Consider the following 57671-nt stretch of genomic DNA (forward strand, 5'->3'; position numbering starts at 1 on the left):
AGCTGGGAAGCGTCCGCGGATGTCGCACAGACATCGCCTTATATCTAAAACGTCTAAGAAAATTCGGAAAGATTCGTTCTTTTTATAAGGGCGCATCTGCAAAATTTGTCTCGTACGCCGGCGCCTTATGCGCCGGTTTCATAAGACGAGACACGCATGCCTTCCTCGATATCCCTGGCGGACGCGCCCCCGCCGACGGTCAATGCCGCGCCCCTGCGCGCGGCGCCGGCCCAGCGATTTACCGTGTTGCCGGGCTTCGGGCTGTCGCTTGGCTTCACGATCTTCTACCTGACGCTGATCGTTCTGATCCCGCTGTCGGCGGTGTTCCTGAAGACCTTTACGCTGACCTGGGATGGCTTCTGGGCGACGGTGAGCAACCCGCGCGTGGTGGCATCGCTGGAACTGAGCTTTGGCGCGTCGCTGATTGCGGCCATCGTCAACACGGCCTTTGGGCTGGTGGTGGCCTGGGTGCTGGTGCGCTACCGCTTCTTCGGCAAGCGATTGATCGATGCGCTGGTCGACCTGCCGTTCGCGCTGCCCACGGCCGTGGCCGGTATCGCCCTGACGGCGCTGTTCGCCGGCAACGGCTGGATCGGCCGCTGGCTGGAGCCGCACGGCATCAAGGTGGCGTTCACGCCGCTGGGCGTGGTGGTGGCGCTGACCTTTATCGGGCTGCCGTTCGTGGTGCGCACGGTACAGCCGGTGCTGGAGGACGTGGAACGCGAACTGGAGGAAGCGGCGGCCAGCCTGGGCGCGTCGCGCCTGCAGACGTTCGGGCGGGTGATCCTGCCGGCCATCCTGCCGGCGCTGCTGACGGGCTTTGCGCTGTCGTTCGCGCGTGCCACCGGCGAGTACGGATCGGTGGTCTTCATCTCCGGCAACATGCCGATGGTGTCCGAGATCGCGCCGCTGATGATCTATTCGAAGCTCGAACAGTACGACTATGCCGGCGCCACCGCGGTGGCCGTGGTGATGCTGGTGATCTCGTTCGTGCTGCTGTTGCTGATCAACCTGCTGCAGGCCTGGACGCGCCGCCACCAGACCGGTGCCCGCGCAGCCGCGCTGCCTGACGGCAACCCGGAGGCGAACTGACATGGCCGGCGCTGTATCCCGACTGGGCGGCCCCGCTGCCGCCCGACATCCGCACGACGCCACGGGCGAATCGCCGTGGGTGCGCTATACGCTGATTACCGTGGCGGTGCTGTTCCTGGCGCTGTTCCTGTTCGTGCCGCTGGCTTCGGTGTTCTACGAGGCGCTGCGCAAGGGCCTGGACACCTACCTGGCGGCGCTGACCGAGCCCGACGCGGTGGAGGCCATCAAGCTGACGCTGACCGTGGCGGCCATCGCGGTGCCGCTGAACGTGGTGTTCGGCGTGGCGGCGGCCTGGGCCATCGCCAAGTTCGATTTCCGGGGCAAGAACCTGCTGATCACGCTGATCGACCTGCCGTTCTCGGTGTCGCCGGTGATCTCGGGCCTGGTCTACGTGCTGATGTTCGGCGCGCAGGGCTGGTTCGGCCCGTGGCTGGAGGCCCACGACATCAAGATCATGTTCGCGGTGCCGGGCATCGTGCTGGCCACGATCTTCGTGACCTTCCCGTTCGTGGCGCGCGAGCTGATTCCGCTGATGCAGGCGCAGGGCAGCGAAGAGGAAGAGGCGGCCATCGTGCTGGGTGCCTCGGGCTGGCAGACGTTCTGGCACGTGACGCTGCCGAACATCCGCTGGGGCCTGCTGTACGGCGTGATCCTGTGCAATGCGCGGGCGATGGGCGAGTTCGGCGCCGTGTCGGTGGTATCGGGCCATATCCGGGGCCTGACCAACACCATGCCGCTGCACGTGGAAATTCTCTACAACGAATACAACTTCGCGGCCGCGTTCGCCGTGGCGTCCCTGCTGACGCTGCTGGCGCTGGTCACACTCGGAATCAAGACGCTGGTGGAAATGCGCGCCAGCCGTGAACACGCATCGGAAGGGCAGCCATCATGAGCATTCAGGTCAGGAACGTGCAAAAGCGGTTTGGCGATTTTGTGGCGCTCAACGACGTCTCGCTGGACTTTGCCGAAGGAGAACTGACGGCGCTGCTGGGGCCGTCCGGCTGCGGCAAGACCACGCTGCTGCGCATCATCGCCGGCCTGGAACGCGCCGACGCGGGCCAGGTGGTGCTGGCCGGGCAGGATGCCTCGTCGACGCACGTGCGCCAGCGCAACGTGGGCTTTGTGTTCCAGCATTACGCGCTGTTCAAGCATATGACCGTGTTCGAGAACGTGGCCTTCGGCCTGCGCGTGAAACCGCGCGCCGAGCGCCCGTCCGAGGCCAGGATCCGCGAGAAGGTGAAGTCGCTGCTGGAACTGGTGCAGCTGGACTGGCTGGGCGACCGCTACCCGGCGCAGCTGTCGGGCGGCCAGCGCCAGCGTATCGCGCTGGCCCGCGCGCTGGCCGTGGAGCCGCGTGTGCTGCTGCTCGACGAACCGTTCGGCGCGCTCGACGCCAAGGTGCGCAAGGAACTGCGCCGCTGGCTGCGCCGCCTGCATGACGAACTGCACGTGACCAGCGTGTTCGTGACCCACGACCAGGAAGAGGCGCTCGAAGTGGCCGACCAGGTGGTGCTGATGAACCGTGGCGCCGTGGAGCAGTTCGGCACGCCCGAGGCGGTCTACAACCATCCGGCCACGCCGTTCGTGTTCGGCTTCCTTGGCAACGTGAACCTGTTCCACGGCCGGCTGGAAGTGGGCGACAGCGGCGGGCTGCTGCATACGGGCGAGGCGGTGCTGCCCGTGGTGGGCAGCGGCCACGAGACAGCGGGCGATGCGGTGGCCTACGTCCGGCCGCACGACCTGGAACTGGAACGCTATGCGCCGGGCACCGATGGCATTGCCGTGACGCTGCGCCGCGCGCTGACGCTGGGCCCGGTGGCCCAGCTGGAACTGGAGCGCGAAGACAACCAGGACGTGATCGAGGTGGCGCTGCCGCTGGAACGCTTCCGGCACCAGGGCTTCCGCGAGGGCGAACTGCTGGCGGTGCGTCCGCGCCAGCTGCGCGTGTTCAACCGCAACCAGACAACAACACAGGAACAAGGGGCGGCACGATGAATTTCCAGCAACTGCGTTCGATTCGCGAGGCGGTGCGCCGCCAGTTCAACCTGACCGAAGTGGCCAACGCGCTGTACACGTCGCAGCCCGGCGTGTCGCGCCAGATCCGCGAGCTCGAGGAAGAGCTCGGCGTGGAGATCTTCGAGCGTTACGGCAAGCGGCTGACCGGCCTGACCGAGCCGGGCCGCGAGATCGTGCGCATCGTCGAACGGCTGCTGCTCGAAGCCGAGAACCTGCGCCAGGCCGGCGACGAGTTCGCGGGCCGCCATACCGGCCGCCTGACCGTGGCCACCACCCACACGCAGGCGCGCTACGCGCTGCCCAAGGTGGTGCAGAGCTTCCGGCGCGAATATCCCCACGTCACGCTGGCGCTGCAGGAAGCGTCGCCGTCGCATATCGTGGAACTGCTGCTGACGGGGCAGGCCGATATCGGCATCGCCACCGAGGCGGTGGCCAGCGAGGCGGGGCTGACGTCGTTCGAGGCCTATAGCTGGCAGCACGTGATCGTGGTGTCGCCGGAGCATCCGCTGACGCGCCTGCCCGAGCCCACGCTCGAGGACCTGTGCAACTTCCCCATCATCACCTACGACGCCGGCTTTACCGGGCGCCGCAAGATCGATGGCGCGTTTGCCGCCGCCGGCCTGCAGCCGGAGATCGTGCTGACCGCCATGGATGCCGACGTGATCAAGACCTATGCCGAACTGGAACTGGGCGTGGGGATCATCGCGTCGATGGCGTACGACTCGCGCAAGGACGCGGGCCTGACGCAGATTTCGGCCGCTCACCTGTTCGAGCCGAATACCACCAGCGTGGCCGTGCGGCGCGGCGCCTATCTGCGCGGCTACGCCCATGCGTTCATCAACATGTTCGCGCCGCACCTGTCGCGCGACACCGTATCGACCGCGCTGGCCGAGGCGACCAGCCGCCTGGCGGTGGCGGCCTGAGGCCGCCCGGCGCCCCCTGAGGCCCCCTGAGGCCCCCTGAGGCCCCCTGAGGCCCCCTGAGGCCGCCTGATACTGCCCCGATCCCCGCTTGACCGCTGCCCGGGCCATCCGGGCCGCCACCGGCCCGCCACCCGATGCGCGGCCCGGGGGGCCGTCCCGCGCCCGCCCGGGCCGCCGCATGCCTTCAAACGGGCGTACGACCCGCTGGTCGAATCCCTGCACCAATCGCGCCATTTCCCGCCGGTTCGTCGCACGGCGCTTTCTTCCCGCCGCGCTCCGGCGTAAAGTGCCCTTCATCGCAGCGCCCGGAAGCCACCGAATGCCCGGGCCGCTGCCTATGCTGCAGTGCATCACAGATGTGCACGCGGTTTGTGGAGCAGAAGGAGGGAGAGAGATATGCGCATGTCGTGCGCGGTGCCGTCACGGCTCAATATTCTTGCGCGAGACCTGCTGTTCGTGCTCTGCATGAACACCGTCATCGCGGTCAGCCTCAACTATGGCTTCCAGACCGGCGGCACGCTGGTACAGAACTTTGTCTACAGCCAGCTGATCGGCCTGTCGATCTGGGTACTGATCGACGTGCCGCGCGTGCTGATCTGGTGGAACGACCGCCCGCGCCGCTGGCCGTTCATGTGCCTGGCCGTGGTGGCCGTGCCGATGGGCGTGGTGCTGGGCAGCTGGGCCACGCGCGAACTGCTGCACCTGCCCGAGAAATCCGCGGCCGCCACCGGCGACATGCTGCGCATGTGCCTGATCGTCGGCATGCTGGCGTCGGCCAGCATGATCTATTTCTACTGGTCGCGCGAAAAGCTGGCCTACCTGGAACGCCAGGCGGCGCTGGACGCCCTGCAGCGCGAGGAGGCCGAAAAGCAGCTGGTGCGCGCCCAGCTGATGGCGCTGCAGGCGCAGATCGAGCCCCACTTCCTGTTCAATTCGCTGGCCAACCTGGACGGCCTGATCGCCACCGACCCGCGCGCCGCGCGCCAGCTGCTGCAGCGGCTGATCGGCTTCCTGCGCATGTCGCTGTCGCACACGCGCGCCGAGCATTGCACGCTGGCGCAGGAATTCGAACTGCTGCGCAGCTACCTCGACATCCAGGGCATGCGCTTCGGCGCGCGGCTCGACTACGCGGTGGATTTGCCGCCGGCGCTGGCCGATGCCGAGATTCCGCCGATGCTGATCCAGCCGCTGGTGGAAAACGCGGTCACGCATGGCATCGAACCCTGCATGCGCGGCGGCAAGATCGTGCTGTCCGCCCGTCAGGCCGAGGACGGCAGCCTGCAGGTGCTGATTGCCGATACCGGCGTGGGCTTCTGCCAGAGCGGCAAGAGCGGGTCCGGCCTGGGGCTGACCCATGTGCGCGAACGGCTGGCGCGCATCTTTGGCGCGGCGGCCACGATGCAGATGGAAGAAAACGTGCCGCGCGGCGTGGTGGTGCGGCTGACGCTGCCGCTCACGCGCAGCACCGAGCCGACCTTCGTGCCGATGCGCGCCGCACCGGACGCGCGCCCCGCAGCGCCCGCCACGGTGGCGCCGGCCGTCTCCCGTACCTGAGCGCGCCCGAGCCACGCCCCCTGAACCGTTCTGTCCCTGACATTCGTCCCCATGTCTCCGACCCTGCTGATCGCCGACGACGAGCTGCTGCTCGCCCGCGTTCTCGAAGCCGAACTGAAAGCCCTGTGGCCCGAAGCCACGATCGTGTCCGTGGTGCATGACGGCATGGCCGCGCTGGACGCCGCGCGCGCCCACCGGCCCGACGTGGCCTTTCTGGATATCCGCATGCCGGGCATGAGCGGCATGGACGTGGCGCGCGAACTGATCGAGTTCGACCACCCGCCGCTGGTGGTGTTCGTCACCGCGTACGACCAGTTTGCGCTGGAAGCCTTCGAGCGCGCGGCGGTGGACTACGTGCTGAAGCCCGTGCAGCACGAACGGCTGGAGGCCACGGTGGGGCGCCTGAAGGCGCGCCTGAGCGCCAAGGCCGCCGAAGCGGGCAAGGCGGCCGGCAACGACGATGGGGATAATGGCGACGAGGCCGCCGCCACCGACATCGGCACCATGGTCGACACCGACCGGCTGGCGCAGCTGCTGCAGCGGTTGGAGTCGCTGGAGCAGCCCGCCGCCCCGCGCGGCCACTACCTGCGCTTTATCAAGGCGCTGGTGGGGCAGGAGGTACGCATCATCCCGGTCGATGAAGTGGTGTATCTGGAAGCCACCGACAAGTACGTGAACGTGGTGTCCACCGGCGGCGAGGCGCTGATCCGCACCAGCCTGCGCGAACTGACGCAGCAACTGGACCCCGACCGCTTCTGGCAGATCCATCGCGGCACGGTAGTCAATATCGACTGCGTGGCCAGCGCCGTGAACCAGTCGCTGGGGCGCCTGTCGCTGAAGCTGCGCGACCGGCCGGAGTCGCTGCCGGTTGCGCGGCAGTACGCGCACCTGTTCAAGCAGATGTAGGACCGATCCGGGGCCGGTATGGCGCGGCCTGCACCACGGCGGGGAAAACGGGCGCGAAGGTTCCGCCGCCACGCGGCTTCCTCTACCATGGGCGTTCCCTGTTCCCTGTTCCCTGTTCCGTCAGCCAAGGATTGCGCCATGCAGCGTGTGTTTGTCTACGGCACCCTTCGTGCCGGCGAGGTCAACGATCTGAACCGGGCCGCCGCGCTGCATGGCATCGGCGCGGCGACGCTGGTCGGCACGGCCAGCATTGCCGGGCGGCTCTATGATTTCGGCACGTATCCGGGCCTGGTGCTCGATGCGTCGGCCGGGCCGGTGCTGGGCGACGTGTACGACATTCCCGACGCGCTGCTGCCGGTGCTGGACGAGATCGAAGAGGTCTATCCGGGGCAGGCCACGCTGTTTATCCGCGAATCGCGGCCCGTGATGCTGGACGGCGCGCCGACCGATTGCCTGCTGTACCCGGTGGCGGACGCTGCGGTGGCCGGGCTGGCCCGCATCGACGGGGGTGACTGGGTGGCCTATCGCCAGGCGCGCGACACCGCCGCGGCGGCCTGACGACGAAACATTTCAAACGCCGTCACACGGCACGTGACGGCGGTAGCATGGCTGGCGATGACATCCGATGCTGTCAACGCACAACGCCCGCCCATGACCCAGCCGCCTGCGCCCGCCCATCCCGCAAGGGCTCCGCTTCGATTCCATGTCCGGTCCGGCCGTGTCCGCCTTGCCGTCTCGGCCTGGGGCGATCCCATGCATCCCGTGGTGGTGCTGGTGCATGGCTACCCTGACAACAGCGATGTGTGGCACGGCGTGGCGCAGGCGCTGGCGGCGCGGTTCCATGTCATTGCCTACGACGTGCGCGGGGCGGGGCAGTCCGATGCACCGCCTGAGGTGGCCGACTATCGCCTGGAACGGCTGGCCGATGACTTTATTGCCGTGATCGACGCCGTGTCGGCGGACCGGCCGGTGCATCTGGTGGGCCATGACTGGGGATCGATCCAGGGCTGGGAATTCGTGACCGATCCGCGCCTGTACGGCCGCATCGCCTCGTTCACATCATGCTCGGGGCCGTGCCTGGACCACGCCGCCAGCGCGTTGCGTGCCGGCGGCCGCCGCAGTCTCGGGCAATGGGGCGCCACGCTGCGCCAGGCGCTGGCGTCGTGGTACATCGTGTTCTTTCATATCCCGCTGCTGCCCGAATGGAACTGGAAGCTCTGGCTCGGGCGCGGCTGGCCGTTCTGGCTGCGCCACACCGAAGGGCTGCACGTGCCCGCCAGTCCCACGCAGACGGCCGACGGCATCCACGGGCTGCGGCTGTATCGCGCCAATCTCCGCGCGCGGCTGCGCGCGCCGCGCGAACGCCGGGCGCATGCGCCGGTGCAGGTCATCGTGCCCACGCGCGACCGCTACGTGCGGCCCGCCGTGACCGAGGATCTGGGCCGCTGGGTGGCCCGGCTATGGCGCCGCCCGATCGATGCGCATCACTGGCTGCCGTTGTCGCATCCGCAACGCATGGCGGCGATGGTGGGCGAGTTTGTCGATCATCTCGATGGCGCGGCCGCGTCACCTGCGCTGGAAGCGGCCCGTGTCGACCCGGAGGCTGCCAGAATTTCATGATGCGGAATGATGTTTTGGTCCGCAAAAATCCGGGCGGGATATCGGCTCCGGCATTTCTCATCCTGAAAGATGTCTTGCCGCAGGGTGAAAAGACGAGGCTAACGCTTTGATTTTTATCAAATAAAAAACTGTGCGCCGGCGACCATCGGCGCTTGTTGCAACGCGGGAAGGTTCTCTACACTCTTATATAAGACACATGACCTGAGACGCGAAAGTCACAGCGTCCTCGGTCCCCCGCGCAAGCCACAGCCGGGGAGCCGTCGCCGATTTCCATGCCATCTCGACATTGCGACAGGAGAGTGAACATGACGACCCGCCAACAACAGATCGATGCCCTTCAAAAGGACTGGGATAGCAACCCGCGCTGGAAGGGCGTGCAACGTCATTACACCGCCGAAGACGTGGTCAGGCTGCGGGGTTCGGTCCAGATCGAGCATACGCTGGCCCGCCGCGGCGCGGAAAAGCTCTGGCACCTGCTGAACACCGAGCCGTTCGTCAACACGCTGGGCGCGCTGACGGGCAACCAGGCGCTGCAGCAGGTCAAGGCAGGCCTGAAGGCCATCTACCTGTCGGGCTGGCAGGTGGCTGGCGATGCCAACCTGGCCGGCGAAATGTACCCGGACCAGTCGCTGTACCCGGCCAACTCGGTGCCGATGGTCGTCAAGCGCATCAACAACACGTTCCAGCGTGCCGATCAGATCCAGTGGAGCGAAGGCACGGACGACACCGACTTCTTCGCGCCGATCGTCGCCGATGCCGAGGCCGGCTTCGGCGGCGTGCTGAACGCATTCGAACTGATGAAGTCGATGATCGAAGCGGGCGCCGCCGGCGTCCATTTCGAAGACCAGCTGGCGTCGGTGAAGAAGTGCGGCCACATGGGTGGCAAGGTGCTGGTGCCCACCCGCGAGGCCGTCGCCAAGCTGACCGCCGCGCGCCTGGCCGCCGACGTGTCGGGCGTGCCGACGCTGGTGATCGCGCGTACCGACGCCGAGGCCGCCGATCTGGTGACCTCGGACGTGGACGAGCGCGACCAGCCGTTCCTGACCGGCGAGCGCACCGTGGAAGGCTTCTTCCGTTCGAAGGCTGGCATCGACCAGTCGATTGCCCGCGCGCTGGCCTACGCCGAAGTGGCCGACCTGGTGTGGTGCGAAACCGGCAAGCCGGACCTGGAGTTCGCAAAGAAGTTTGCCGAAGCCGTGCATGCCAGGTTCCCGGGCAAGATGCTGGCCTATAACTGCTCGCCGTCGTTCAACTGGAAGAAGAACCTCGACGACGCCACGATCGCCAAGTTCCAGCGCGAACTGGGCGCCATGGGCTACAAGTTCCAGTTCATCACGCTGGCCGGCTTCCATTCGCTGAACTACTCGATGTTCAACCTGGCCCACGGCTACGCGCGCAACCAGATGTCGGCCTTCGTGGAACTGCAGGAAGCCGAGTTTGCCGCTGCCGAAAAGGGCTTCACCGCCGTCAAGCATCAGCGCGAAGTGGGCACCGGGTACTTCGACGCCGTGACGCAGACCATCGAAGGCGGCCAGTCGTCGACGACCGCACTCAAGGGATCGACCGAAGACGAACAGTTCTTCGACAAGAAGGTGGCCTGAGCCACCTGACCGGAAAGGGGATTCGGGGACGGCGCGCGACCATCGCGCCGTCAGTTTGGCACCGCGCCGTGAGACCCACGGCGCGGCTTTTTTCGAGAGGCACCTTCATTTTTCTGGCACCTCTCGGTGTGGGAGCTACCTGTAAACGATCACTGGAATATCCGTGTGCGTGAGCACTTTCTGCGTTTCGCTGCCGAGCAGCAGGCCTGACAGGCCGCGCCGGCCGTGCGAGGCCATGAAGATCACGTCGCAGCCATGGCGTTCCGCCGCGTCGATGATGCCCAGGTAGGGCACGGCGAAGGTGGTCATGTCGGCGTCGAAGGGCAGGCCGGCGGCCACGGCGGCGTTCTCGATTTCCTTCAGGTACAGCCGGGCCTGGTTCTCGATGCGTTCCTTGAACGCCTGGGGCGCCTCGACCACGATCTCGCTGAAGGGCGTATACGGATATTCCTCAAGACAGACGTAGGCGGTCACGCGGGCATTGATGGCCTTGGCCAGTTCCAGGCCGCCGTCTATGGCCTTCTTGGACAGCTCCGAACCGTCGGTGGGCAGCAGGATGTGCTTAAACATACCGGACTCCTTTCGCGAGTGGGAACGGGTGCAGGCCAGCGCGGCGCCTGTCTGCATCGATTGTAGTCAGTGTGCAGTGTTCGTCATTGTGAAATATCAAGATTCTGCGATTGACAGCGTACGGACCGTGTCACGCGACGACGGCGTGGACTTCGGCGGCGGCGCTGCTGGGCGCCTGTTCGGCACGGCGCCAGTAGGCCGGGTTGCCGTAGGTGTTCTTGAGATGGTCGATAAACAGTCGCACGCGCAGCGGCAGGTGCTTGCGTTGCGGAAAGACGGCGTGGATGCCGATGGGCGGCGCCTGGAATTCGTCGAGGACGGTCACCAGCCGGCCGCTGACGATTTCCTGGCCCACTTCCCACCAGGAGCGCCAGGCCAGGCCGTGACCCTGCAGGCACCAGGCGTGGAGCACGGCCCCGTCGGTGCATTCCATGTTGCCGCCCACCTTGACGGTGACGGTGCGGCCGTCCTGCTGGAACACCCAGCCGCGCTGCACGTTGGCGCTGGCGCCGAAGTGCAGGCAGTTGTGGCGGGCCAGGTCATCGGGCAGGGCCGGGGTGCCGGCGCGCGCCAGGTATTCGGGCGACGCCACGACCACGCGGCGGTTTTCGGCCAGGCGGATCGACACCAGGCTGGAGTCGGGCAGGTCGCCCAGGCGGATGGCGCAGTCGAAGCCCTCGTTGACCAGGTCGACCACGCGGTCGGACAGGTCGAGCGTGAGCGTGACGTCGGGATGGGATTCGATGAACAGCGGCACCAGCGGCGCCACGTGCTTGCGGCCGAAACCGGCCGGCGCGGTGATGCGCAGGTGGCCGCTGGCCTTGACCCCGCCGGCGGAGACGCTGGCTTCGGCATTGTGGAGATCGTTGAGGATGCGCTGGCAGTCTTCGAGAAACGCGGAGCCTTCGAACGTCAGGGTGATCTTGCGGGTGGTGCGCACCAGCAATTTGACGCCCAGCCGCTCTTCCAGGGCATCGATGCGGCGGCCGATGATGGCCGGCGCAACGCCTTCGGCGGCTGCGGCAGCGGACAGGCTGCCACGTGACGCCACCGATACAAAAGTCTCCAGTTGCTTGAAGTGGTCCACGAAAGATAGCTCGGTTGTAGGCGAGTCTTGATGAGGATGGCCAAGATTAGTAGTGCAAAAGTAAAAGATCAAGTGACAGCGCGCCTATTTGCCGCACTGCAGCGCATCACTAGAATTCCATGCATTCAATCGTGTACAGGTCCATTCAGTCCTTGGCGTTTTGAGAGATGAACAAAATCCGCGCGGTCCTCTTCGATGCTTACGGCACGCTGTTCGACGTGTATTCGGTCACGGCGCGCGCCGAGCAGCTGTTCCCGGGCAAGGGCGAGGCGCTGGCCCTGCTGTGGCGCGAGCGGCAGATCGACTACACCCGGCTGCGTTCGCTGGCCGCGCCGGACGGGGCGCGCTACAAGCCGTTCTGGGACATCACGATCGATGCCCTGCGCTATGCCGCCGAGCGGCTGGCACTGAAGCTCGATGACACCGCGCAGGCGCAGCTGCTCAAGGAATATGCGTGCCTGTCGGCGTTCCCGGAGAACCTGGCGGCGCTCAAGCGCCTGCGCCGCGCCAACCTGCCGCTGGGCATCCTGTCCAACGGCAACCCGGAGATGCTCGATATCGCGGTCAAGAGCGCCGGTATGCACGGACTGTTCGACCATGTGCTGTCGGTCGATGCCGTGAAGCAGTACAAGACCGCGCCGGCCGCGTACGCGCTGGGCCCGAAAGCCTTCGACCTGCCGGCCGGCGAGATCCTCTTTGTCTCGTCGAACTGCTGGGATGCCTGCGGCGCCACGTGGTTTGGCTACACCACCTACTGGATCAACCGTGCCGGCCATCCGGCGGAGCGCCTGGACGTGGCGCCCACCGGCACCGGGCACGACATGAACGACCTGCTTGCCTTCGTTGCCGCCTCGGGCGCAACGGTCTGACAGGCGGGCCCCCTTAAACACACCATCGCACCTACAGGAGAAGACTGATGGCTATCACGCTGCCCGCGGGCATGAAGATTACCGGCGAGATCCTGCCGGCTTACGAAGACATCCTCACGCCGGAAGCCCTGGCCCTGGTCGACAAGCTGCACCGCGCCTTCGAGCCGCGCCGCCAGGAACTGCTGGCCGCGCGCGTGGAACGCGCCAAGCGCCTGGACGCCGGCGAGATCCCCGATTTCCTGCCGGAAACGAAGCACATCCGCGAAGGCGACTGGAAGGTTGCCCCGGTGCCCAAGGCGCTGGAATGCCGCCGCGTGGAAATCACCGGCCCGGTGGAAGCCAAGATGGTCATCAACGCCTTCAACTCGGGCGCTGACAGCTACATGACCGACTTCGAGGACTCCAACACCCCGAACTGGCACAACCAGATGCAGGGTCAGGTGAACCTGAAGGCCGCCGTGCGCCGCACGCTGACGCTGGACAGCAACGGCAAGCACTACAAGCTCAACGACAAGATCGCCACGCTGCAGGTGCGTCCGCGCGGCTGGCACCTGGACGAAAAGCACGTCACGATCGACGGCAAGCGCGTCTCGGGCGGCATTTTCGATTTCGCGCTGTTCCTGTTCCATAACGCCCGCGAGCAGATCGCCCGCGGCGCCGGCCCGTTCTTCTACCTGCCGAAGATGGAAAGCCATCTGGAAGCGCGCCTGTGGAACGACGTCTTCGTGATGGCCCAGAAGGAAGTTGGCCTGCCGCAAGGCACGATCAAGGCCACGGTGCTGATCGAGACCATCCTGGCCGCGTTCGAAATGGAGGAAATCCTGTATGAGCTGCGCGACCACAGCGCCGGCCTGAACGCCGGCCGCTGGGATTACATCTTCTCGTGCATCAAGAAGTTCAAGGTGGACAAGAACTTCTGCCTGGCCGACCGCGCCAAGGTGACGATGACCGCGCCGTTCATGCGCTCGTACGCGCTGCTGCTGCTGAAGACCTGCCACAAGCGCGGCGCGCCCGCCATCGGCGGCATGAGCGCCCTGATCCCGATCAAGAACGATCCGGAAAAGAACGCCATCGCCATGGAAGGCATCATCAGCGACAAGCGTCGTGACGCCACCGACGGCTACGACGGCGGCTGGGTGGCCCACCCGGGCCTGGTCGAGCCGGCGATGAAGGAATTCGTGGCCGTGCTGGGCGACAAGCCGAACCAGTTCGAGAAGCAGCGCATGGACGTGGAAGTGAAGGCCGCCGACCTGCTGAACTTCCAGCCCGAAACGCCGATCACCGAACACGGCCTGCGCATGAACATCAACGTCGGCATCCACTACCTGGGCGCCTGGCTGGCCGGCAACGGCTGCGTGCCGATCCACAACCTGATGGAAGACGCCGCCACGGCCGAGATCTCGCGTTCGCAGGTCTGGCAGTGGATTCGCTCGCCGAAGGGCAAGCTCGAGGACGGCCGCAAGGTCACCGCCGAGCTGGTGCGCGCGCTGATTCCGGAAGAACTGGCCAAGGTCAAGGAAGTGGCCGGCAGCGGCCCGACCTACGACCGCGCCGCGAAGATCTTCGAGCAAATGTCGACGTCGGAAGACTTTGCCGAATTCCTGACCCTGCCGCTGTACGAGGAAGTCTGACCCTCGTTGCCTTGTGTGCGCGCTCCGCTCCCACCCGTGGGAGCGGGGCGGAAAAAAGGGGAGAGGGCCTGGCGGTTCAGACTGCGGGGAGTCGGCAGGCAGAACTGCCGACCCGCTCGCCGACCCTCTCCCCCCAACTTCTTTCCCGCGTGCGGGAAAGAAGCCCCCCTCAGGCGCTTGCTCGCGCGCCGTAGCCGGTTCCCTTCCACTCGATAAAACACAGTCCGTGCCCGAACGGGTCGGACAGCATCGCCTGGCGGCCCCAGTCAAACTCCCGAGGCCAGTCCTCGATTTCCGCACCGGCGCTGAGCGCGCGCTCGATGGCCGGTTCCAGCGATTCGACCACGAAGTCCAGATGCACCGGGGTCCAGTGCCGCACGTAGTCGCGCCGGGTGTCGGCCCGGGTGGTGGCCAGCGTGCCCGGCGCCTTGGCCAGCAGATACACCGGCGCGCAGGCGCCGTGCAGCTCGGCCACCGTGCCGTCGAACAGCTTGCGGTTGAGCCGCAATCCCAGTCCTGCCTCATAAAAGCCGATGCCACGGTCAAGGTCATCGACGTCGATGTTGATCAACAACTCCATGCCTGCCTCCTGAGCGTTCTCCCGATGCGCGGCGCAGGGCGGCCGCTCCTGACGGCTCCTGACGCTATCCGGACACCGGGCCAGCATTGTGCGCCCGGCCTCCTGACACCAGCTGTCAGGAGTGATGTGCAGGCCGCGGCCCCCGAACGGGTGGCCCGGGGACGGACAGCGGCGCGCGGGAGGCCCCATAATACGGAAATCTACGATCTGGAGAGTCAAGTTGCGCTTCGAACACCTGGTGGAAATCAATGACCCAGGCAACCCCACGCTGGAGCCGCTGACGCCGGACCAGCTCTGGCAGGGCCTTGTGCTGCGGGCGGAATCGCCGGAACTGTTCATGCTCGGCCTCGACAGCGCCGACATCGTCGGCCGGGGCGACGGCTGGATCGAGCGCGTGCTGCATTTCGGCAAGGCCAGCGTGAGCGACCGCGTGGCCTACGAGCCGCGCCGCGCCGTGCGGTACGAGTCGGCCCCGACGGCCGAGCACGCGGGCGGCACGCTGGAGATGATCATCGAGACCCCGGCGCCCGGTGCGCTGCTGGTCCGCTTCATCTACCAGACCACCATGCCCAACGTGGACGCCAGCGGCGACAACCGCTACGCCGAGATCGTCAAATCCGCCTATCACGAGGCCGATCTCGATACGGTCCGCAAGATTCGCGAAATCGCTGCGACGGGACGGCTCGGGTGAGCCGCCCATCCACTGCGCCGGCACGTACCGGCAGCGGGGATGCCCACGGAGGAGGAACTGGCGGACCGCAGGCGCCGGGCGGACCCGGGGAGCCGGAACCATCGTCCGGGCGTCGCGGCGGCCCGACCCGTGCCGAGCTGCGCGCCCGCTATGGCGACCGGCTGCGCTGGCTGATCCTGGTCACGCTGATGCTGGGCACGATGTCGTCGATCGTGTCGTCGACCATCGTCAACGTCGCCATCCCCGATCTGAGCCGGCATTTCGACCTGGGCCAGGAGCGCGCCCAATGGGTGGCCGCCAGCTTCATGATCGCCATGACGCTGTCGATGCTGCTGACGCCGTGGCTGCTCAACCGCTACGGCCTGCGCCGCACGTTTATCGGCACGCTGGTGCTGCTGGGCGGGGGCGGGCTGATCGGCGGATTTTCGCCCACCTTCGGCGTGATGCTGGCCATGCGCGTGGCCGAGGGCATTGCGGCCGGCATCATGCAGCCGCTGCCCAATATCTTCATCCTGCGCGTGTTCGATGAACGCGAGCAGGGCAAGGCGCTGTCGCTGTTCGGGTTTGGCGTGGTGCTGGCGCCGGCCATCGGGCCGAGCGTGGGCGGCTTCCTGGTCGAGCTGTTCGGCTGGCGGTCCATCTTCTTCGTGGTGGTGCCGCTGACGCTGGCCGGCTGGTGGATGGCGCGGCGCTACATGGCCGTCGATTCGGCGATGATGGGCGAGCGCAAGCCGCTGGACTGGCGCGGCCTGGCGCTGGTGGGCGTGGCGACGGTCAGCCTGCTCAACGGCCTGGTGGAAATGCGCACCAACGCCGGCGAAGGCGTCGGGCTGGCCGTGTTCGGCGTGCTGATGCTGGCGGCGTTCGTGGCGTGGCAGTTGCGCGCGCCCGATCCGCTGATGAACATGCGCCTCTACAGCTATCGCCAGTTCTCGGCGGGCGCCGTGGTGGCCTTCATCTACGGCGCGGGGCTGTTCGGGTCCACCTACCTGCTGCCGGTCTACATGCAGATGGCGCTGTCCTATACGCCGTCGGCGGCGGGCCTGGTGCTGATGCCGGCCGGCATTGCGCTGGCCGTGACCATCGCGGTGGCCGGCCGCCTGACCAACCGCATTCTGCCGCACCGCCAGGTGTCGTTCGGGCTGGCGCTGCTGGCGGGCTCGTTCCTGCTGATGGCCACCGGGTCGATGGCCACGCCGTACGTGCTGCTGGTGCTGTACGCGGTGATCGGCCGTATCGGCCTGGGCTGCATCCTGCCCTCGCTGACGCTGGGGTCGATGCGGGGCGTCGATTTCTCGATGATTCCGCAGGGTTCCAGCTGCATCAACTTCCTGCGGCAGCTGGGCGGGGCGATTGGCGTGAGCCTGGCCGGGGTGGGCCTGCAATGGCGCCTGGCCGAGCATGGCGCGGTGCTGGGCCGGGGCGGCGACGCGGCGGCGCAGGCCGCGCGCATCCAGGCCTTCGACGAAACCTTCCTGGCCGTGGGGATCGTGATTGCCACGGCCATGCTGGCCGCATGGCGTATCCGCCCGCGTCCGCTGCCCGGGGGCTGACGCCCGCGCCCGGACGTTTCCGATGGCTATTGCAGCAGGGGCAGTTCGTTGCGCTGGTAGCAGACGCCGGCCAGGAATCCGCTCAGCACCGACGCGGCTTCGCGCCCGCCAGCCGGGCGGGCCTGGATGGCCGAGACGGCGAATTCGGTCAGCGCCACCATGGGGGCGGAGGGCGGGTTGCCGCCTTCGACCAGCGCGCGCTTGGCGCCATAGCCGTGCGTGCGCATGTCCACCGCGGCGGACATCGCCGTCGCGGCATAGACGGTGCAGGACTTGTAACGGACGGGATCGTAGGCCGGGGCCGCAGGCTCGGCGGGACGGGACGGCGCGCGCGGCGCGGCCATCAGCGCCGTGGACAGCGTCAGCGCGCAAACGCTGAACAGCACTCGGTAGGTCTTCATGTCTTCCTGAATCACGACACTGTTGCCAGATACATTGCGGATGATCTGGTTATCGGCAGGAAAGACAAGGGGCTGAATGGGGGCGGAACAGCGGCGGACGGCGCGGGACCGTCCGCAGGGGCAGGGGCAGGGGCAGGGCAGGCTCAGCTGGCGCGGCCGGCCAGCAGGTCGCCCACCAGTTCGATGTACTTCTGCTTGGCCTCGTCCTGGGCGGTGCCCTTGAGGGCTTCCCAGGCCTCGAACTTGTAGCGGCCGACGAAGTCGGTCATGCCAGGCTTGTCGCCGTGGGCGTCGCCCTCGGCACCTTGCTTGTACAGCGCGTACAGGCGCAGCAGCGTCATGTTGTTGGGACGCTCCGACAGCGTCTTGACGTCGATTTGGGCCTGGTCGAATTGGGCTTGCAGGTCGCTCATGGGGTCTCCGTGTGGCAATGCGTTGGACAGGCGATGATAAGCGCCGCCGGCGTCCGTTTCGGTGCAAAAAAGTCGAGGAAGCTCTCAGGTTGCCCCGCTGGCGGCCCGCGCGGGGGGCGCGCCGTTGCCAATACTGCTTTGCCCCGCCAGCGGATACAATCGCTGCCATGTCCTGGATTCTTGCTGTCGAGACCTCCACAGAGTGGTGTTCCGTCGCACTCGGCCGCGCTGCCGGGTGTTTCTCCCGTCATGAGCACACCGGCGCGCGTTCGTCGTCGCGGGTGCTGCCTGCCGTCGGCGAGGTGCTGGCCGAGGCCGGCATCCGCCTGGCCGACTGCGCCGCCATTGCCTTTGGCGCGGGTCCCGGTTCCTTTACCGGCCTGCGCACCGCCTGCGGCGTGGTGCAGGGCCTGGCCTTCGGCGCGGACCTGCCCGTCATCCCCGTCAACGTGCTGATGGCATGTGCCGAAAGCGTACGCAACGGCACGTGGGGCGGTGAAACGCTGCCTGCGGGCGCGGCGGTGCTGGTCGCCATCGATGCCCGCATGGACGAAGCCTATGCTGCCACGTTCCGCTGGGACGATGCCGCGAACGAATGGGCAATGGAAGGCGCCATGCAGGTGGGCGCGCCGGAATCGATCGTGGCGCCCGATGGCGATTTCTGGCTGGCCGGCAACGCGCTGACCGTCTTTGGCGACCGCCTGGCGCCGGCGGCCGGGGCTTCGCGCACCGTGCCGGACGCCGTGCCCGACGCGCGCGCGATGGTGTCGATCGCGCAGCGCGCGCTGGCGCGTGGCGAGACGATCGCCGCGGCGGATGCCATGCCGATCTATGTGCGCGACAAGGTTGCCCAGACCATCGTCGAGCGCGAGGCCTTGGCCGCCGCCAAGGCCGCCGCGCTGGCCGCGCAGGGAGCGGCCCGATGAGCGCCGCGCTGCTGCCGCCCGAGCGTGCGGACCACCCCGAGTGGCCGGCGGTGCCGGTCATGCCGCCGCTGGCGCAGGGCTGGGCGCTCGATCACATGAGCGCGCGCGACCTGCCGGCCGTGGCCGAGATCGAGCAGCGCGCCTACAGCCATCCGTGGACGCGCGGCAACTTCGAGAATTCACTCAAGGCCGGGCATTTCGGCCTGACGCTGCGCGACCCCTCGACGGCGCTGATCGGCTACGCGATGCTGATGCCGGTAGTCGACGAGATGCACCTGCTCAATATCACGATCGATCCGGCCCACCAGCGACAGGGCTACGGACGGCTGCTGCTTGCCATCGCGCTGGCTACGTCGCATGCGCACCGGCTGCACACGATGCTGCTGGAGGTGCGTCCGTCGAATATCGGCGCGCTGGCGCTGTATCTCGAAGCAGGATTCGTCGAGATCGGTCGCCGCAAGGGCTACTACCCGGCCACGGCGCTGGGGCGCGAGGACGCGCTGGTGCTGCGCCGCGTCTGGCCCGCCAGGATTGACGGAGAACCGGCATGAACCGCCGCGCGTTGTTCCTGGAAGCCCTGGGCATTCCGGCCGAGTGGGTGCCACGCCGGGCCCAGGCCATGGAAGGGGCGGGAGACGAAGCCGTGGCGGCGGAAGCTGTGGTCGCACACGCGGTGGACGATGCGGGCGCCGTACCCGCCGCGGCGGTGCTGGCGGAAGTCCGGGCGTCGCCGTCCGAGCCGCCCGACGTGTCGGCCGAAGCTCCGGCCGAACTTTCGACCGGACGGCTGGCCGATGTGCTCGCCGATGACCCGGCCGGGATCGATCATGCCGCCGACAGCGCCGCCGACAGCGCCGCCGACAGCGCCATCAGCGCCATCGAACTGGCCGCGACCGTCGAGGCTTTCGATGCGCCGAACCCGGACCGGCCGGTGGCCCCTCAGGGAGAAAAGCCGCTGGTCCGTCAGCCCGGGCAGGCCGGCCGTGAGGCCGCCATCGCCGGGATGCCCTGGCCGGAGCTGGCCGACAGCGTGGCCGGCTGTACCGCATGTGGTCTCTGCGACACCCGCACCAACACCGTGTTCGGCGTGGGCGATCCCCAGGCCGAATGGATGCTGGTGGGCGAGGCGCCGGGCGAGAACGAGGACTTGCAGGGCGAGCCGTTCGTCGGCCAGGCCGGCAAGCTGCTGGACAACATGCTGGGGGCACTGGGCCTGGCGCGCGGACGCAATGTCTATATCGCGAACGTGCTCAAGTGCCGGCCGCCGGGCAATCGGAATCCCGAGCCCGAGGAAGTCGCCCAGTGCGAGCCCTACCTGAAGCGCCAGATTGCGCTGATCAAGCCGAAGGTCATCGTGGTGCTGGGCCGCTTTGCGGCGCAGTCGCTGCTGCGGTCGACCACGCCGATCGGCAAGCTGCGCGGTACGGTGCATACCTACGAGGGCATCCCCGTGGTGGTGACCTATCACCCCGCCTACCTGCTGCGCACGCTGACCGACAAGGCGCGTGCCTGGGAAGACCTGTGCCTGGCGCGCGAGGTCCACGATCGTGCGGGAGCTGAAGCCTGATTTCGCCCAGATAACGCCACCGGGCGGCTGCGCGCCGACCGGGGCGGACGCGCCTTTGCCGCTCTGGTGTCGCGCGGCCTCGCAGCGCACGCGCGACCTGGCCTGGTGTTCGCTGTCGCCGGCGCTGCTGTCCCATCTGCCCGATGGCTACCAGGACGGGCCTGCCCGGCTGGCCCAATGGCCGCCCGGCGCGCAGGCGGGGTGGCAGGCATGGCTGTCGCAGGCCGATCCGGCCACCTTGCCCGAAACCATCGTCGAACTGAGCCAGCATCCGGACCCGACCGGCAGCCGCAGCCTGCGCCTGGGCCGTCATGCCGAGCGGCTGCTGCACTTCGCGCTGCGGCACACGCAAGGCGTGGAGCTGCTGGCGGCCAATGTGCCGATCCGGCGTGCGAACGGCCATGGCGTGCAGACGCTGGGCGAACTCGACGTGATCTGGCGCGACCCCGCCAGCGCGGCCGTCGTCCATTGGGAAATGGCGGCCAAGTTCTACCTGATGGTGGACGGCGTGGCAGGGCATCGGGCCTTTGTCGGGCCGAATCTGGTCGACCGGCTGGGCGACAAGCTCGATCACATCGTGCGGCGCCAGTTGCCGCTGGGCCGCACCGCCGAAGCCCAGGCGCTGGTCGGGCATCCCGTGGATCGCAGCGAAGTCTATCTGCTGGGCTGGCTGTTCTACCGCGACGGCGTCGTGCCGGCCGGCCTGGAAACGCTGGGCATTGCGCCGGATCACCTGAACGGGTGGTGGGCGCCGCTGGCCGACTGGCGCGCCCGCGCGTCGGACCCCGCCAGGGGGCAGGTGCGCTGGTGCCGGCTGTCGAGATCCGACTGGCTGTCGGGGGGCCGTGTGGCCGAGGCCGCGACCGAAACGGCGGCGGTTATGCACGATGCGCTGGCCGAACGCTTTGCCGACCCGATCCACGCGTGGCGCCGCGAGGCGCCGGTCATGGTCTGTGAACTGGTGCAGGATCCGGACGCGCCCGGCATCTGGCGCGAATGCTCGCGCGGATTCGTGGTGCCGGACGACTGGGAGGCGCGGGCCGCGCTGCGGGCCGCGGCGCCCTGAGAACCGGGGCGAGCCGGCAAGGCTGACGCCCCGCGTGCGATCAGTGGTGCTTGTCCTCGCCGATCATCGCCAGCGAGTTGTACATCTTCACATTGTGCTTGTGCAGGCGCATCACCAGCGCCATGGTCGCCACGATGAACAGGCCCAGCGCGACGATCACGAAGCCGATCGGCACGTTTAGCTTGATCAGCAGCGCATACAGGCACAGCATCAGCAGCACCGAAACGTTCTCGTTGAAGTTCTGCACCGCGATGGAATGGCCGGCCGAAAGCAGCACATGGCCACGGTGCTGGAGCAGGGCGTTCATCGGCACCACGAAGTAGCCCGACATGGCACCCACGATCATCAGGAACACGTAGGCGATGGCCATGTAGAGCGGCATCGCCATGCCCAGCACGTCCAGCGTCACGGCCGGCATGGTGTCCTTGGTGTAGAACGCCATCAGGATCACGGTGGCGCCCATGGCCACGCCGAACGGCAACACCGACAGCGACTTGCGCAGCGGAATGCGCGCGGCGGCCGCGATAGCGCCCACGGCCACGCCCACTGCCACCACGGCCTGCAGCAGGGCGCCTTGCGACAGGTTCAGCCCCAGCGACTTCTCGGCCCACTTGAGCACGATGAACTGCAGCGTGGCGCCCACGCCCCAGAACAGCGTGGTCACGGCCAGCGAGATCTGGCCAAGCTTGTCGCGCCACAGCGCAATGAAGCAGTCGCCAAACTCGGCAATCAGCTTGATCGGGTTCTTTTCCTGCTGGGGATAGCGGGCGCCGGTGTCCGGAATGAACAGGTTGAAGACGGCGGCAATGAAGTAGAACAGCATGATCACCACCATCGCCGCTTCGGCGGGCGTGTTGATGCCGGTGTCGACATAGGGCAGGTCGAAGTGCAGCAGGAGGCTCGACAGTTGCACCGAGATCAGCGCGCCGCCCACCACCGTGCCCAGGATGATCGAGCCGACCGTCAGGCCCTCGATCCAGCCGTTGGCCATCACGAGCTTCTCGGGCGGCAGCAGCTCGGTCAGGATGCCGTACTTGGCCGGCGAATAGGCCGCCGCGCCGAATCCGACCACGCCATAGGCCAGCAGCGGGTGCAGCCCGAACATCATGATGGCGCAGCCCACGATCTTGATGGCATTGGTGATCAGCATCACCTTGCCCTTGGGCATGGAGTCGGCGAAGGCGCCCACGAATGCCGCCAGCACCACATAGGACAGTACGAAGAACAGCTTGAGCAGCGGCGTCATCCACTGCGGGGAATGCAATTCGGCAAGAAGGGCAATGGCTGCGATCAGCAGGGCATTGTCGGCCAGCGACGAGAAAAACTGCGCGGCCATGATCGTGTAGAAACCCTTCTTCATACCTTGGACTTTGTCTCCATCGCGGGCGTCCATGTGGACGGGCAAAAGCGCACCGGCCGGTAGTGCCGTCGCTTGGCGGGAACCTGCTGCGCCTGCCTTGTCAAAGTGGGGCGGCGACGCTACTTTCGCGCGCCTTGCGGCTTGCCTGACCGTCATTGACATATTGCTTCTCTTTTAAAACATGGCCGGAGCGTCCGGCTTTATATCACGAATCCGCGACATTTCAGCACACCGGCGGACGCGCATTGGACAGTACATGCCCGGATGGATTCCCGGAATCGACCTGCGGATGTGGTCAAATATCGCCTGCGCAAGGTGGCGCCGGCTTGTCCGCGCCGGCCGGTTCGTCCCGAAGGCCTGTTACCGCACAGTGTGTGCCACCTCAACGCCCGAATCCAGTGGCCTGCCGACCGGGTCTTCCCGCATCTGGTGCAGAACATCGTTCGACAGCCCACGCAAGCAGTCATATCCATGCCAAGACCCATTCACGCTGTCATCCACCAGCCCGCGCTGGCCAACAACCTGGAAGTGGTGCGCCGCCATGCGCCGGATTCCCGCGTCTGGGCGGTCGTCAAGGCCAATGCCTACGGCCACGGCATTCGCCGCGCCTTTGCCGGCCTGAAGGCCGCCGACGGCTTCGGCCTGCTGGACCTCAACGAAGCCGTGCTGCTGCGCGAACTGGGCTGGCAGGGTCCGATCCTGCTCCTGGAGGGATTCTTCCAGCCGCAGGATGTTCCCGTCATCGAGCAATATCGCCTGACCACCGCCATCCATTGCGAGGAGCAATTGCGCATGCTGGAACAGGCGCGGCCCAAGGGTCCGCTGGCCATCCAGCTCAAGCTCAACACCGGCATGAACCGGCTCGGCTTCCGGCCGGCCCAGTACCGGGCGGCCTGGGAACGCGCCCGCACCATGTCGTGCGTGGGCAGTATCGTCCATATGACCCATTTTTCCGATGCCGACAGCGCGCGCGGCATCGCGCACCAGATCGAGGCGTTCGAGGCGGCAACGGCCAACCTGCCCGGCGAGGTCAGCCTGTCCAATTCGGCGGCCGTGCTCTGGCATCCGTCGGCCCATCGCAACTGGGTGCGGCCGGGCGTGATCCTGTATGGCGGTTCGCCCACGGGCCGGTCGGCGGACATCGCCGATACCGGCCTGCAGCCGGCGATGTCGCTGCACAGCGAACTGATCGGCATCCAGGACCTGCAGCCGGGCGATACGGTGGGCTATGGCTCGATGTTTACGGCCGACCGGGCAATGCGCATCGGCGTGGTGGCCTGCGGCTATGCCGACGGCTACCCGCGCCACGCGTCGGGCTGGGGCGACAAGCGCGCCCCGGTGCTGGTGGACGGCGTGCGCACCGACCTGGTGGGCCGGGTATCGATGGACATGATCTGCGTGGACCTGACCCCGTGCCCCAAGGCCAAGGTCGGCTCGCCGGTCACGCTCTGGGGCCACGGGCTGTCGATCGACGACGTGGCCGCCGCCAGCGGCACGGTGGGCTATGAACTGATGTGCGCGCTGGCGCCGCGCGTGCCGACCACCGTGGCCATGCTGACCACGGCCGATTCCGTCGCCTGAAGACAGCCTGCGCCCCATCCAGCCCGAGTCAGAATTTTTCGATGGCCAAGACCAAGACTGTCTATACCTGTACCGAATGCGGCGGGACCACGCCGCGCTGGGCGGGCCAATGCCCGCAATGCAACGCCTGGAACACGCTCGTCGAGACCGTGGCCGAATCGGGGTCGTCGGCCGCGCGCCGCTTCCAGCCGCTGGCGGCGTCGGCCGTGGTCCGCAAGCTCAGCGATATTGAAGCCGCCGAGGTGCCGCGCTTTACCACGGGCATCGACGAGTTCGACCGCGTGCTGGGCGGCGGGCTGGTGTCGGGCGGCGTGGTGCTGATCGGCGGCGATCCCGGCATCGGCAAATCGACGCTGCTGTTGCAAACGCTGGCCAACCTGTCGGCCAGCCGGCGCGTGCTCTACGTCAGCGGCGAGGAATCGGGCGCCCAGATCGCGCTGCGCGCGCAGCGGCTGGGGGTGGAAGCCGCCACGGTGGGCCTGCTGCCCGAGATCCAGCTGGAAAAGATCCAGGCCGCGCTGGAGGCCGACAAGCCCGAAGTGGCCGTGATCGATTCGATCCAGACGCTGTATTCCGAGGCGCTGACGTCGGCGCCCGGGTCGGTGGCCCAGGTGCGCGAGTGCGCGGCGCAGCTGACGCGTATCGCCAAGAGCAGCGACATCACGATCATCCTGGTGGGCCATGTGACCAAGGAAGGCAGCCTGGCCGGGCCGCGCGTGCTGGAGCACATCGTCGATACGGTGCTGTATTTCGAGGGCGACACGCATTCGTCGCACCGGCTGATCCGCGCGTTCAAGAACCGCTTCGGCGCGGTCAATGAACTTGGCGTTTTTGCGATGACCGAGCGCGGTCTGCGCGGCATCAGCAATCCGTCGGCGCTGTTCCTGTCGCAGCATGAGGAGCAGGTGGCCGGGTCGTGCGTGCTGGTGACGCAGGAGGGCACGCGCCCGCTGCTGGTGGAAGTGCAGGCGCTGGTCGATACGGCCAACGTGCCCAACCCGCGCCGGCTGGCGGTGGGGCTGGAGCAGAACCGGCTGGCGATGCTGCTGGCCGTGCTGCACCGGCACGCCGGCATCGCCTGCTTCGACCAGGACGTGTTCCTGAACGCGGTCGGCGGGGTCAAGATCACGGAGCCGGCCGCCGATCTGGCGGTTTTGCTATCGATCCACTCGTCGATGCGCAACAAGCCGCTGCCGCGCGGGCTGGTGGTGTTTGGCGAAGTGGGGCTGGCCGGCGAGATCCGCCCCAGCCCCCGCGGGCAGGAACGGCTCAAGGAAGCCGCCAAGCTTGGTTTCACGATGGCCGTAATCCCCAAGGCCAACGCGCCCAAGCAGTCCATCGACGGGCTGGAAGTCATTGCGGTGGACCGCCTGGAGCAGGCGATCGACCGCGTACGGCATCTGGACTGACGCAATGGCCGATGCTGCCGGGGATACCGAAGACGCAGCGTCGCGGTCCGTGGCGCGTGGCAAGCGGTCGCAGGCCGCCTACCACGCGCTGCGCGACGACATTTTCGCGTTCCGGCTGCTGCCGGGCGACCGCTTTACCGAAAACGACGTGGCCGAACGGCTGGGCATCTCGCGCACGCCCGTGCGCGAGGCGCTGCAGCGGCTGCAGGGCGATGGTCTGGTGCGGGGCTACTACCGCAACGGCTGGGAAGTGGTGCCGCTGGACCTGGGCCGCTTCGAAGCCCTGTACGAACTGCGCACGCTGCTGGAAACCCATGCGGTGACGCGCCTGTGCCAGCCGTCGCACGCGACGCGCCGGGCCGCGCTGGTGGCCATGCTCGATGCCATCTGGCGCGTGCCTGCGGCCCGGCGCCTGGCCGACGGCAACGCGGTGGCGCAGCTTGACGAGGCATTTCACCTGGCCATCGTCGATGCGGCGGGCAACGCCGAAGCCGCGGCCGTGCATCAGCAGGTGACCGACCGCATCCGCATCATCCGCCGGCTCGACTTCGCGTTCGGCGAGCGGGTCTCGCTGACCTACGACGAACACGGCGCGATCCTGGCCGCGCTGGCCGATGCCGATGCCGATCGCACGGTGGCGCTGCTGTCCACGCATATCGAGGATGGCCGCGCAGAAGTCAGCCGCCTGACCATGGCGCGCCTCGAGGAAGCCCGCACCAGCTTCGTGCCGTCGACCGAATCCGGTGCACCGGCGCGCCGCCGCCGGTTCGGCTGATCGCAGCGATTCCCCGCCGGTGACTTCGCGCGCGACATCGCGTCGCGACGCGTTATCGCCCGCTATCCCCCACGCCACGCGGCATCGCCCGCCTCGCGCCCGTCCGGCATCCGTCCCCCTTCGCCAGTCGGGGCGCCCATGGCATGCCTATTGCGACCGTTCCACGCGGGAAATTTATGTATACATAAATCGCGGAACTGTCGCGACCTGGGCGGGCGCCGCCCCGCACTGGATTCCAACAAGGCGTGGCGCCGCGTGGCCACGCATCTCTCTCGAAGTCTCCGAAGGAGTGGTTCGATGCGTACCGTTGCTGATAACGCGGCCCTGGGTGTGCCGCACGCCGTGCCGCTGGCGCGCACGCGCTGGCTGCAGTTGCTGCTGGGGCTCGTGTGCATGATGGCGATTTCCAGCCCGCAGTATGTCTGGACGCTGTTCACCAAGCCGCTGTCCGCCAAGCTGGGCGTGCCGCTGTCGGAACTGCAGGTCACGTTCTCGCTGCTGATCGTGTTGCAGACATTCTTCTCGCCGTTCCAGGGGGCAATGATCGAACGGTTCGGCCCGCGCCGCCTGATCGCGCTGGGCACGGTGCTGTCGGGCCTGTCGTGGGTGCTGGCCGCGTCGGCGCACAGCGTGAGCATGCTGTACCTGACCTACGGCGTGGTGGGCGGGCTCGGCACGGGCATCGTCTACGTGGGCGTGGTGGGGCAGATGGTGCGCTGGTTCCCTGACCGGCGCGGCTTTGCCGTGGGCATGGTCGCGGCCGGCTACGGCATGGGCGCCATCCTGACCACCTTCCCGATTGCCGCCGCGCTGGCGGGCAAGGGGCTGGAATCGACGCTCTGGCAATTCGGCCTGATCTTCGCGGTGATCGGCTTCCTGGCGTCGCAGGGGCTGCGCGCACCGGCCGCCGGCGAACCACTGGCGGTGCGGCCGGCCCACACGCCGTCGAACGTGGCCGATGTGCCGACACGCAAGATGCTCAGGACGCCGCTGTTCTGGCTGCTGTTCGCGATGATGACGATGATGTCGACCTCGGGCCTGATGGTCACGTCGCAGATGGCCGCGTTCGCCAAGGATTTCGGGGTGTCCAATGCCGTGGTGTTCGGCATGGCCGCGCTGCCGCTGGCGCTGACCATCGACCGCCTGACCAACGGCCTGACGCGACCGATGTTCGGCTGGATCTCGGACCGCTGGGGTCGTGAAAATACGATGTGCTTCGCCTTTGCGCTGGAAGCGGTGGCCATGACGCTGTGGCTGCTGACGCGCGAGAACGCGGTGCTGTTCGTGCTGTTGTCCGGCGTGGTGTTCCTGGGCTGGGGCGAGATCTTCTCGCTGTTCCCCTCGACGCTGACCGACACGTTCGGCACCAAATTCGCGACTACCAACTACGGCTGGCTCTATATCTCGCAAGGCATCGGCTCGATCTTCGGCGGCCCGCTGGCGGCGCTGATGCACGAGCGCATGGGTAGCTGGATGCCGGTCTTTGGCGTGGCGATCACGCTCGACATCGTCACGGCGGTGCTGGCCATTGCCGTGCTGAAGCCCTGGCGCAAGCAGTACCTGGGCGCGCCGGCGGCAGGCTGACGGTTCGCGAGTGGGCGGTGAAGTTGCCCGGTCGGGCGCGGGGGAGGGCAGGTGCGTCAATCCGCCACACTGCAGCCCGTGGCGGATTGCTCGGGCACCCCGGTGTCGCAACGGAAAATGGGTAATAATTCGCGTCGAAGCCAATCTTGCCCTCGACACACCCATGCAAGCCAATTCTCGCGCCTATTTCCTGCTGATCGCCGTGGTCTCGTTCGCGCTGCTCGGTGCCGCGCTGTACATGCAGTACGTGGAGGGCTACCAGCCGTGCCCGCTCTGCATCATGCAGCGATTTGCGTTCCTGGGCATCGGCCTGTTTTCGCTGCTGGCGGCCATCGCGCAAAACACGCGCACGCTGTGGCAGGGCCTGGGCATGCTGTCCGGCGTGGCCGGTATCGCGGTGGCCGGCTACCACGTGTCGCTGCTGCTGAACCCCAAGGCATCGTGCGGCATCGATCCGCTGGAAAACTGGGTCAACGCGCTGCCCACGGCCAAGCTGCTGCCGCAGGTGTTCTATTCGGACGGCCTCTGCACGGCACCGCTGCCGCCGCTGTTCGGCCTGTCGATCCCGGCCTGGTCGCTGATCTGGCTCGTGATCCTGACGCTGACACTGGCGGTGGGGCTGATCCGCCGCGAGAAGAACTACCGCTAGAGGGAGCAAACCGCTGGAGGCAGTTATGCCTGTGGTTGTCTCCCCTCTCCCATGCAATGGGAGAGGGGTTGGGGGAGAGGGCAAGGCAGTTCAAACTGCGCCGGTCGCGTCTTGAACGGCTGACCCTCTCCCCCGGCCCCTCTCCCGCAGGCGGGAGAGGGGAGTAAACCGCTGGGGCAGTTATGCCTGTGGTTGTCTCCCCTCTCCCGCAGGCGGGAGAGGGGAGCAAGCCGCTGGGCGCAGTTCTGCCTGTGGTTGTCTCCCCTCCCCATGAAATGGGAGAGGGGTCGGGGGAGAGGGCAAGGCGGTTCAAATTGCGCCGGTCGCGTCTCGAAAGGCTGACCCTCTCCCCCGGCCCCTCTCCCGCAGGCGGGAGAGGGGAGCAAAACGTTGGGCGCAGTTCTGCCTGTGGTGGTCTCCCTGTAGTGGTCAAGTTTTTTCAGACAGGTGTTAGGGTGGTCTGTTGGAACTTGTCCTCGTAGTCTGTTGGCGACGCGTAGCCCAGTGTCGAATGCAAGCGCACCGGGTTGTAGAAGCCCACGATGTACTGCGTGATGTCGCGCCGGGCTTCGGCCCGGTCGGCGTACCGCCTCTGCCAGACCCGCTCCATCTTCAGGTTCAGGAAGAAGCGTTCGGCTACGGCGTTATCCCAGCAATCGCCCGACCGGCTCATGCTGCAAACCAGGCCGTGGCGCGCTAGCAACCCCTGGTACTCCTCGCTTGCATACTGGCTGCCCCGGTCCGAATGCACGATCAGTCCGGGCGCCGGATTGCGCTGCAGGATGGCCATCTTCAAGGCCGACGCCACCAGCGCGGCCGGCATGGCCGCTGCGCTGGCCCAGCCCACGACCTTGCGCGAATACAGGTCCAACACCACCGCCAGATACAACCAGCCTTCCCCCGTGCGCACATACGTGATGTCCGACACCCAGGCCCGGTTGGGCTGTGCGGGCCTGAACTGCCTGCTCAGCACGTTCGGCGCCATCGGCCTGCCATGCCGGCTGTCAGTCGTCGCCACGAACTTGCGCTTCCACACCGGGCGCAGATTCTCCTGGCGCATCAGCGTGCGGGCTCGATAGCGCCCGATCTTCATCCCCTGTTTGTCCAGATCCTGCGCCACGCGCCGGCTGCCGTAGGTACGTCCGCTGGCCTCGAACGCCGCCCGCACATACACCGCCTGCCGCAAGGCCTTCTCCTTGGCGGCAGGCGCGCGCCCGGCCGCGTAATAACCCGCCCGGCTCACGCCCAGCACCCGGCATGCCCGACTGATGGAGATCGCCTCCTTCTGCAATCCGCTAACCACTCGATAGATCACTTGAGTTCGCGGGCGAAGAAGGCCGATGCCTTTTTTAGGATCAGATTGTCCTCCTTCAGGCGGCGGTTTTCCTCTTCGAGCTGGCGAATGCGCTGCTGCTCAGGCGTCAGCGGCTTGCCCACTCCCTTGCCGCCAGCCACTTCAAGGTCGTACTGGACCAGCCACCGGCGTAAGGCGGTCTCGCCAATCGCCATCGTGTGGCAAACCTCGGCGACCGATAGGCCCTGATCCCGGACCATCCGGACTACCTCCAGCTTGAAGGCGGCGTCAAACTTGCGGCGTTGCTTTGTCATGTCGTCTTTCCTCGTCGATCGTGATTTTCCACCTATCGACCTGTCTGAGGAAATTGGACCACTACACCCCTCTCCCATGCAATGGGAGAGGGGTTGGGGGAGAGGGCAAGGCGGTTCACATTGCGCCGGTCGCATCTTGAAAGGCTGACCCTCTCCCCCGGCCCCTCTCCCGCAGGCGGGAGAGGGGAGCAAACCGTTGGGGGCAGTTCTGCCTGTTGTTGTCTCCCCTCTCGCATGCAATGGGAGAGGCAAGCAAACCTACCGCTCGGCAGGTATTACGCGATCTGCTCGATCTGCTCTTGCAGTTCCAGCCAGCGTTCCTCCAGCTGGTCCAGCTCGCCCGTGACCTCGCCCTGGCGCTTGAGCATCTCCATCAGCTTTGCCTTGTTGGCTTCCTCATAGCTTGAAGATTCGGCCATGAAGGCGTCGATCACGGTCTTGTCGGCCTGCAGCACCGACATCCGCTTTTCCACCTTTTCCAGTTCCTTGGTCAGCGGCTTGCGCAGCACCGACAGCCGCTGCCGTTCGTCGGCCTCGGCGCGGCGCTGATCGCGGCGATTGACCGCCGGGGTGGATTCGGCGGCGTGGGCGGCCGTGGCGGCATTGCGCTTGGCGGCGGCCTGTTGCAGCAGCCAGTCGCGATAGTCGTCCAGGTCGCCGTCGAACGGCTTGATGGTGCCGTCGGCCACCAGCATGAACTGGTCGGACGTGGCGCGCAGCAGGTGCCGGTCGTGCGAGACCAGGATCAGCGTGCCCTCGAACTGGGCCAGGGCCATGGTCAGCGCCTCGCGCGTGTCCAGGTCCAGGTGGTTGGTCGGTTCGTCGAGCAGCAGCAGGTTGGGCTTTTGCCAGACGATCAGCGACAGGGCCAGCCGGGCCTTCTCGCCGCCCGAGAACGGCTCGATTGGCGAAGTTGCCATGTCGCCGCGGAAATTGAAGCTGCCCAGGAAGTCGCGCAATTCCTGCTCGCGCACGTCGGGCGCCAGCCGTGCCAGGTGCTGCAGCGGCGAATCGTGGTCGCGCAGCGTTTCCAGCTGGTGCTGGGCGAAATAGCCGATGACCAGGCCCTTGCCCAGCCGCACCGTGCCGTTGAGCGGCGGCTGCGTGCCGGCCAGCGTCTTGACCAGCGTCGACTTGCCCTGGCCGTTGGCGCCGAGCAGGCCGATGCGCTGGCCGTTCTGGATCGACAGCATCAACTTGTGCAGGATGGTCACGGGCGGGTCGGCTTCGGCGTAACCGCAGTCGACGTGGTCAAGCACCATCATCGGGTTGGGCGCCGAATCGGGCTCGCGGAACTCGAAGGCGAAGCCGGCCGCCACGTGCACCGGGGCCAGCCGCTCCATCTTTTCCAGGGCCTTGACGCGGCTCTGCGCCTGGCGCGCCTTGGTGGCCTTGGCCTTGAAGCGCGTGATGAACGATTCCAGGTGCGCGATTTCCTTCTGCTGGCGCGTGTAGGCGGCCTGCTGCTGGGCCATCTGCTGCAGCCGCATCGTTTCGAACAGCGTGTAGTTGCCGCCGTATCGCTTGAGCTGCTGGTTTTCGATATGCACCGTGACGGTGCAGATGGCATCGAGAAATTCGCGGTCGTGCGAAATCATCACAAGCGTGCCGGGGTAGCGGGCCAGCCAGTCTTCGAGCCAGACGATGGCGTCCAGATCCAGGTGGTTGGTCGGTTCGTCGAGCAGCAGCAGGTCGGACGGGCACATCAGCGCCTGCGCCAGGTTCAGGCGCATGCGCCAGCCGCCCGAGAACGACGCCACCGGCTGCGTCACCTGCGGCAGCGTGAAGCCCAGGCCAAGCAGCAGCGCCTCGGCGCGCGCGGCGGCGGTGTAGCCATCGGCGTCGGCATAGGCGCCGTGCGCCTCGGCTTCGGCCGAACCGTCGCCGCTGGCCTGCGCGGCGGCGATGCGCGATTCGATCTCGCGCAGCCGCGTGTCGCCGTCGATGACGTAATCCACGGCCGTGCGCTCGACTGCGGGCGTCTCTTGCGCCACATGTGCGATGCGCCACTGGGCGGGCACGGTCACATCGCCGCCATCGGCATGCAGTTCGCCGCGCAGCATTGCGAACAGGGTGGACTTGCCGCTGCCGTTGGCGCCGACAAGGCCCACGCGTTCGCCGGGGTTGAGCGTCACGCTGGTGTGGTCGAACAGCACCTTGGTGCCGCGCTGGAGGACAAGCTGGTCGATACGTATCACGTGAAGGGCTTCAGGCTGGATGGTGCAGGGCAGCCGATCGTTCGGCAGGCCGGCATTGTAGCGCGCCGGGGCCCGTTGGCCCGGCGCCGGCCCCGTTGCTGCCCCGTCGCCGGCCCGCGGTGGACACGCCGGCTTTCGGTCGGCTTGCCATGTCCGCTTCCATGTATTGAGGGATTTCCCGTATTCGACCACTTAGGTCATTGCGGGCACGTCATTTGCGTGTAAATTTATTTACATTGCTTGCTGCACTGCGAAAGTGCCTTTTCATTGCCGGATCGTCGCCCGTGCCGTTGGCGATGCTTCAAGGCAGTGCCAACCTTCACCCGACGTCCTCACATGTCCAGCGGCCAGACGATTTCCGAACGCATCGCCCGCGCCTTGCCCACACTGACGCCTGCGCACCAGCGCATGGCGAACTACGTGCTGGACAACCTGTTTCGCGCGGCCACGATGCGGATCGACGAATTCGCCACGGCCGTGGAGGTGTCGGTTGCCACCGCCAACCGTTTCGCCAAGGCGCTGGGCTTCGAGGGCTATCCGCAGTTTCGCGCCGAACTGGTGCGCGGATTCGAGGCCACGCTGGCGCCTGTGGAACGGCTGCGCGACGAACTGGCGCGCCCCAGCACGGTGGCCGACGTGTTTGCCGCCTCGCTGGAGGACGGTGCCCGCAACCTGGAATCCACGCGCCGCAACCTTGACCCGGAATCGATCGAGCGGGCCGTCGATGCCATCCTGGAAGCCGAGCGCGTCTACGTGATGGGCTTTGGCGCCAGCGGTTACCTGGCGGGCCTGATGCAGCACGGGCTGGAAATGCACTGCCGGATGGTGACATCGGTGTCGACGGTGGGCGGGGCCTCGCACGCGGCGCGGCAGCTGTTCAAGCTGACGCCGAAGGACCTGGTGGTCTGCATCGCCTTTCCGCGCTATGTGACCGATTCGATGAAGCTGGCCCAGCGCGTGAAGGCGCACGGCGGGCGACTGCTGGCGCTGACCGATGGCCCGACCTCGCCGCTGGCGCCGCTGGCCGATATCTCGCTCTACGCCAACGCCGGCAACCGCCTGTCCGCCAACTCGGAAGCCACGGTGCTGGCGCTGATCGAGGCGCTGTGCGGGGCGGTGTCCTACCGGTCCGTGCGCGCGGTGAAGGCGGCGGCCGAGATGACCGAATTCCTGCTGCCGTGGCTGTACGGCGCGCCCGGTGCGCGCGACGACCGCGGCGCGCAGAAATCCTCAGACTGAAGTCAAGAAGGGAAGTAGAAGGACCTATGCCTCAAGCTGTTATCGCCATCCACGGCGGCGCCGGCACGATCACCCGTGCGGCCATGGACGCCAACCGCGAACGCGAATACACCACCGCGCTGGAACAGGTGCTGCTGGCCGGCCAGCGCGTGCTGGCCGAAGGCGGCAGCGCGCTGGACGCCGTGACCGAAGCCGTGCGGCTGCTCGAAGAATGCCCGCTGTTCAATGCCGGCAAGGGCGCCGTGCTGACGCACGCCGGCACTTACGAGCTCGATGCATCGGTCATGGATGGCGCCACGCTGAACGCCGGCGCCGTGGCCTGCGTCAAGCGCCTGCGCAATCCGGTGCTGGCCGCGCGCGCCGTGCTGGAAAAGAGCGAGCATGTGCTGTTTGCCGGCGAAGGGGCCGAGGCTTTTGCCGAAGCGCAAGGACTGGAGCTGGTGGCGCCGGAATACTACTTCACGCAAGCCCGCTACGATCAGTGGCAGCGTGCCCAGGGCACCACCGGCATGGCGCTGCTGGATCACGACGCCGCCGCGATGGCCGCCAGGGCCGCGCAGGAAGGCAAGGCCGACCCGCTCGATGCGGACAAGAAGTTCGGTACGGTCGGCGCGGTGGCCTGCGATGCCAATGGCAACCTGGCCGCGGCCACGTCCACCGGCGGCGTGACCAACAAGCAGGTGGGGCGCGTGGGCGATACGCCGGTGCTGGGCGCGGGGTGCTATGCCGATGACGTGGCGGCCGTGTCGGCCACGGGCACCGGCGAAATGTTCATCCGCACGGCGGCTGCGTTCGATGTGTCGGCGCAGATGCGTTACGCGGGTTTGTCGCTGGAGGAATCGGCGCGCCGCGTGGTCATGGAGAAGCTGCCGGCCATCCATGGCCGCGGCGGCCTGATCGCGGTCGATCGCGCGGGCAACGTGACGCTGCCGTTCAACACCGAAGGCATGTATCGCGGCCTGGCCCGCGTCGGCGAACCGGTCAACGTCTGGATTTACGGCTGATATGCAGAATACTGTTTCCAAGCAGGGCATCGTGCTGCCGCCCGAACGCGCGGTGGTGGTGGACAACCTGACGGTGCGCTTTTCCACCTCGGAACGCACGGTCGAGGCGGTGCGCAACCTGTCCTTCCACGTGGATCGCGGCGAAACGCTGGCCGTGGTGGGCGAATCGGGCTCGGGCAAGTCGGTGACGTCGCTGGCGCTGATGCGCCTGGTGGAGCACGGCGGCGGCAAGATCGCCAACGGCAGCATGCTGCTGCGCCGCCGTTCGGGCGAGGTGCTGGATCTGGTCAACTCAACGGAAGCGCGGCTGCGCAGCGTGCGCGGCGCCGATGTGGCGATGATCTTCCAGGAGCCGATGACATCGCTGAATCCGGTGTTCCCGGTGGGCGAGCAGATTGCCGAATCGATCCGCCTGCACCAGGGCAAGGGCAAGGCCGCGGCGCGTGCCGAGGCGCTGCGCATGCTGGAACTGGTACGCATTCCCGAGGCACGCCGCGTGCTGGACCGCTTTCCGCACCAGCTGTCGGGCGGCATGCGCCAGCGCGTGATGATCGCCATGGCGCTGTCGTGCAAGCCGGCGCTGCTGATTGCCGACGAGCCGACCACGGCGCTGGACGTGACGATCCAGGCCGAAATTTTGCAGCTGATCCGCAACCTGCAGGCTGAAATGGACATGGGCGTGGTCTTTATTACCCACGACATGGGCGTGGTGGCCGAGGTGGCCGACCGCGTGCTGGTGATGTATCGCGGCGAGAAGGTGGAGGAGGGCACGTCCGACGACGTGTTCCACGCGCCGGCCCATCCGTACACGCGCGCGCTGCTGTCGGCCGTGCCCAAGCTGGGCGCGATGTCGGGCACGGACCTGCCGGCCCGCTTCCCGCTGGTGCAGGTGAGCGACGGCGCCGCCCCGGTCAAGGAAGTGCCGCAGGATACGGTGCCGGCCGGTGCCGCGCCGATCCTGCGCGTGCGCGACCTGGTCACGCGCTTCGACGTGCCGGGCGGCCTGTTCGGCAAGGTCACGCGCCGCGTGCATGCGGTGGAGCAGGTCAGTTTCGACCTCTATCCCGGCGAAACGCTGGCGCTGGTGGGCGAATCGGGCTGCGGCAAATCCACCACGGGCCGGTCGCTGCTGCGCCTGGTCGATGCCCAGAGCGGCACGATCGAATTCGCGGGCCAGAACATCAGCAAGATGCAGGGTCCGGCCCTGCAGGCGCTGCGCCGCAATATCCAGTTCATCTTCCAGGACCCGTTTGCGTCGCTGGACCCGCGCGTGCCGGTGGGCTACTCGATTATGGAGCCGCTGCTGGTGCACAAGGTGGCCAGCGGCAAGGAAGCGGAGGCTCGCGTGGCCTGGCTGCTGGAAAAGGTGGGCCTGACGGCGGCGCACGCGTCGCGTTATCCGCACGAGTTCTCGGGCGGCCAGCGGCAGCGTATCTGCATCGCCCGCGCCCTGGCGCTGAACCCCAAGGTGGTGGTGGCCGACGAGTCGGTGTCGGCGCTGGACGTGTCGATCCAGGCACAGATCGTCAACCTGATGCTCGACCTGCAGCGCGAACTGGGCGTGGCCTTCCTGTTCATTTCGCACGACATGGCGGTGGTGGAGCGCGTGAGCCACCGCGTGGCGGTGATGTACCTGGGCCAGATCGTCGAGATCGGCCCGCGCCGCGCCATCTTCGAGAACCCGCAGCATCCCTATACGAAGAAGCTGATGTCGGCGGTGCCGATTGCGGACCCCGCACGACGCCATCTGAAGCGCGAACCGCTGAACGACGAGATTCCGAGCCCGATCCGCATGGTCGGCGACGAACCCGTGGTGCAGCCGCTGGTGGCCGTGGCCGGCAGTGGCGCGCATGGCCACTTCGTGGCACGGCACGCCATTGGCGGCGCCTATTGACCGATTCCGTAGTACCGAAGTCGCTGTATCCCCTGTATTCCTGCTTTCCCGATAGAGGAGAAGAGATGTCCAAGGTTTCTTTCCGGCTGATGGCCGGTGCTGCCGCAGTCGGCACCATGGGTATGCTGGCCGCCGCCCCGGCCTTTGCCGCCAAGGATGCGGTGATGGCCGTGTATTCGACGTTCACCACGCTCGACCCGTACGACGCCAACGACACGCTGTCGCAGGCCGCCACCAAATCGTTCTACCAGGGCCTGTTCGGCTTCGACAAGGACCTGAAGCTGGTCAACGTGCTGGCCGAAAGCTATGACGTCAGCAAGGACGGCCTGGTCTACACGTTCAAGCTGAAGAAGAACATCAAGTTCCACGACGGCACCACGTTCGATGCCACGGCCGTCAAGGCCAACCTGGACCGCGTGACCGATCCGGCCAACAAGCTCAAGCGTTACACGCTGTTCAACCGCGTGGCCAAGACCGAGGTGGTTGACCCGTACACCGCCCGCGTGACGCTCAAGGAGCCGTTCTCGCCGTTCATCAACGTGCTGGCCCACCCGTCGGCCGTGATGATCAGCCCGACCGCGCTGAAGAAGTACGGCAAGGAAATCGCCTTCCACCCGGTGGGCACCGGCCCCTTCGAGTTCGTGGAGTGGAAGCAGACTGACTACCTGAAGGGCAAGAAGTTTGCCGGCTACTGGAAGACGGGCTACCCGAAGATCGACACGATCACGTGGAAGCCGGTGGTGGACAACAACACGCGTTCGGCCGTGATGCAGACGGGCGAGGCGGACTTCGCGTTCAGCATTCCGTTCGAGCAGGCCGCCGTGCTCAAGGCCAGCCCGAAGGTGGACCTGATCGACTCGCCGTCGATCATCCAGCGTTATCTGTCGCTGAACACGACGGTGAAGCCGTTCAACGACCCGAAGGTGCGCCAGGCCATCAACTACGCCATCAACAAGGAAGCACTGGCCAAGGTGGCCTTCGCCGGGCATGCCGTGCCGGCCGACGGCGTGGTGCCGCATGGCGTGGACTACGCCGAGAAGCTGGGCCCCTGGCCGTACAACCCGGCCAAGGCACGCGAACTGCTGAAGGAAGCCGGCTACCCGAACGGTTTCGAGACCACGCTGTGGTCGGCCTATAACCACACCACCGCGCAGAAGGTGATCCAGTTCGTGCAGCAGCAGCTGCAGCAGGTGGGCATCAAGGCCCAGGTGCTGGCCCTGGAAGCCGGCCAGCGCGTGGAGCGCGTGGAATCGGTGCAGAAGCCGGAAGAAGCCGGCGTGCGCATGTATTACGTGGGCTGGTCGTCGTCGACCGGTGAGTCGGACTGGGCGCTGCGTCCGCTGCTGGCGTCGGAATCGATGCCGCCGAAGCTGCTGAACACGGCGTACTACAAGAACGACCAGGTGGATGCCGACATCGCCGGCGCGCTGCGCACGACCGACCGCGCCGAGAAGGCCAAGCTGTACAAGGATGCCCAGCAACGCATCTGGAACGACGCGCCGTGGGCCTTCCTGGTCACCGAGAAGATCCTGTACGCCCGTGCCAAGCGCCTGACCGGCGCCTATGTGATGCCTGACGGCTCGTTCAACTTCGACGAGATCGACATCAAGCAGTAAGCCTGGGCCTGACTGGCTGTTGTTTTCCCCCTCTTCCGCACGCGGGAGAGGGGATCTGGTGCAGTAGAAGTGGTAGCAGTCGCGGTAAGCAGTACATAACAAGCTGTTCATAAATGCGGTAAGCCGAGAGGCCGCCTGCCCGTGTATGCGGGGTGAAAGGGCGGGCGGCCATCGGTCTCAAATTTCTGGTTTTCTGGTGTCAGGATGCTGAATTACTTCCTCAAACGATTTCTGGGCGTCATACCGACGATGCTGCTTGTGGCAGTGCTGGTATTCCTGTTCGTCCACCTGCTGCCCGGCGATCCGGCGCGGCTGGCCGCAGGCCCGGAAGCCGATCAGGCCACTGTCGAACTGGTCCGCAAGGACCTGGGGCTCGACCGCCCGATGCACGAGCAGTTCGTGCGCTTCTTCACGAATGCGTTGCAGGGAGAGTTCGGTACATCGCTGCGCTCCAAGCGCCCGGTTTCGCAGGAAATCGGTGAACGCTTCCTGCCGACGCTGTACCTGACCGTCACGTCGATGGTCTGGGCGGTGATTTTCGGCATGGCCATCGGCATCAGTTCGGCCGTATGGCGCAACCAGTGGCCCGACCGCCTGGGCATGACGCTGGCCGTGTCGGGCATTTCGTTCCCGGCCTTTGCGCTGGGCATGCTGCTGATGGAAATCTTCTCGGTGCAGCTGGGCTGGCTGCCGTCGATCGGGGCCGACAGCTGGAAGCACTACATCCTGCCGTCGCTGACGCTGGGCGCCGCCGTGGCCGCCGTGATGGCGCGGTTCACGCGCGCGTCGTTCATCGAGGTGCTGCAGGAAGACTTCGTGCGCACCGCGCGCGCCAAGGGCGTGCGCGAGACCGTGGTGGTGATCAAGCACGCGCTGCGTAACGCCATGATCCCGGTGGTGACGATGATGGGCCTGCAGTTCGGCTTCCTGCTGGGCGGCTCGATCCTGGTGGAGATGGTGTTCAACTGGCCGGGCCTCGGCCGCCTGCTGGTGGATGCCGTGGAAATGCGCGACTACCCGGTGATCCAGGCCGAAGTGCTGCTGTTCTCGCTGGAATTCATCCTGATCAATCTGGTGGTGGACCTGCTGTACACCGTGATCAACCCCACCATCCGCTACAAGTAAGGAGGCTGACATGACCGAGCTTTCCACGTCCGCCACCGCCACGCCGGCTTCGGCCGCCGAAGCCGTCCGCACGCCCTGGACCGAGTTCTGGCGCAAGTTCCGCAAGCAGCATCTGGCGCTGGTTGCTGGCGTTTTCGTGCTGCTGCTGGTGATGATCGCCATCCTGGCGCCCCACATCGTGCCGTACGACCCCGAGAACTACTTCGACTACGACGCGCTGAACGCCGGCCCGTCGGCCGCCCACTGGATGGGCGTCGACTCGCTGGGCCGCGACATCTTCAGCCGCATCCTGGCCGGCACGCGCATTTCGCTGGCCGCCGGCGTGTTCTCGGTGGTGATCGGCGCCATCATCGGCACGCTGCTGGGCCTGCTGGCCGGCTATTACGAAGGCTGGTGGGACCGTATCGTCACGCGCATCTGCGACGTGCTGTTCGCCTTCCCCGGCATCCTGCTGGCCATCGCCATCGTGGCCATCCTGGGCAATGGCATGGTCAATGTGATCATGGCCGTGGCCGTGTTCAGCGTGCCGGCGTTTGCCCGCCTGGTGCGCGGCAATACGCTGATGCTCAAGCGCCTCACCTATGTGGAGGCGGCGCGCAGTATCGGCGCGTCCGACTGGACCATCCTGATGCGCCACATCCTGCCGGGCACGGTGTCGTCGATCGTCGTCTATTTCTCGATGCGGATCGGTACGTCGATCATCACGGCCGCGGGCCTGTCGTTCATCGGCCTCGGCGCACAGCCGCCCACGCCGGAATGGGGTGCGATGCTGAGCCAGGCGCGCGCCGACATGGTGACCGCGCCGCACGTGGCCATCTTCCCGAGCCTGGCGATCTTCCTGACGGTGCTGGCATTCAATCTGCTTGGCGACGGCCTGCGTGACGCGCTGGACCCGAAGATCGACCGTCGCTGATTCCATGGCCAACGCTCCCATCGTCGGCAGCTTGCCGGCCGGCCCGCGCAATGCCATGACCGATGTGACGGGCGTTTCGGTCGGCCACTGCACGCTGGCCGACGGCGCCTGTCAGACCGGCGCAACCGTGATCCGCCCGCACGCGGGGAATGTCTACACCGACAAGGTGCCCGCTGCCGCCACCGTCTTCAATGGCTTCGGCAAGAGCATCGGGCTGATACAGGTGGACGAACTCGGCGTGCTGGAAACGCCCATCGCGTTGACCAACACGTTCTCGGTCGGCACGCTGGCGCAGGCGCAGATCCGTCACGCGATTGCGTCAAATCCGGAGATCGGGCGCAAGTGGCCCACCGTCAATCCACTGGTATTCGAGTGCAATGACGGCTATCTGAACGACATCCGGGCGATGGCCGTGCAGGGCCAGCACTACGACGAGGCCCTGGCCACGGCGGGCGCGGACGTCGCACAAGGCGCTGTCGGCGCAGGGCGCGGCATGTCGTCGTTCGGTGCGAAGGGCGGCATCGGAACGGCATCGCGCCTGGCTGGCGGCTATACGGTCGGGGCGCTGGTGCTGTCGAACTTCGGTACGCCGGAATCGCTGATCCTTGCCGGCCGCCCGCTGGGTGCTGAACTCGACGCCCGCCTGAAGCAACCGGCGGAGTCCGAGAAAGGCTCGATCATCATGATCGTGGCGACCGACGCCCCGCTGGACGCGCGCCAGCTGCGCCGCCTGTCGATGCGTGCCGGCACGGGGCTGGCGCGGACCGGTTCGATCTACGGCCATGGATCGGGCGATATCGCTTTGGCCTTCTCGACGGCCTATACCGTGCCGCACCTGGCCGATGCGCCGATGCCGGCCGTGCCGATGATGCACGAATCGAAACTGGACCCGCTGTTCCGCGCCGCGGCCGACAGCGTTGAACAGGCCATCGTCCACGCGCTTTGGCACGCCGAAACCGTACAAGGCCGCGACGGCCATACCCGCCGCGCGCTGCGTGAGCTGCTGCAAGACCTGCTGTAAAGCCCGAATCCATGAAGATCCTGATTTCCGCTGATATCGAAGGCGTGGCCGGCGTATTCCACGCCGAGCAAACGCGTGCCGGCAATGGCGAATACGAGCGCGCCCGCGCCTGGATGACCGCCGAAGCCAATGCCGCCGTGCAAGGCGCGTTCGCCGGCGGGGCGACCGAAGTGCTGGTCAACGATTCACACGGCGGCTTTCGAAATCTGCTGCCCGAGCAGATCGACCCGCGCGCCCGACTGGTGCTGGGCAAGCCGCGCTACCTGAGCATGATGGCCGGCGTCGAGCAGGATTGCGACGGCGTGTTCATGATCGGCTACCACGGCCGCGCCCAGAGCCGTGGCGTGCTGGCGCACACCATCAATAGCGGCGCGTTCGCGCGTGTCTGGTTCAACGGGCTGGAACTGGGCGAGGCCGGCATCTACGCCGCATTGGCCGGCGAATTCGACGTCCCCGTGCTGATGGCCAGCGGCGACGACGTCTTCATCGCCGAGACCCGGCCGCAGATGCCCTGGGTGCGCTACGTGCAGACCAAGACGGCAGGCGGGCAGGGCAGCGGCACGACGCTCTCCCCCGCCGCCGCCCGCGACGCCATCGCCCAGGCCGCCGAAGCCGTCACCCGCCAGGCCATCGCCCACCCCGAAGCCCGCTGCTTCGAACTGTCCGGCCCGGTAACCTGCCGCCTGCAGACCCTGACCACAGCCCTCGCCGACCTGTTCTGCCAATGGCCCACATTCGAGCGCGTGGACGGCGTGACGCTTTCGTTCACGGCGCCCACGGTACAGGCGGCAGTGCGGATGCTGAATTGCTGTTCGGCGATGGCGTTTATGTTGAAGTAGAGGGCGGTCGAGGAGATTCGGACATCGAACCGGTGTCGCGGGTTGTCACTTTGATCGGCTTTTTGGCTTTGATTGGTTTTTATTAATGCTTCTGAGGTATTTTCTGACGCTGGCCGCCGTACGAAAAGGAAAGGATGACGCTTCGTGCTCAAAATATCCGTCGATCCCAGTCCATTGTCCCATTTTCAGAAAATTCTTGTTTTCAATGACTGTGCCTGCGGGATCCATTTGGTATGCATTAACCTGGTAGAGGTTTCCAAATGTTCCAAGCCCGCGATGATTTATCGTCCAACGGACTATTGTAATTAGATTCATCTTTCCCGCTATTTCTTCGAAGAACAATGAATCCACGCTGGGAGGGCCACCCTCCCAGCGATAGGTGGCTATTTCCTGTCGGCGACAATAATTGCCTTCGTTCCGATAAAATGCCAGGTGGCTGGAGCTCGAATTGTTTCTCTCTATAGCTATGATGCTATCTTGTTCTAGTTTCTTGGCGGAAAACGTTTGTTTTTTCGGGGAAATCTTGGGGCAAACGGCGGCACTTGATTTTTCGTTGTCGAGTGAGAAGGCCGGTGTGCAAAATGCAACACACGCGGCGAGCAGTAAGCCTCTTTGGAAGGCCGCCTTATTGGCCGGGATCAATCGAAAGATCCAGTAAGAGAGCGAGGCGGTTATATGACGCTCTTCTTGCCGCGATTCCATGGGTTCCTCCATTCACGAATCGGGATACGGTCGCAACGTCTCCCGTGTCCGCTATTGGGTTAATATTGCGGGTAACGGTCCAGTAAACAAATGCAGACTCGATGCCATATGCCAGGTTGGTGAGAAGCAGATCTGGATGGGCTACGAAATCTTGTGGATCATCCGGAAACCTACGATTGTGTTCTTCGGTCAGAACCCTATAGTTCGCCTTGAAAGTTGTTTGAATAAGGCCCCTTCCTCGATATCGATATCCATCTCCGGTTGATTCCGCGCCATTTTCATATCTGTTTTCATAGACGTAATTCGCCAGGTTTTCCGGATTATTTTCATAAAAGTCAGTTTCTGACCAAAGTTTCGGTCGAAGTTTTCCGTAATTGCATACAACGTCATTCTCGGAAATTGTCACTGCTGGGGCACTCGCGCCACGTGGTTTTGGTTTGCATCCAAAGATCACTTTCATGTTTTGCGAGCTGTAAAACAGATTCTCTTCGACATTCCTAAATTTGCTTTCTGCTTCAATTTGCGAAAGAAAATGTGCGATTCTTTTTGGTGTTGTGATATTGTATTTTTGGGCGAACGTATTGAGATGCACTAGCAGGCTCTCGTGATAGGTGGTTGACCCTGATGGGTTGGCCGCAACAAGCATTTCGATGGTAATTAAGGGATGTTTTGCCTGAAAATTCCCCACCACCCCCACCGGATGCATATGAAACGCCGCCGGACCGGGTAAATCAGGCAGTCTCGCCTTGACCTCTTCCCACCACACCAGTTTCTCGATACGCTGTTGCTCGGCTGCGTACTGGGCATTCGCACCCGTTTCCTTTTCGAGTTCCGCGGTCAGCGATTTCCATTTGGACGGGTTGGCCCATTCGCTTTCGTGCCGGATAATCAGGCGCGACGCACGCAGTGACTGCCATCTGTCTTTCGCGGCCACGCATAGTTCGTCGATGGCGCGGTCGCCGTTACTGCCAGGGCAAATTGCCTGATAGACGCTTTTCATTAGCGGACTAAGTTTGTCCAGCGCAGCGGTGGCCGGCATGTCCTTGTCGCAGGCATAGTCGACGTACGCTTTTGATTTGGCGCATAGCGTATGGGCGGGGTCATGCGCACCCTCGATGGTCTGGAAGTCCACCCAATCCTGCGGATACTCGCGCGTGACGCGACCGCCCGCGAAATTCTGTTCTCGTACCCAGCCACTGATTTCGTTGCCGAGCATATTGGCGCTGTGCACTTTCCACCAGTTCAGCTTCAGGTTGTCCGCGCCTGGGCTGGTCTCCTTGAACTTGTGTTCCTTTCGCCGGCCCAGTTCCGCTAACGACAGCATTAGGACGACATCGGTGCGCGGAGCATCCTTTCCCTCCTGATGGGCCGCCTTGTAGAGCTTTGTTCGCGTGTCGATACGCAGCAGGGTGGGTTCGGCAGGCAACCCAAGTGCCTTCCAGCGCGCGGTGTGCGGCGAGTGTTCCTGGATCCAGGCTCGGCTCGTCTGCAGGAATACCTTGATTTCGTCGCCACAGAAGATCTCGATATGGACCATTCGGCTCGGCACTGCGTTGCTGAGCGAGTCGTACCGGCCGAGGTGGCCGAGCAACTGGCCCGCTTTGACCTTGATCGGTTTTGAAGGAACGACTACGCAGTCGAGTGCGGTGTCGGGTATGAACTCCTCGACCACCTGTCCACCATGCTCGCGCCCAAGAAATACCCAGCCGCCGACCGCAGCATCGGGCGCCACGAAGTCTCCAACGCGGGCCGGAATCGGCTGGCCGCTGCGTGCGATCTTTCCCCAATTGCCAGTGCGCTCGCTGATGCTGAACTGTGTGCCCTGCGGCAGGATGCCAAGCGCTGTGCCGCCGGCCCGTGCGGACCGCACGCGCAGGCCCTTCTGCTTGGCGGGCGCAGCGCGCAGGCCGGGCCTGGCGCGTTGCTGATCCCGGGCGAACGTCGTGACCTTGAACTCCGGTGACCAATGGGCCGGGCGGGACAACGCCTTCCTGTCCTCGTAGCCAGCCAGGTCCTGCAGGTCCATGTACAGGCTGTAGAAGGTCAGCCAGGTCCCGCGTGGAAACTCCATCTTGTGGCGCACCAGGGCGAAACCCGTGCTGTAGCAAGCCTGGATGGCGGACTGCTGGCCCTTGCCGGGAAGTTCTGTCACCGGACAGGTTCGATCCAGTCGCCACGCGACGACCTCGCCGTCGGCCATCGCCAGCACACCACCGATCAGGTCGAGGAACTGGCCAGCGCCAGCTTCGGTGATATGGATGCCGCCGTGCCACATGCCGTGGTTGCTGACGGCAAAGGCGCCACCGGGCTCGAGTCGGAGCAGGCGGTGGAACTCGTGCTCGTCGGTGACCTCGACGCCGGGCGCGCCTTCCTTTGCAGCCTTTTTTCGTAGGGGGAAGGTAAAGCGGAGGGGTTTCAGTGAGGGCGGCGAAACGGCTGTGGCATTGGGAGATGTAGTCGTGGACATACTCTTAGTCGAGAGCCTGTTCGTGGCCCAGGTCAATCCGGGGAGGCTTTTAGAAGGGTGAGCCGGGTCTTACCATCAGGCATGAAATGCGTCCCATAGCGGACCAATCCCGTCTTCTGCAGTTGGCACGTCATCACAAAGCTCAGCAACATGCCGGATTCGGGCGCTTCGAGAGCAATGTCGATGGACTTCAGCCGTGGTTCATAGCGCAGCAGCGTGGTCTCGATCTCCCGCTTGAGAATGTGTGCCGAGGCGGGCAGATGGCGGTAGATCAGCGATAGATCGCCCAGACCGTAGTCGGGCAGGTGGGCCAGGCAGCCGCGCCGGCTATTGAGAATGCGCTGGATGTTGTCCTGTACCGACAGAAAAGTCTGGGTGGCGGGATCAAATTCCTCAATGGCGACGCCATTCGCGAAGAAGCCGGTGATGGCTTCGAAGAGGCCAGGTCCGCCGTGTGTCATGTGGTGGTGCCAATCGTGGAAGGGGCGGTCTCGGATGTGTCGAAGGCGATGCCAATGCCGTCTTCCTCGGAAAACGACAGTCGAACCGCTTGCACCCGCTCGCGCGTGTCCGCGTGCATCAGCAACTCGCGCGCGAGGACGGGCAAGATCTGCTGATCCAGCAGGCTGTCGATGTTGCGTGCCCCCGAATCCGGCAGCAGGCACGCCCGTACCAGTTCCTTTGCCAGTCCTTCGTCGCAGTGCAGCGGCACGCCAAACCGGCGCTCGACGCGCCGCGCCACCTTATCGAGCTTCATTCGAACAATCGATGCCATGGCTTCTGCGGAAAGTGGCCGAAATACGATGGTCTGAAATCGCGCCAGCAATGCAGGCTGGAAATGCCGGACCAGCACCGGGCGTAGACGTGCCAACAGCGCGGCGGCGTCGGGCTCGCTGTCCGCTTCGCTGCAGGTTTGCGTGGCGGCGAGGATGTCTTCGCTGCCCAGGTTCGAGGTCATGATGATGACCGTGTTGCGGAAGTCGATCTCCCGACCCTCGCCGTCACGCATGCATCCGCGATCAAAGACCTGGTAGAACAGGGTCAGCACATCTCGGTGGGCTTTTTCGACTTCGTCCAGCAGGATCACGCTGTAGGGCCGCTGACGCACGGCCTCCGTCAGTACGCCGCCTTCACCGTAACCAACATAGCCCGGCGGCGACCCCTTCAATTGCGAAACGGTGTGGGCCTCCTGATATTCGGACAGGTTGATGGTGATCAACGATCGCTCGCCGGCGAACATCAGGTCGGCCAGTGCCCGCGCGGTCTCGGTCTTGCCGACGCCGGATGGCCCGACCAGCAGGAATACGCCAAGCGGCGACGTTTCTGAGCGCAGGCCCGCCTTGGCAGCTCGCAGGCTCTTGCCCAGCGCGGCGAGCGCCTCTTGCTGGCCGACCACGATGCGGCCCAGGCGCGCTTCGATATCGAGCAAGGTTGCCCCTTCGCCGGAGAGCAGGGTGTCCATCGGCACTCCCGTCCAGTCCGCGATGACCTGGGCGATGGCGTGTTCGTCGACTTCGGCGTGCATCAAGGACTTGTTTTTGTCTTGTACGAGCCTGGCGCGCGCTGCCTGCATGGCGGACGTCAGCTGGCTGCGGGCCGACGTATCCGGGGTAACACGCCACTGTTCGCGGAGGGTGGCCAAGGCATCCGCCGCAAGCCGTTGCCCGGTGTAGGCATCGCCAAGCTCCGCCTTCAGGCTGTCCAGTTCTGCCAGGCGTGCGTCGATCGATGCCAGCCGCGCCGCGTCCCCGCTGCCGGTCATGGCTTGATCGTCGTGCAGCGCGGCACGTTCAAGCTCGAGAGACGACCGTTCGGCGTCACACGCCAGAAGTGCGGCTGGCGTGGATTGCTGGCTCATGCGCACCCGGGCAGCGGCCGTATCGATCAGGTCGACAGCCTTGTCCGGCAATTGGCGCCCGCTTAGATAGCGGCGCGACAGCCGAACCGCCGCGCCCACGGCGGCGTCGGTGATATGTACATCGTGGTGGCGCGCATACCGGTCCTTAAGCCCGCGCAGCATCACGCAGGCATTGTCGTCATCGGGCTCGTCGACCTTGACCATCTGGAAGCGCCGCTCCAGTGCCGCATCGCGTTCGAAGTACTGCTTGTATTCGGACCACGTGGTGGCGGCGATGGTCCGGAGTTCGCCGCGCGCCAGGGCCGGCTTGAGAAGATTGGCCGCATCGGCGGCACCGGCGTTGTTGCCGGCGCCGATCAGCGTGTGCGCCTCATCGATAAATAGCAGGATCGGTGTCGCGGACTGCTGCACGGCGTCGATGACGCTCCTGAGCCGGTGCTCGAACTCGCCCTTGACACCTGCGCCAGCCTGCAACAGGCCCAGATCGAGCGCGAGCACGGCGACATCGCGGATCGCGGCGGGCACATCGCCGTTGGCGATCCTGAGTGCCAGACCTTCGACCAGGGCCGTCTTGCCGACACCCGGTTCACCGACCAGAATCGGATTGTTCTTACGGCGGCGCGCCAGGATTTCGATCATCAGGCGGATTTCCGCCTCGCGGCCGAACACAGGGTCGATCTGCCCGTCACGCGCCTTGCGGGTCAGGTCCATGGTGAAGCGGGCCAGCGCTTCTTGCTGCCCGGGGTGGTCCACGGCCGGCGCGCGCGGCGCGATATTTTCGGTGCCGGCAGCGGATGCGGCCAGGTCGGGCAGGCTATTGTCGATATGCGCGAGCGGGGCGGTCAGCAAGGGCCAGGCGTCGGGAGCGCGCAATAAGCTGGGATGCTCCGAAAGGGCGGACAGCAGATGGATTGTCCCGAGCGACGCCGATCCGTCCAGCGATGCCCGAAGCCAGGCTGCCTCCATCCATCGACCAAGACGCGCTGACACACCGGGTTTCCCGCGTAGGTCGCCCGGCAGGCGTTCTATATAGTCCAGCAAACCGTTTCGGATGGCGTCGACATTGACACCGTGGCGACGCAGCACTCTCGGCAAGTCGTTGTCGCCGGGCTCGAGCAGTGCGATCAGCCAGTGTTCGACTTCGATATTGCGATGGGCGCGTGTTTCACACAGGCAGGCTGCTTCTGTCAGGGCCTGGGCGCTGGGTTCGTCGAGGCGGCGCAAGAACGGTGTGTAGTCGCGGGAGGTCATGTCGCGGATCATTGGGTGTCGGGTCGATGCGGAGAATGGCCGGTGCCAGGCACCGGCCAACGGTCACGCGCCGGCGTCAGGCACGTTCGTTCCAGCTGTCTGCGTGGATGATGTTGCCGTCCTTGTACGACCAGGTGATCTTCTCGTAGCGCAGTTCGATCTCCTCGAGGTGGTTGTGCTTTTCGAATGCAGGGTTCTTGATGTCGAGCATCTTAGGCGTGACGCCAACCACCTTGACGCTTTCCAGCGTCGTGTTGAAGTACTCCTTTTCCTTGCCGGCGTCGTCGATCCGGTACCACTTGATTTCGACCGATTTCAGCGTCTGTCCGCTCGTGACGGCCTTGTAGAGATAGGGCGTCGCCGCGTCGGTCTCCTTGGTGAATTGAATGGGGCGGTGGACGCGCGTGCCGGTCAGCTTTCCCGTATTCGAGTCGGTCGGGATATGGACGCCATGCTCGAAGGCGACGATCTCGACGCTGCCTTCCCGGCCAGATACCGTCACGGAGCCTTTGATGTCGGCGCCGCCGTCGTCCTTGATCCACATGTATGCGGGAATTGCCATTGCTACTCCTTTTGCTGGAATGAACAGGCCGGAAGGCCAGGGGTTGCAGAACTGCCGCGCGCAATTTCGCGACAGTCTGTGACAAGTGTGATTTCAACGCGACGATTCGCCGCCCGTCCGGCGGCGGTGTCGTTGGATGCCTTGGGTCGGCTATCGCCATAACCCTGGATGGCAAAGTGGGTCACGGGCATTCCCGCGGCATCGGACAGCCAGTCACGGACCGATGCCGCCCGGGCTTCCGATAGCCGCAGGTTCGATCCCGCGTTGCCGATGGAGTCGGTGTGGCCCGCGACGAGCACGCGTTTGTCGGGATGTGCCTGGATCATTGTCACTGCCGCGACCAGCGCGCGATTGGCGCCAGGATTCAACTTGGCGGAGCCGCTCTGGAACAGCGACAGGCTGTCGAGTTCGATCGTCGACGGAGGCGCCGCCGGTGGGCTGTAGGCGGCGATCATCGCGTGGATCGGCGACAGCAAAGGCGCGCCACGGTAAAAGCCGAGCCCCAGCCGCGGTGGTACGCCATGGACCTGGTAGCCCTCGAGTACGTCGCGATGGCGCTTGAGCGTCAGCAAGGCGTCGACCCGGGCGGCATCCTGTTCGGGGGCCACCTGGCGATAGCGGGCCATGTCCTCTGTCACGCGCGCCACCAGCGCCCGGTTTTGCCAGGCCGAAGCGGCTGCGGCCGCGCAGAAGGCAAGCATCAGCCAGACAAAGGCGTGCGCCAACGCACGGGGCAGAACAGGCTGGGGCCGCTGGATCGGGATACCGGCCAGCATCGGCGCCGGAAAAGGGTACGGCGCCTGTGGCGCAGGGCGCGCGGTGGATAGCAATCTGGTCTGTTCCGAAACGAATTTGCGGAAATGCGAGTCCACGCCCTGGGACCCGGATACCGCGGTAACGCCAAAGGCAGTCACCTTCAAGGGACTGACGTGCGAGCCTGGATCGGCGCCTTCGCGCACGACTGGCAACAGCGCGTCAGCGGCCCACCGGGCGACGGCGCCGAGACGCGCGGCGCGATGCATGCGCTTTTCGCGGTCCAACGGCGTCGCGACCTGGGGGTATGCCGTCAGCCCCGGGGCCAGGTGTTCGCACAGGGTGTCGCCGTTCTCAATGTCACGCCCCGATACCCCGAACCATGGACACGCGTCGGGCGGCCCGCCGGCTTCCGCTGCATAGATGGCAAGGCAGACTGGCAACGGGTAGCCGAGCGCGCGTCCCGCCTCGGCAATGGCGGCGTGCCAACGCCGCAGGTTGCCGGACAACTCCGGAAGGTCGGGATGCTGGTCGGCAGCCACCAGCCATGCGACGGCGTCCGGCCCTTGGCCTTCACGCCAATGCCGGAGCGCGACTGCCAGCCCGGCCAGGTCGGTTGCATGTTCGACGCGCACCCAGACGGCATTGCCGGTGATCCTGATCGGATCGTCTCCGAAGGCCGAAGCCAGTGCAGAGTCGCCTAGCGTCAGCACCAGCGGAACCGTGCGACGGACGTGGGCGGGCAAGCCATCCAGGGATGTGGCGATCGATTGCAGTGCGGCCTGTGAGGGTGCTGCTCGGGTGCTCAGATGGCGCGACACCCAGCACAAGGCGACGGCGGCCAGAACAGCGGCGAGACCGAGAAACGCGTTCCAGGTATCGGACCATGGGGACCAGAACGCCAGCCAGGCCAGCGCAAGCAGCATCACCCAAATGGCGACAGCGCGATAGGGGTAGCCTTTCACAATCGGCATCTCAAGCAGACAGCCTGGCGATGGATGAATCCAGCCAGCGATCCAGCGCGATGTAGATCAGGCCCGCCGCTGCCAGTGCGACGGCCACCCAGGCGAGGGGCGGCATGCGCCACCGGCGGTGTTCCTTGCCCACGGTGATGACCATCGGGCCGACGTGCTTTCGCAAGCCTGCTCGCTCCAAATGCGCATCGATCGCGCTTATCAGCTGCTCACGGGATGGGCTGTCATCCAATGCGAACCGCCCGCGGAAGCCGAGCCCCATGACCGTATAGAAAACCAGTAGCAAGGGTACGACGGGTTGCGGCTCGGCAAGTCTCTGTTCGATGCGCGCAATCAAGGCGTCGCCTGCGTCGTAGCTCTGAAACTCACGGACCTGTAGGGGCTCCCGCTCCCAGGCGTCACGCGCCGCTTCGGATAGATGACGCAGGGCGATCTCGTCGAACAGGGCGCACAGCGCGTAGGCGGCATCCGCAATGACGGGCGACGGCTGCCCCGCAGCCTCGAACTCTGCCTTCAGGTCGGCAATGTGCCCCAGGCAGGTGGCGCGAAACGATTCGAACGTGTCGGCTGGCCTTGCCCCCTGAGCGAGCTCGGTCACCGTCAGCGCGGTATCGCGCAAGGCCAATGGAAGAACAGTGGGCAATGTTGTCATGCCGGCAGCACCGCAAAAAGCTCAAGGGAGACATCCGGCAACGAGGCCGGGACGTAGAACTGGCAGGCCCGCGCGTCGAGCATCCGGGAGAAGGCGGGATGCGAACTGTCCAGCGCAAAGTACTGGTTCTCGATCCGCACGGGGATGGCAGGCGGCAGCCTTGCCGACGGCTGCAACGGGATGCCCTGGAGGGCGGAATTGATGATTTGTTCGACTTCGTCCGGCGCACCGGCCTTGCACAGGCGGGGCATCTGCTCAAGCAGCGTGTGGGGCGGGACGGTGGCTTGCACGGAAAGGTAGTAGTCGGCACCCTCGACAAGCCGCTGGTCGTGGAGCTGACCGACCCAGATCGTCGGGCGCGTTCGTTCCAGTGCAATTGGCACTACGCGCGTCGGAATGACCGAATCAAGCAGCCGTCGGATCAACGCTTCCAGCGCAGCAAACGCCGCTTCAGGTGCGCGATGATGGTAGGCGGGTATGGCGGCAAGCGTTTCCGTCGTGGAGAAGGTCAACAGCGAACCGGCGAGTCTGGCCAGGACACGATAGAGGTGCTCCGGGTGCTGCTGCGGGGCGGCGGAAAGGCGCGCCAACTCTGGCCAGGTGCCATTGACACTGTGCAAGAGCCAGAACAACGCCACGTCCGCCACGGCGAAGTCGGCTATCTGGTCTGAGCGTTCCCGTCGACGTACCGCGAGGCTCGCGCTCTTTGCCGCGAGAATTTCCGATAGCCGGTGAATGCGCTCCGTCAGTCGTTTGCTGGCGGACAGGAACAGACACGGCGGCACAAAGGTGTGATCGACCTCGAACTGCCCTCGCGTCGTTCGGACCAGACGCGCGATCGGGCAGGTAACGAAATCGGTAGCCTGCTCGAAATCAAAATGAAGGGAAAGCGCATGCCGTTCGACGCTGACTTCCTCCTGGCCATCGCCGAGCAGATCCGCAAGGACCCGGTACTCTCGCAGAAAACGTCGCGGCCGCGTGGAGGGTGAGCCTTCCTCGACGCAGTTGCCGCCTTGCGCGTCGAACAATGGCAGGCCGATTGTGACGACGACGCTATCAGCCCCGTCAGGCACCACACCAAGGTCGCGCGGCGAAGGCAGGACGTCTGCGGTGTCGGTATCCAGCAGCGTGCCATCCGGCATCCGCACCGTCAGGGTGTCGACACTCAGCCGGTCAACGCTGAGGGCCTGCTCGTCGAGCGCGACACGGATGACACCCCAGGGTTCAGGACTGGCAATCCGTGCAACCTGCTCGTCAACATGACGTTCCCACAATGCCTGCTGTTGAAAATGTTGGGGAGTCATGAAAATCCCCTGCGTCCACAATGGTCTGCAAATCTTCATGTCGATCGGTAATTGCCGTGGGCCTACCTGGCCGGCCGCCGGCCAGCAGGAAACGCTGTCGTGCGAGGGAACAAGAAACCCCCGGCACGACAGCCTTCGATGCGGGGCGTGGTGCCCCGGCTTCAATGGATCAATTCTTCGCCTTCGGCATTTGCGAGACCAATGACAGATTGATATCCATCCCTTCAATCTGGAAATGCGGCACGATGAAGAGCTTGACGCGGAAGAATCCCGGGTTGTCCTCGATATCCTCGACGACAACCTTGGCCTCGCGCAGCGGATGCGAAGCCTGGAGCTCGTCGCCCGGATCGGTCATTTCCGTCACGAGGGTCTTGATCCATGTATTGAGTTCAAGCTCCAGAACGCGGCGGTCCTTTGTCGTGCCGATATTCTCGCGCTGGATCAGCTTCAAATAATGAGCGATGCGCGAAAGCAGGAAGATGTACGGCAAACGCGCGTTGACCCGGCTGTTTGCCGTCGCTTCACGCGTCTCGTAGAGCGCCGGCTTCTGCGCGGAGTGCGCGGAGAAAAAGCACGCGAAATCATGATTCTTGTAGTAGGAAAGCGGGATAAAGCCGAGATTGGCAAACTCGAACTCGCGTGTTTCCGGAATCAGCACCTCGGTCGGAATCTTGGCCTGGTTGCCAGTACCCAGGTCATAGAGATGGATTGGCAGATTTTCCACAAGGCCCCCGGCCTGCGGCCCGCGGATTTGCACACACCAGCCATTCCGGACGAAGCTGCGCACCATGTTCGCGGCAAAGGCGAACGACGCGTTGGCCCACAGGTAGCGGCGATGATCTGGGCCTTTGACGGCTTCGGTATAGTTGAACGCGCGCACCGGCACGGTTTCCGGCCCATATGGCAGGCGTGCCAGAAAGCGCGGCAACGTCAGGCCGATATAGCGAGCGTCGTCCGAGTCGCGAAAACTCTTCCATTTCAGGTACTCGGCGCGATCGAAGTAGTTGCCAATATCGCGGATGCTGGCCACTTCCTCCATCGATTCCTTGCCGAAGAACTGCGGAGACACCGTGCCGATAAATGGCATGTGCGCGGCCGCGGAAACCTTCGCAATATTGCGGAGCAGTGCGATATCCTGCGCGCCGCGATCAAACGCATAGTTCGAGATGATCGAGCCGATCGGCTCGCCGCCCGGGGTGTCGTACTCGCGAATATACGTATGCAGGTATAGGCCGCTCTGGATAACTTCTGGCGTATCTTCGAAGTCCTGCCGTAGCGCATCCTTCGAAACATCGAGTACCTCGATTTTGACGTTCTTGCGGAAATCGGTGCGATCGACCAGAAACTTCAGGCCGCGCCACGCGGATTCAATTTCCTGGAACGCCTCGTGGTGCATGATCGCATCCAGCTGGCGGCTGATCTGGGCGTCAAGCTTGGCAATATGGAAGTCCAGCAGGCTTTTATCGAGTCGATCCACTTGCTGGGCCGATTCCTGAATCATTTTCAGGAAAACGCTCATGGCTTGCGTGACGCGTTCGTCCAGCGAGGAGTCCGAAAGGGCGTCGGCGCATTCGAAGGATTCGACCGGACGCGTACTCGTGACTGGTGTCAGATTGATCTTCTCGCACAGGGATTCGTAGACGCTCCTGGCCGTGCCATCGAGTACGGCTGGCGCTTGGGGCTGGCTTTGCGCGGCCCCGATTTCTTGCTTCGACATGAAATATCTCCTCGAGGGCCGTTCAGTGGGTGGCGGGTCTGTCCTGCGTAATTCCCTGCAGGTCGGCTCTTAGCCGTTCGGAAAGGGCAGGGTCCTTGAGAATCTTCTCCAGTTCCCGGCGAAACGTGGCGTTGTCGAGCAGATTGGATTTGAGGTCGCGCAGCAGGTTGCGCGCCGCCATCAGCGCGCGCAGTTCAGGCACCCGGCTCGCGACGGCTTCGGGCTTGAAATCGTCCATCGAGCGGAAATCGAGATCGACGGGAAGCTCCGACCCGTCGTCGGACAGGGTGTTCTCCACTGCGATGCGCGCCCTTGGATTGAAATCGGCAAGCACCGCATCGAAGTTGTTCTTGTTGATGGATACCTTTTCGCGTTCGGCCAGCGAGCGGGTGTCTCGCCCGTTTCCGTAGTCGCCCAGGACCAACAGTTTTAGCGGCAACTCGACCTTCTTCTGCGCCCCGCCGGTGTGCAGGTCGAGCTTGATGTTGACCCGCGCCTTCGGCACTTCGTTCTGGAAGCTTTCAGCCATTGTCTGATTTCCTGTTGCACTGCAATCGATTGGTGTTCGTCCGGGCGGTGTGCAGCCGCATCCGGTGCGCGAACCCGTGGCGTTTTAGCACTGCACCATCGGTGTCGTACATCGCAGAGTTGCGAAAATTGAGAGGTAGCGGAAGACGGTTTGCAGTGGGTCAGAAAAGACGATCTCAACGGTTTCTCCAATCATGAATTCCCGGTAGCGTGCGGCATCTTGCGTGCGGCACTGCGGCGCGAACGATCATGCGGCGACCACGCTGCAACGGGAGTGGAGGACCATGGCGGATGAATGGATGCAGGTGGGACAAGCGGCGGTGGGGTTCGTCGGAGGGTTGATCCGAAATCAGTCCTACCGCCTCGAAGTCCCCGCCGCGCCCACTGCCATCGCCCTGTCGGTGGTCTCGTTCAAGGCCGTCGAGACCCTCGGCAAGCCCTATGAGGTCACCGTCCAGCTGACCCATCCGCTGGAACTGGACCGTGCCGACTACCTGAATCGTCCCGCCACCTTCGTCATCGACCCCGGCGATGGCAGCGAGCCGCGCCGCTTTGCGGGATGGATTCCGGCGTTCTCGAAGACCCGCCAGACGCGGGACTTCCACGGCTACGAGATGGTCGTGGAGCCGCTGGTGACGCGCCTGCGGCTGACGCCGCGCAGCCGTGTCTATCAGCACAAGACCGCACCGCAGATCATCGAGGCCATCCTGCGCACCCACGATCTCGAAGGCCATCAATTCGCATTTCGGCTACGGCGCGAGTATCCCGAGCACAAGTTCCGCCTGCAGTACCAGATGTCCGATTGGGACTACGTCCGCCTGCTGATGGAGCAGGAAGGCATGTACTGCTACTTCGCGCCGGGGAAATTTGGCGAAATTGTGGTGTTCGGGGACGACATCGACCACTACATCTATCAGCCGGAACTGCGGGTGCCCTATCGCGAGACGGCCGGGCTGGAGTCGGGCACCGAAGCGGTCTTTGCCATTCGTACCAATACGAAAACCGTCGCCAGATCGGTCCTGGCATCGGACTACAACCCCGCGCACGCCTACGAGCGGCTCAAGGCCGACACCAACATTGCATACAAGGATCGGACGACTTATGGCGAGCCATACGTCCACGGCACCCATCATCTGGATATGGCTGGCGCGAAGTGGGAGGCGCTGCTGCGCCACGAGGCGGCCATCGCCGGGCAGGTCGTCTATCAGGGTGAAAGCAACGTGCTGGCGTTGCGCCCGGCGCGCATCCTGCGCATGGATACGACGCTGCCCGATGCGCCGAACGGCCAGGTCATTACCGAAGTCATCCACACGGGCGCCCGCGATCAGGCTTATCGGAATACCTATCAGGCGATTCCGTCGGACCGACGCTTCCGTCTGCCGGCCGACGACACCAAATGGCCGCGCATCGCCGGCACGCTGAGCGGTCGCGTCACCTCGCCCGGCCAATACAAATATGCCTACCTGACGCAGGACGGCCATTACACCGTCCGCTTCGACCTTGACTTCGATGAATGGCCGAATGGCCAGGAAAGCGTACCGCTGCGGCTGGCCAAGCCGTTCGCCGGCGCGGTGCAGACCGGCTTTCACTTCCCGCTGCTCGAAGGCACCGAGGTTGCCATCGCCTTCCACGACGGCAACCCGAACCGTCCCTATATCGCCCACGCGCTGCACAACAGCCACAAGCCCGACCTGATCATCGGCCGGGACGGCTGGCAATCGCGCAATGTGATCCGGACGCAGCGCAACAACAAGCTGCGCTTCGAGGATTGGGAGGGGCATGAGGGGATCAAGCTGTCGACCCCTTATGGATGGCGGACGCAACTGAATCTTGGCTATTTGGTCGACCGGGAAAGACAGAAAAGAGGATCCGGCTTCGAACTAAGGACGTCCGAGTTCGGGGCGTTGCGTGGTGGAAAGGGTCTATATCTGACCGCTGCAGACCAGCCGAATGCGGAAGGCAAGCAACTCGACATGGACGATGTGGCGGAAACCTTCAGGCAGGCCACGGAGGTCCTGCAATCGCTTTCGAAATCCGCAAACGCTGCAAAGGCTTGGGCAGCTGAAGTAGACAGGCAGCGTGCTCTGGTCGAAAAACGGCTGCTAGGCCTGCAGAAGGCCTGTCTGGTTGCGACGGCTCCACATGGGGTAGGCCTGGCAACCGGTAGCGATCTGCAAATTGCCGCGCGTGCACACGTCTTCTTGACAGCAGGTGGCGGTTTCGACGTAGGTGTCCTAAAGCGGATATCTGTTGCCGCAGGCGAAGCGATATCTCTATTTGCTGCAAAGCTGGGTATTCGAATTTTTGCATCGAAAGGAAAGGTGGAAATACAAGCCCAAGGCGATGGTTTGGACCTGATGGCGTTGAAGGATATTGCTATCACTTCGTCGGAGGGAAAGTTGACCCTTGCCGCGTCGCAGGGCATCCGGCTATCGGATGGCGCTGGCGCGTACATCGAGGTTCGCAACGGCAGAGTCATCTTGGCCAGTCCCGCGGGCGCGGTAGAGGTGAAAGGACAGTTGCGTATCGAAGGCGCGGCAGGAGGCGCCGTTTCGTTCCCAAGTTGGTCAAGCACTCCGCCGGAAGGCGTCAAATACAGCGGGCGGTTCGGATTTTCGGAATAGAAACGGATGCCAGACGAGCTTTGCTGCTCGGCCATTTGTTCGCAGGCTTATCGTCTGAACCTTAATGAGAGATTTTGAAGCTGTTGGTGAGTTGATGCCTATTGATTTCGCCAGGGTACCGCCACGTGTCGTTGTTCCGAAGCCGCCCCGAATATGTGCTTTGCGATGGGGAGCCTTGCTTGTCATATTTGTCGCCGTTGGTACTAGTATTGCCGGCATTCTTTGGTGGCAAGTAGAGTCCGAGCAGTGGATGCTATGGGTAGGGGGCATCGGGTACGCGGTCGCCTGCTGGCTGTTCGCCTTGGCCCTGCGGCTCGGCCTCGGGCATCTTGCCTGCAGCCAGGCGATTGTGGAAAACGAAGTGCGAGACGAAATTGAGGAGGATTGCCATGATCGAG

Annotated in this window: 51 protein-coding genes (2 of these 51 running past the window's edge); 32 read left to right on the forward strand and 19 right to left on the reverse strand. The window is 65.2% G+C overall.

Features of this window, described 5'->3' with window-relative positions:
- The 10 genes from AC24R4_RS23855 to aceA all read left to right on the forward strand — a co-directional run.
- Positions 1–48, forward strand: the 3' portion of a protein-coding gene (locus AC24R4_RS23855) for an RBBP9/YdeN family alpha/beta hydrolase (protein WP_400394859.1). 618 nt of this gene lie to the left of the window's left edge; only the last 48 of its 666 coding nucleotides appear in the window; its start codon lies beyond the left edge, outside the window; its stop codon occupies positions 46–48.
- A gap of 108 nt (positions 49–156) precedes the next feature.
- Positions 157–1092 carry a sulfate ABC transporter permease subunit CysT gene (gene cysT / locus AC24R4_RS23860; protein ID WP_400394861.1) on the forward strand — a complete coding sequence of 312 codons (936 nt, stop codon included), beginning with the start codon at positions 157–159 and terminating at the stop codon, positions 1090–1092.
- A gap of 1 nt (position 1093) precedes the next feature.
- The gene (gene cysW, locus AC24R4_RS23865) at positions 1094–1984 is read left to right on the forward strand and encodes a sulfate ABC transporter permease subunit CysW (RefSeq protein ID WP_400394863.1); all 891 of its coding nucleotides are present in this window, start codon (positions 1094–1096) and stop codon (positions 1982–1984) included.
- A complete protein-coding gene (locus AC24R4_RS23870) occupies positions 1981–3087 on the forward strand; it encodes a sulfate/molybdate ABC transporter ATP-binding protein (RefSeq protein WP_400394866.1) in 1107 nt (368 codons plus the stop codon). The genes cysW and AC24R4_RS23870 overlap by 4 nt, the downstream gene beginning before the upstream one ends.
- Positions 3084–4031 (forward strand): CysB family HTH-type transcriptional regulator, encoded by a 948-nt coding sequence (locus tag AC24R4_RS23875; protein ID WP_153945177.1) that lies wholly within the window; start codon positions 3084–3086, stop codon positions 4029–4031. The genes AC24R4_RS23870 and AC24R4_RS23875 overlap by 4 nt, the downstream gene beginning before the upstream one ends.
- Before the next feature lie 396 nt (positions 4032–4427).
- Positions 4428–5585, forward strand: coding sequence for a sensor histidine kinase (locus AC24R4_RS23880; protein WP_400396237.1), 1158 nt, complete (start codon positions 4428–4430; stop codon positions 5583–5585).
- Between the two features lie 51 nt (positions 5586–5636).
- Positions 5637–6491 (forward strand): LytR/AlgR family response regulator transcription factor, encoded by an 855-nt coding sequence (locus AC24R4_RS23885; RefSeq protein ID WP_400396235.1) that lies wholly within the window; start codon positions 5637–5639, stop codon positions 6489–6491.
- Between the two features lie 138 nt (positions 6492–6629).
- Positions 6630–7049, forward strand: coding sequence for a gamma-glutamylcyclotransferase family protein (locus AC24R4_RS23890; RefSeq protein WP_400396234.1), 420 nt, complete (start codon positions 6630–6632; stop codon positions 7047–7049).
- Positions 7050–7142: 93 nt separating this feature from the next.
- Entirely contained in the window at positions 7143–8111 is a 969-nt protein-coding gene (locus AC24R4_RS23895) for an alpha/beta fold hydrolase (RefSeq protein WP_487523700.1), read from the forward strand.
- Positions 8112–8416: 305 nt separating this feature from the next.
- Positions 8417–9712, forward strand: coding sequence for an isocitrate lyase (aceA, locus tag AC24R4_RS23900; protein WP_400394850.1), 1296 nt, complete (start codon positions 8417–8419; stop codon positions 9710–9712).
- 135 nt (positions 9713–9847) lie between these two features.
- Here aceA and AC24R4_RS23905 read toward each other — a convergent pair whose 3' ends face one another.
- Positions 9848–10282, reverse strand: a complete 435-nt coding sequence (locus AC24R4_RS23905) for a universal stress protein (protein ID WP_153945171.1) — start codon at positions 10280–10282, stop codon at positions 9848–9850.
- A gap of 130 nt (positions 10283–10412) precedes the next feature.
- Entirely contained in the window at positions 10413–11441 is a 1029-nt protein-coding gene (locus AC24R4_RS23910; RefSeq protein ID WP_400394848.1) for a LysR family transcriptional regulator, read from the reverse strand.
- A 95-nt stretch (positions 11442–11536) separates the two neighbouring features.
- Between AC24R4_RS23910 and AC24R4_RS23915 the strand changes: the two genes are divergently transcribed.
- Both AC24R4_RS23915 and aceB read left to right on the forward strand, forming a co-directional pair.
- Positions 11537–12238: a haloacid dehalogenase type II gene (locus AC24R4_RS23915; protein ID WP_400394846.1), complete on the forward strand. Its 702-nt coding sequence runs from the start codon at positions 11537–11539 to the stop codon at positions 12236–12238.
- Positions 12239–12285: 47 nt separating this feature from the next.
- Positions 12286–13869, forward strand: coding sequence for a malate synthase A (gene aceB / locus AC24R4_RS23920; protein ID WP_153945169.1), 1584 nt, complete (start codon positions 12286–12288; stop codon positions 13867–13869).
- Between the two features lie 169 nt (positions 13870–14038).
- Here aceB and AC24R4_RS23925 read toward each other — a convergent pair whose 3' ends face one another.
- On the reverse strand, positions 14039–14449 hold the full coding sequence (locus AC24R4_RS23925; protein ID WP_153945168.1) for a VOC family protein: 411 nt from the start codon (positions 14447–14449) through the stop codon (positions 14039–14041).
- A gap of 220 nt (positions 14450–14669) precedes the next feature.
- Here AC24R4_RS23925 and AC24R4_RS23930 point away from each other — a divergent pair, with 220 nt between their 5' ends.
- Both AC24R4_RS23930 and AC24R4_RS23935 read left to right on the forward strand, forming a co-directional pair.
- A complete protein-coding gene (locus AC24R4_RS23930; RefSeq protein WP_400396170.1) occupies positions 14670–15140 on the forward strand; it encodes an SRPBCC family protein in 471 nt (156 codons plus the stop codon).
- 137 nt (positions 15141–15277) lie between these two features.
- Positions 15278–16693, forward strand: coding sequence for a DHA2 family efflux MFS transporter permease subunit (locus tag AC24R4_RS23935; protein WP_400396174.1), 1416 nt, complete (start codon positions 15278–15280; stop codon positions 16691–16693).
- Positions 16694–16719: 26 nt separating this feature from the next.
- Here AC24R4_RS23935 and AC24R4_RS23940 read toward each other — a convergent pair whose 3' ends face one another.
- Positions 16720–17094: a hypothetical protein gene (locus tag AC24R4_RS23940; protein WP_153945167.1), complete on the reverse strand. Its 375-nt coding sequence runs from the start codon at positions 17092–17094 to the stop codon at positions 16720–16722.
- A 143-nt stretch (positions 17095–17237) separates the two neighbouring features.
- Positions 17238–17507 (reverse strand): acyl-CoA-binding protein, encoded by a 270-nt coding sequence (locus tag AC24R4_RS23945; RefSeq protein WP_153945166.1) that lies wholly within the window; start codon positions 17505–17507, stop codon positions 17238–17240.
- A 167-nt stretch (positions 17508–17674) separates the two neighbouring features.
- Here AC24R4_RS23945 and tsaB point away from each other — a divergent pair, with 167 nt between their 5' ends.
- From tsaB to AC24R4_RS23965, 4 genes are read left to right on the forward strand one after another with little or no spacing between them, the layout of a single operon-like run.
- Positions 17675–18433, forward strand: a complete 759-nt coding sequence (tsaB, locus tag AC24R4_RS23950; RefSeq protein WP_400396991.1) for a tRNA (adenosine(37)-N6)-threonylcarbamoyltransferase complex dimerization subunit type 1 TsaB — start codon at positions 17675–17677, stop codon at positions 18431–18433.
- Positions 18430–18984, forward strand: a complete 555-nt coding sequence (rimI, locus tag AC24R4_RS23955) for a ribosomal protein S18-alanine N-acetyltransferase (RefSeq protein WP_487523701.1) — start codon at positions 18430–18432, stop codon at positions 18982–18984. The genes tsaB and rimI overlap by 4 nt, the downstream gene beginning before the upstream one ends.
- Positions 18981–20000 (forward strand): uracil-DNA glycosylase, encoded by a 1020-nt coding sequence (locus AC24R4_RS23960; RefSeq protein WP_487523702.1) that lies wholly within the window; start codon positions 18981–18983, stop codon positions 19998–20000. The genes rimI and AC24R4_RS23960 overlap by 4 nt, the downstream gene beginning before the upstream one ends.
- A complete protein-coding gene (locus AC24R4_RS23965; protein WP_400394823.1) occupies positions 19981–21066 on the forward strand; it encodes a DUF1853 family protein in 1086 nt (361 codons plus the stop codon). The genes AC24R4_RS23960 and AC24R4_RS23965 overlap by 20 nt, the downstream gene beginning before the upstream one ends.
- A 40-nt stretch (positions 21067–21106) precedes the next feature.
- Here the strand turns inward: AC24R4_RS23965 and lplT are convergent, their stop codons facing one another.
- Entirely contained in the window at positions 21107–22426 is a 1320-nt protein-coding gene (lplT, locus tag AC24R4_RS23970) for a lysophospholipid transporter LplT (RefSeq protein ID WP_400394825.1), read from the reverse strand.
- Between the two features lie 471 nt (positions 22427–22897).
- On the opposite strand from lplT, the gene alr reads away from it, so the two are divergent.
- From alr to AC24R4_RS23995, 5 genes are all read left to right on the forward strand, one after another.
- Positions 22898–24007 carry an alanine racemase gene (alr, locus tag AC24R4_RS23975; RefSeq protein WP_400394827.1) on the forward strand — a complete coding sequence of 370 codons (1110 nt, stop codon included), beginning with the start codon at positions 22898–22900 and terminating at the stop codon, positions 24005–24007.
- A gap of 41 nt (positions 24008–24048) precedes the next feature.
- Positions 24049–25416, forward strand: a complete 1368-nt coding sequence (radA, locus tag AC24R4_RS23980) for a DNA repair protein RadA (protein ID WP_400394829.1) — start codon at positions 24049–24051, stop codon at positions 25414–25416.
- A gap of 4 nt (positions 25417–25420) precedes the next feature.
- Positions 25421–26191: a GntR family transcriptional regulator gene (locus AC24R4_RS23985; protein ID WP_487523703.1), complete on the forward strand. Its 771-nt coding sequence runs from the start codon at positions 25421–25423 to the stop codon at positions 26189–26191.
- Positions 26192–26488: 297 nt separating this feature from the next.
- Positions 26489–27775, forward strand: a complete 1287-nt coding sequence (gene oxlT / locus AC24R4_RS23990) for an oxalate/formate MFS antiporter (protein ID WP_487523704.1) — start codon at positions 26489–26491, stop codon at positions 27773–27775.
- A 163-nt stretch (positions 27776–27938) separates the two neighbouring features.
- Positions 27939–28424 carry a disulfide bond formation protein B gene (locus AC24R4_RS23995; RefSeq protein WP_153945156.1) on the forward strand — a complete coding sequence of 162 codons (486 nt, stop codon included), beginning with the start codon at positions 27939–27941 and terminating at the stop codon, positions 28422–28424.
- A 439-nt stretch (positions 28425–28863) separates the two neighbouring features.
- Here the strand turns inward: AC24R4_RS23995 and AC24R4_RS24000 are convergent.
- Positions 28864–30032 (reverse strand): IS3 family transposase gene (locus AC24R4_RS24000; RefSeq protein ID WP_487522791.1). Its coding sequence is split into 2 segments (ribosomal slippage): positions 28864–29765 and positions 29765–30032, totalling 1170 coding nucleotides; the frame shifts between segments, so codons are not numbered across the junction.
- A 275-nt stretch (positions 30033–30307) separates the two neighbouring features.
- Positions 30308–32230 carry an ATP-binding cassette domain-containing protein gene (locus AC24R4_RS24005; protein WP_400393157.1) on the reverse strand — a complete coding sequence of 641 codons (1923 nt, stop codon included), beginning with the start codon at positions 32228–32230 and terminating at the stop codon, positions 30308–30310.
- Between the two features lie 336 nt (positions 32231–32566).
- Between AC24R4_RS24005 and AC24R4_RS24010 the strand changes: the two genes are divergently transcribed.
- The 8 genes from AC24R4_RS24010 to AC24R4_RS24045 all read left to right on the forward strand — a co-directional run bounded on the left by AC24R4_RS24010 (position 32567) and on the right by AC24R4_RS24045 (position 41881).
- The gene (locus tag AC24R4_RS24010; RefSeq protein WP_400393155.1) at positions 32567–33469 is read left to right on the forward strand and encodes a MurR/RpiR family transcriptional regulator; all 903 of its coding nucleotides are present in this window, start codon (positions 32567–32569) and stop codon (positions 33467–33469) included.
- A gap of 26 nt (positions 33470–33495) precedes the next feature.
- The gene (locus AC24R4_RS24015) at positions 33496–34473 is read left to right on the forward strand and encodes an isoaspartyl peptidase/L-asparaginase family protein (protein WP_400393153.1); all 978 of its coding nucleotides are present in this window, start codon (positions 33496–33498) and stop codon (positions 34471–34473) included.
- 1 nt (position 34474) lies between these two features.
- On the forward strand, positions 34475–36367 hold the full coding sequence (locus AC24R4_RS24020; protein ID WP_400393152.1) for a dipeptide ABC transporter ATP-binding protein: 1893 nt from the start codon (positions 34475–34477) through the stop codon (positions 36365–36367).
- An 89-nt stretch (positions 36368–36456) separates the two neighbouring features.
- Positions 36457–37983 (forward strand): glutathione ABC transporter substrate-binding protein GsiB, encoded by a 1527-nt coding sequence (gene gsiB / locus AC24R4_RS24025; protein WP_400393159.1) that lies wholly within the window; start codon positions 36457–36459, stop codon positions 37981–37983.
- A gap of 204 nt (positions 37984–38187) precedes the next feature.
- Positions 38188–39108: a glutathione ABC transporter permease GsiC gene (gsiC, locus tag AC24R4_RS24030; protein ID WP_400393150.1), complete on the forward strand. Its 921-nt coding sequence runs from the start codon at positions 38188–38190 to the stop codon at positions 39106–39108.
- A gap of 10 nt (positions 39109–39118) precedes the next feature.
- Entirely contained in the window at positions 39119–40021 is a 903-nt protein-coding gene (gene gsiD / locus AC24R4_RS24035; RefSeq protein ID WP_400393148.1) for a glutathione ABC transporter permease GsiD, read from the forward strand.
- Positions 40022–40025: 4 nt separating this feature from the next.
- The gene (locus AC24R4_RS24040) at positions 40026–41042 is read left to right on the forward strand and encodes a DmpA family aminopeptidase (protein WP_400393146.1); all 1017 of its coding nucleotides are present in this window, start codon (positions 40026–40028) and stop codon (positions 41040–41042) included.
- Positions 41043–41053: 11 nt separating this feature from the next.
- A complete protein-coding gene (locus tag AC24R4_RS24045; protein WP_400393144.1) occupies positions 41054–41881 on the forward strand; it encodes a M55 family metallopeptidase in 828 nt (275 codons plus the stop codon).
- A gap of 45 nt (positions 41882–41926) precedes the next feature.
- Here AC24R4_RS24045 and AC24R4_RS24050 read toward each other — a convergent pair whose 3' ends face one another.
- The 10 genes from AC24R4_RS24050 to tssB all read right to left on the reverse strand — a co-directional run bounded on the left by AC24R4_RS24050 (position 41927) and on the right by tssB (position 54650).
- Entirely contained in the window at positions 41927–42583 is a 657-nt protein-coding gene (locus AC24R4_RS24050) for a hypothetical protein (RefSeq protein WP_487523705.1), read from the reverse strand.
- Positions 42507–45050, reverse strand: coding sequence for a glycoside hydrolase family 19 protein (locus AC24R4_RS24055; RefSeq protein ID WP_487523706.1), 2544 nt, complete (start codon positions 45048–45050; stop codon positions 42507–42509). Before AC24R4_RS24055 ends, AC24R4_RS24050 begins: the two co-directional genes overlap by 77 nt.
- Before the next feature lie 32 nt (positions 45051–45082).
- On the reverse strand, positions 45083–45511 hold the full coding sequence (gene tssE, locus AC24R4_RS24060) for a type VI secretion system baseplate subunit TssE (RefSeq protein WP_487523707.1): 429 nt from the start codon (positions 45509–45511) through the stop codon (positions 45083–45085).
- Positions 45508–48159 (reverse strand): type VI secretion system ATPase TssH, encoded by a 2652-nt coding sequence (gene tssH / locus AC24R4_RS24065; protein WP_487523981.1) that lies wholly within the window; start codon positions 48157–48159, stop codon positions 45508–45510. Before tssH ends, tssE begins: the two co-directional genes overlap by 4 nt.
- A 76-nt stretch (positions 48160–48235) precedes the next feature.
- Positions 48236–48721: an Hcp family type VI secretion system effector gene (locus AC24R4_RS24070; RefSeq protein WP_153947830.1), complete on the reverse strand. Its 486-nt coding sequence runs from the start codon at positions 48719–48721 to the stop codon at positions 48236–48238.
- A gap of 2 nt (positions 48722–48723) precedes the next feature.
- Positions 48724–50448, reverse strand: coding sequence for an OmpA family protein (locus AC24R4_RS24075; RefSeq protein WP_487523708.1), 1725 nt, complete (start codon positions 50446–50448; stop codon positions 48724–48726).
- 1 nt (position 50449) lies between these two features.
- Positions 50450–51100, reverse strand: a complete 651-nt coding sequence (locus AC24R4_RS24080; protein ID WP_487523709.1) for a DotU family type IV/VI secretion system protein — start codon at positions 51098–51100, stop codon at positions 50450–50452.
- Positions 51097–52443 (reverse strand): type VI secretion system baseplate subunit TssK, encoded by a 1347-nt coding sequence (gene tssK, locus AC24R4_RS24085; RefSeq protein ID WP_487523710.1) that lies wholly within the window; start codon positions 52441–52443, stop codon positions 51097–51099. The genes AC24R4_RS24080 and tssK overlap by 4 nt, the downstream gene beginning before the upstream one ends.
- A 130-nt stretch (positions 52444–52573) precedes the next feature.
- Positions 52574–54121 carry a type VI secretion system contractile sheath large subunit gene (tssC, locus tag AC24R4_RS24090; RefSeq protein WP_487523711.1) on the reverse strand — a complete coding sequence of 516 codons (1548 nt, stop codon included), beginning with the start codon at positions 54119–54121 and terminating at the stop codon, positions 52574–52576.
- A gap of 22 nt (positions 54122–54143) precedes the next feature.
- Positions 54144–54650, reverse strand: a complete 507-nt coding sequence (tssB, locus tag AC24R4_RS24095) for a type VI secretion system contractile sheath small subunit (protein WP_153947825.1) — start codon at positions 54648–54650, stop codon at positions 54144–54146.
- A gap of 283 nt (positions 54651–54933) precedes the next feature.
- Between tssB and AC24R4_RS24100 the strand changes: the two genes are divergently transcribed.
- A complete protein-coding gene (locus AC24R4_RS24100; protein ID WP_487523712.1) occupies positions 54934–57273 on the forward strand; it encodes a type VI secretion system Vgr family protein in 2340 nt (779 codons plus the stop codon).
- A gap of 253 nt (positions 57274–57526) precedes the next feature.
- Here the strand turns inward: AC24R4_RS24100 and AC24R4_RS24105 are convergent, their stop codons facing one another.
- A protein-coding gene (locus AC24R4_RS24105; protein WP_487523713.1) for a hypothetical protein crosses the window boundary here: on the reverse strand, positions 57527–57671 show its 3' portion. Its footprint extends 101 nt past the window's final position; only the last 145 of its 246 coding nucleotides appear in the window; the start codon falls outside the window, past its right edge — the gene reads right to left on this strand; the stop codon is at positions 57527–57529.

Source organism: Cupriavidus sp. CER-90 (assembly GCF_057652055.1).

Coding starts and splice junctions, on each gene's coding strand:
- cysT (WP_400394861.1), top strand. CDS start 157: ATGCCTTCCTCGATATCCCTGGCGGACGCGCCCCCGCCGACGGTCAAT.
- cysW (WP_400394863.1), top strand. CDS start 1,094: ATGGCCGGCGCTGTATCCCGACTGGGCGGCCCCGCTGCCGCCCGACAT.
- AC24R4_RS23870 (WP_400394866.1), top strand. CDS start 1,981: ATGAGCATTCAGGTCAGGAACGTGCAAAAGCGGTTTGGCGATTTTGTG.
- AC24R4_RS23875 (WP_153945177.1), top strand. CDS start 3,084: ATGAATTTCCAGCAACTGCGTTCGATTCGCGAGGCGGTGCGCCGCCAG.
- AC24R4_RS23880 (WP_400396237.1), top strand. CDS start 4,428: ATGCGCATGTCGTGCGCGGTGCCGTCACGGCTCAATATTCTTGCGCGA.
- AC24R4_RS23885 (WP_400396235.1), top strand. CDS start 5,637: ATGTCTCCGACCCTGCTGATCGCCGACGACGAGCTGCTGCTCGCCCGC.
- AC24R4_RS23890 (WP_400396234.1), top strand. CDS start 6,630: ATGCAGCGTGTGTTTGTCTACGGCACCCTTCGTGCCGGCGAGGTCAAC.
- AC24R4_RS23895 (WP_487523700.1), top strand. CDS start 7,143: ATGACCCAGCCGCCTGCGCCCGCCCATCCCGCAAGGGCTCCGCTTCGA.
- aceA (WP_400394850.1), top strand. CDS start 8,417: ATGACGACCCGCCAACAACAGATCGATGCCCTTCAAAAGGACTGGGAT.
- AC24R4_RS23905 (WP_153945171.1), bottom strand. CDS start 10,282: ATGTTTAAGCACATCCTGCTGCCCACCGACGGTTCGGAGCTGTCCAAG.
- AC24R4_RS23915 (WP_400394846.1), top strand. CDS start 11,537: ATGAACAAAATCCGCGCGGTCCTCTTCGATGCTTACGGCACGCTGTTC.
- aceB (WP_153945169.1), top strand. CDS start 12,286: ATGGCTATCACGCTGCCCGCGGGCATGAAGATTACCGGCGAGATCCTG.
- AC24R4_RS23925 (WP_153945168.1), bottom strand. CDS start 14,449: ATGGAGTTGTTGATCAACATCGACGTCGATGACCTTGACCGTGGCATC.
- AC24R4_RS23940 (WP_153945167.1), bottom strand. CDS start 17,094: ATGAAGACCTACCGAGTGCTGTTCAGCGTTTGCGCGCTGACGCTGTCC.
- AC24R4_RS23945 (WP_153945166.1), bottom strand. CDS start 17,507: ATGAGCGACCTGCAAGCCCAATTCGACCAGGCCCAAATCGACGTCAAG.
- tsaB (WP_400396991.1), top strand. CDS start 17,675: ATGTCCTGGATTCTTGCTGTCGAGACCTCCACAGAGTGGTGTTCCGTC.
- rimI (WP_487523701.1), top strand. CDS start 18,430: ATGAGCGCCGCGCTGCTGCCGCCCGAGCGTGCGGACCACCCCGAGTGG.
- AC24R4_RS23960 (WP_487523702.1), top strand. CDS start 18,981: ATGAACCGCCGCGCGTTGTTCCTGGAAGCCCTGGGCATTCCGGCCGAG.
- lplT (WP_400394825.1), bottom strand. CDS start 22,426: ATGAAGAAGGGTTTCTACACGATCATGGCCGCGCAGTTTTTCTCGTCG.
- alr (WP_400394827.1), top strand. CDS start 22,898: ATGCCAAGACCCATTCACGCTGTCATCCACCAGCCCGCGCTGGCCAAC.
- radA (WP_400394829.1), top strand. CDS start 24,049: ATGGCCAAGACCAAGACTGTCTATACCTGTACCGAATGCGGCGGGACC.
- AC24R4_RS23985 (WP_487523703.1), top strand. CDS start 25,421: ATGGCCGATGCTGCCGGGGATACCGAAGACGCAGCGTCGCGGTCCGTG.
- oxlT (WP_487523704.1), top strand. CDS start 26,489: ATGCGTACCGTTGCTGATAACGCGGCCCTGGGTGTGCCGCACGCCGTG.
- AC24R4_RS23995 (WP_153945156.1), top strand. CDS start 27,939: ATGCAAGCCAATTCTCGCGCCTATTTCCTGCTGATCGCCGTGGTCTCG.
- AC24R4_RS24010 (WP_400393155.1), top strand. CDS start 32,567: ATGTCCAGCGGCCAGACGATTTCCGAACGCATCGCCCGCGCCTTGCCC.
- AC24R4_RS24015 (WP_400393153.1), top strand. CDS start 33,496: ATGCCTCAAGCTGTTATCGCCATCCACGGCGGCGCCGGCACGATCACC.
- AC24R4_RS24020 (WP_400393152.1), top strand. CDS start 34,475: ATGCAGAATACTGTTTCCAAGCAGGGCATCGTGCTGCCGCCCGAACGC.
- gsiB (WP_400393159.1), top strand. CDS start 36,457: ATGGCCGGTGCTGCCGCAGTCGGCACCATGGGTATGCTGGCCGCCGCC.
- gsiC (WP_400393150.1), top strand. CDS start 38,188: ATGCTGAATTACTTCCTCAAACGATTTCTGGGCGTCATACCGACGATG.
- gsiD (WP_400393148.1), top strand. CDS start 39,119: ATGACCGAGCTTTCCACGTCCGCCACCGCCACGCCGGCTTCGGCCGCC.
- AC24R4_RS24040 (WP_400393146.1), top strand. CDS start 40,026: ATGGCCAACGCTCCCATCGTCGGCAGCTTGCCGGCCGGCCCGCGCAAT.
- AC24R4_RS24045 (WP_400393144.1), top strand. CDS start 41,054: ATGAAGATCCTGATTTCCGCTGATATCGAAGGCGTGGCCGGCGTATTC.
- AC24R4_RS24050 (WP_487523705.1), bottom strand. CDS start 42,583: ATGGAATCGCGGCAAGAAGAGCGTCATATAACCGCCTCGCTCTCTTAC.
- AC24R4_RS24055 (WP_487523706.1), bottom strand. CDS start 45,050: ATGTCCACGACTACATCTCCCAATGCCACAGCCGTTTCGCCGCCCTCA.
- tssE (WP_487523707.1), bottom strand. CDS start 45,511: ATGACACACGGCGGACCTGGCCTCTTCGAAGCCATCACCGGCTTCTTC.
- tssH (WP_487523981.1), bottom strand. CDS start 48,159: ATGACCTCCCGCGACTACACACCGTTCTTGCGCCGCCTCGACGAACCC.
- AC24R4_RS24070 (WP_153947830.1), bottom strand. CDS start 48,721: ATGGCAATTCCCGCATACATGTGGATCAAGGACGACGGCGGCGCCGAC.
- AC24R4_RS24075 (WP_487523708.1), bottom strand. CDS start 50,448: ATGCCGATTGTGAAAGGCTACCCCTATCGCGCTGTCGCCATTTGGGTG.
- AC24R4_RS24080 (WP_487523709.1), bottom strand. CDS start 51,100: ATGACAACATTGCCCACTGTTCTTCCATTGGCCTTGCGCGATACCGCG.
- tssK (WP_487523710.1), bottom strand. CDS start 52,443: ATGAAGATTTGCAGACCATTGTGGACGCAGGGGATTTTCATGACTCCC.
- tssC (WP_487523711.1), bottom strand. CDS start 54,121: ATGTCGAAGCAAGAAATCGGGGCCGCGCAAAGCCAGCCCCAAGCGCCA.
- tssB (WP_153947825.1), bottom strand. CDS start 54,650: ATGGCTGAAAGCTTCCAGAACGAAGTGCCGAAGGCGCGGGTCAACATC.
- AC24R4_RS24100 (WP_487523712.1), top strand. CDS start 54,934: ATGGCGGATGAATGGATGCAGGTGGGACAAGCGGCGGTGGGGTTCGTC.